Source organism: Paenibacillus sp. GCM10027629 (genome assembly GCF_042676425.1).
GTDB classification, from domain to species: Bacteria; Bacillota; Bacilli; order Paenibacillales; family Paenibacillaceae; genus Paenibacillus_K; species Paenibacillus_K terrigena.
Genome location: NZ_JBHTGZ010000009.1, coordinates 1,071,262 through 1,128,932, shown reverse-complemented (window position 1 = coordinate 1,128,932; position 57,671 = coordinate 1,071,262). Strand labels below are relative to the sequence as shown.

The 57,671-nt window shown below is 45.5% G+C and carries 51 protein-coding genes (2 of these 51 only partly in view); 41 read left to right on the top strand and 10 right to left on the bottom strand.

Features of this window, described 5'->3' with window-relative positions; translation table 11 throughout:
* The 7 genes from ACFQZR_RS14630 to ACFQZR_RS14600 all read left to right on the top strand — a co-directional run.
* Window positions 1-168, top strand: partial view of an FAD-dependent oxidoreductase gene (locus ACFQZR_RS14630; protein WP_379347035.1) — the end only. The gene continues 1,428 nt to the left of window position 1, outside the view; only the last 168 of its 1,596 coding nucleotides appear in the window; its start codon lies off the left edge, out of view; its stop codon occupies window positions 166-168.
* 76 nt (window positions 169-244) lie between these two features.
* Window positions 245-952, top strand: a complete 708-nt coding sequence (locus tag ACFQZR_RS14625) for a hypothetical protein (RefSeq protein WP_379347033.1) — start codon at window positions 245-247, stop codon at window positions 950-952.
* 214 nt (window positions 953-1,166) lie between these two features.
* Window positions 1,167-3,494 carry a xanthine dehydrogenase family protein molybdopterin-binding subunit gene (locus tag ACFQZR_RS14620; RefSeq protein WP_379347031.1) on the top strand — a complete coding sequence of 776 codons (2,328 nt, stop codon included), beginning with the start codon at window positions 1,167-1,169 and terminating at the stop codon, window positions 3,492-3,494.
* A complete protein-coding gene (locus ACFQZR_RS14615; protein ID WP_379347029.1) occupies window positions 3,481-4,314 on the top strand; it encodes an FAD binding domain-containing protein in 834 nt (277 codons plus the stop codon). The genes ACFQZR_RS14620 and ACFQZR_RS14615 overlap by 14 nt, the downstream gene beginning before the upstream one ends.
* A gap of 3 nt (window positions 4,315-4,317) precedes the next feature.
* A complete protein-coding gene (locus ACFQZR_RS14610; protein WP_379347027.1) occupies window positions 4,318-4,818 on the top strand; it encodes a (2Fe-2S)-binding protein in 501 nt (166 codons plus the stop codon).
* Window positions 4,819-4,833: 15 nt separating this feature from the next.
* Window positions 4,834-5,880 carry an XdhC family protein gene (locus tag ACFQZR_RS14605; protein ID WP_379347025.1) on the top strand — a complete coding sequence of 349 codons (1,047 nt, stop codon included), beginning with the start codon at window positions 4,834-4,836 and terminating at the stop codon, window positions 5,878-5,880.
* Window positions 5,870-6,496 carry a nucleotidyltransferase family protein gene (locus ACFQZR_RS14600; RefSeq protein WP_379347023.1) on the top strand — a complete coding sequence of 209 codons (627 nt, stop codon included), beginning with the start codon at window positions 5,870-5,872 and terminating at the stop codon, window positions 6,494-6,496. Before ACFQZR_RS14605 ends, ACFQZR_RS14600 begins: the two co-directional genes overlap by 11 nt.
* Here ACFQZR_RS14600 and ACFQZR_RS14595 read toward each other — a convergent pair.
* Window positions 6,466-7,536 carry an FUSC family protein gene (locus ACFQZR_RS14595; protein WP_379347021.1) on the bottom strand — a complete coding sequence of 357 codons (1,071 nt, stop codon included), beginning with the start codon at window positions 7,534-7,536 and terminating at the stop codon, window positions 6,466-6,468. The two genes, ACFQZR_RS14600 and ACFQZR_RS14595, sit on opposite strands and share 31 nt — an antisense overlap.
* A 326-nt stretch (window positions 7,537-7,862) precedes the next feature.
* On the opposite strand from ACFQZR_RS14595, the gene ACFQZR_RS14590 reads away from it, so the two are divergent.
* Entirely contained in the window at window positions 7,863-9,041 is a 1,179-nt protein-coding gene (locus ACFQZR_RS14590) for a NupC/NupG family nucleoside CNT transporter (protein ID WP_379347019.1), read from the top strand.
* A gap of 516 nt (window positions 9,042-9,557) precedes the next feature.
* Here the strand turns inward: ACFQZR_RS14590 and ACFQZR_RS14585 are convergent.
* Entirely contained in the window at window positions 9,558-10,319 is a 762-nt protein-coding gene (locus tag ACFQZR_RS14585; RefSeq protein WP_379347017.1) for a SagB/ThcOx family dehydrogenase, read from the bottom strand.
* 425 nt (window positions 10,320-10,744) lie between these two features.
* Between ACFQZR_RS14585 and ACFQZR_RS14580 the strand changes: the two genes are divergently transcribed.
* The 3 genes from ACFQZR_RS14580 (at window position 10,745) to ACFQZR_RS14570 (ending at window position 13,631) form a co-directional block, all read left to right on the top strand.
* Window positions 10,745-11,140, top strand: coding sequence for a hypothetical protein (locus ACFQZR_RS14580; RefSeq protein WP_379347015.1), 396 nt, complete (start codon window positions 10,745-10,747; stop codon window positions 11,138-11,140).
* Window positions 11,141-11,280: 140 nt separating this feature from the next.
* Window positions 11,281-12,651, top strand: coding sequence for a VWA domain-containing protein (locus tag ACFQZR_RS14575; protein WP_379347013.1), 1,371 nt, complete (start codon window positions 11,281-11,283; stop codon window positions 12,649-12,651).
* Window positions 12,652-12,731: 80 nt separating this feature from the next.
* Entirely contained in the window at window positions 12,732-13,631 is a 900-nt protein-coding gene (locus ACFQZR_RS14570; RefSeq protein ID WP_379347011.1) for an SDR family oxidoreductase, read from the top strand.
* 69 nt (window positions 13,632-13,700) lie between these two features.
* On the opposite strand, the gene ACFQZR_RS14565 is transcribed toward ACFQZR_RS14570, so the two are convergent.
* Window positions 13,701-14,213, bottom strand: a complete 513-nt coding sequence (locus ACFQZR_RS14565) for a MepB family protein (RefSeq protein WP_379347009.1) — start codon at window positions 14,211-14,213, stop codon at window positions 13,701-13,703.
* 579 nt (window positions 14,214-14,792) lie between these two features.
* On the opposite strand from ACFQZR_RS14565, the gene ACFQZR_RS14560 reads away from it, so the two are divergent.
* The 19 genes from ACFQZR_RS14560 to ACFQZR_RS14470 all read left to right on the top strand — a co-directional run bounded on the left by ACFQZR_RS14560 (window position 14,793) and on the right by ACFQZR_RS14470 (window position 32,200).
* Window positions 14,793-15,332, top strand: a complete 540-nt coding sequence (locus ACFQZR_RS14560) for a GNAT family N-acetyltransferase (RefSeq protein ID WP_379347007.1) — start codon at window positions 14,793-14,795, stop codon at window positions 15,330-15,332.
* A gap of 259 nt (window positions 15,333-15,591) precedes the next feature.
* Window positions 15,592-15,921 (top strand): ArsR/SmtB family transcription factor, encoded by a 330-nt coding sequence (locus ACFQZR_RS14555; protein ID WP_379347005.1) that lies wholly within the window; start codon window positions 15,592-15,594, stop codon window positions 15,919-15,921.
* A complete protein-coding gene (locus tag ACFQZR_RS14550) occupies window positions 15,918-16,337 on the top strand; it encodes an SRPBCC family protein (protein WP_379347003.1) in 420 nt (139 codons plus the stop codon). Before ACFQZR_RS14555 ends, ACFQZR_RS14550 begins: the two co-directional genes overlap by 4 nt.
* A 146-nt stretch (window positions 16,338-16,483) precedes the next feature.
* Complete coding sequence (locus ACFQZR_RS14545; RefSeq protein ID WP_379347001.1) at window positions 16,484-18,739, top strand: ATP-binding cassette domain-containing protein; 2,256 nt, start codon at window positions 16,484-16,486, stop codon at window positions 18,737-18,739.
* Between the two features lie 41 nt (window positions 18,740-18,780).
* Window positions 18,781-19,191, top strand: a complete 411-nt coding sequence (locus ACFQZR_RS14540; RefSeq protein WP_379346999.1) for an SRPBCC domain-containing protein — start codon at window positions 18,781-18,783, stop codon at window positions 19,189-19,191.
* Window positions 19,192-19,450: 259 nt separating this feature from the next.
* The gene (locus ACFQZR_RS14535; protein WP_379346997.1) at window positions 19,451-19,657 is read left to right on the top strand and encodes a helix-turn-helix domain-containing protein; all 207 of its coding nucleotides are present in this window, start codon (window positions 19,451-19,453) and stop codon (window positions 19,655-19,657) included.
* A 33-nt stretch (window positions 19,658-19,690) separates the two neighbouring features.
* A complete protein-coding gene (locus tag ACFQZR_RS14530) occupies window positions 19,691-20,062 on the top strand; it encodes an iron chaperone (RefSeq protein WP_379346995.1) in 372 nt (123 codons plus the stop codon).
* Window positions 20,063-20,231: 169 nt separating this feature from the next.
* Complete coding sequence (locus ACFQZR_RS14525; protein WP_379348849.1) at window positions 20,232-20,825, top strand: YdeI/OmpD-associated family protein; 594 nt, start codon at window positions 20,232-20,234, stop codon at window positions 20,823-20,825.
* A gap of 449 nt (window positions 20,826-21,274) precedes the next feature.
* Window positions 21,275-24,274: a family 20 glycosylhydrolase gene (locus ACFQZR_RS14520; protein WP_379346993.1), complete on the top strand. Its 3,000-nt coding sequence runs from the start codon at window positions 21,275-21,277 to the stop codon at window positions 24,272-24,274.
* A 170-nt stretch (window positions 24,275-24,444) separates the two neighbouring features.
* Window positions 24,445-25,203, top strand: coding sequence for a cyclase family protein (locus tag ACFQZR_RS14515; protein WP_379348848.1), 759 nt, complete (start codon window positions 24,445-24,447; stop codon window positions 25,201-25,203).
* 132 nt (window positions 25,204-25,335) lie between these two features.
* Complete coding sequence (locus ACFQZR_RS14510; RefSeq protein WP_379346991.1) at window positions 25,336-25,836, top strand: DinB family protein; 501 nt, start codon at window positions 25,336-25,338, stop codon at window positions 25,834-25,836.
* 549 nt (window positions 25,837-26,385) lie between these two features.
* Window positions 26,386-26,808 (top strand): DoxX family protein, encoded by a 423-nt coding sequence (locus ACFQZR_RS14505; RefSeq protein WP_379346989.1) that lies wholly within the window; start codon window positions 26,386-26,388, stop codon window positions 26,806-26,808.
* Window positions 26,809-26,900: 92 nt separating this feature from the next.
* Window positions 26,901-27,245 carry a DoxX family protein gene (locus ACFQZR_RS14500; protein WP_379346987.1) on the top strand — a complete coding sequence of 115 codons (345 nt, stop codon included), beginning with the start codon at window positions 26,901-26,903 and terminating at the stop codon, window positions 27,243-27,245.
* Between the two features lie 270 nt (window positions 27,246-27,515).
* On the top strand, window positions 27,516-28,553 hold the full coding sequence (locus ACFQZR_RS14495; protein WP_379346985.1) for a multicopper oxidase domain-containing protein: 1,038 nt from the start codon (window positions 27,516-27,518) through the stop codon (window positions 28,551-28,553).
* 16 nt (window positions 28,554-28,569) lie between these two features.
* On the top strand, window positions 28,570-29,787 hold the full coding sequence (locus tag ACFQZR_RS14490; protein WP_379346983.1) for a ZIP family metal transporter: 1,218 nt from the start codon (window positions 28,570-28,572) through the stop codon (window positions 29,785-29,787).
* Between the two features lie 35 nt (window positions 29,788-29,822).
* Window positions 29,823-30,026, top strand: a complete 204-nt coding sequence (gene tatA, locus ACFQZR_RS14485; RefSeq protein ID WP_379346981.1) for a twin-arginine translocase TatA/TatE family subunit — start codon at window positions 29,823-29,825, stop codon at window positions 30,024-30,026.
* 69 nt (window positions 30,027-30,095) lie between these two features.
* Window positions 30,096-30,401: a c-type cytochrome gene (locus tag ACFQZR_RS14480; RefSeq protein WP_379346979.1), complete on the top strand. Its 306-nt coding sequence runs from the start codon at window positions 30,096-30,098 to the stop codon at window positions 30,399-30,401.
* A 260-nt stretch (window positions 30,402-30,661) separates the two neighbouring features.
* Window positions 30,662-31,390: a YheC/YheD family protein gene (locus ACFQZR_RS14475; RefSeq protein WP_379346977.1), complete on the top strand. Its 729-nt coding sequence runs from the start codon at window positions 30,662-30,664 to the stop codon at window positions 31,388-31,390.
* A 69-nt stretch (window positions 31,391-31,459) separates the two neighbouring features.
* Window positions 31,460-32,200, top strand: coding sequence for a YheC/YheD family protein (locus tag ACFQZR_RS14470; RefSeq protein WP_379346975.1), 741 nt, complete (start codon window positions 31,460-31,462; stop codon window positions 32,198-32,200).
* A gap of 196 nt (window positions 32,201-32,396) precedes the next feature.
* On the opposite strand, the gene ACFQZR_RS14465 is transcribed toward ACFQZR_RS14470, so the two are convergent.
* The 5 genes from ACFQZR_RS14465 to ACFQZR_RS14445 all read right to left on the bottom strand — a co-directional run bounded on the left by ACFQZR_RS14465 (window position 32,397) and on the right by ACFQZR_RS14445 (window position 36,034).
* On the bottom strand, window positions 32,397-33,950 hold the full coding sequence (locus tag ACFQZR_RS14465) for an MFS transporter (RefSeq protein WP_379348847.1): 1,554 nt from the start codon (window positions 33,948-33,950) through the stop codon (window positions 32,397-32,399).
* A gap of 13 nt (window positions 33,951-33,963) precedes the next feature.
* Window positions 33,964-34,188, bottom strand: a complete 225-nt coding sequence (locus ACFQZR_RS14460; protein ID WP_379346973.1) for a dihydrofolate reductase family protein — start codon at window positions 34,186-34,188, stop codon at window positions 33,964-33,966.
* Between the two features lie 19 nt (window positions 34,189-34,207).
* Window positions 34,208-35,002, bottom strand: a complete 795-nt coding sequence (locus ACFQZR_RS14455; RefSeq protein ID WP_379346971.1) for an alpha/beta fold hydrolase — start codon at window positions 35,000-35,002, stop codon at window positions 34,208-34,210.
* 84 nt (window positions 35,003-35,086) lie between these two features.
* Window positions 35,087-35,527 (bottom strand): SRPBCC family protein, encoded by a 441-nt coding sequence (locus tag ACFQZR_RS14450; protein ID WP_379346969.1) that lies wholly within the window; start codon window positions 35,525-35,527, stop codon window positions 35,087-35,089.
* 3 nt (window positions 35,528-35,530) lie between these two features.
* A complete protein-coding gene (locus ACFQZR_RS14445) occupies window positions 35,531-36,034 on the bottom strand; it encodes a MerR family transcriptional regulator (protein WP_379346967.1) in 504 nt (167 codons plus the stop codon).
* A 339-nt stretch (window positions 36,035-36,373) separates the two neighbouring features.
* Here ACFQZR_RS14445 and ACFQZR_RS14440 point away from each other — a divergent pair, with 339 nt between their 5' ends.
* From ACFQZR_RS14440 to ACFQZR_RS14415, 6 genes are all read left to right on the top strand, one after another.
* Window positions 36,374-37,147 (top strand): SDR family NAD(P)-dependent oxidoreductase, encoded by a 774-nt coding sequence (locus ACFQZR_RS14440; protein ID WP_379346965.1) that lies wholly within the window; start codon window positions 36,374-36,376, stop codon window positions 37,145-37,147.
* A gap of 241 nt (window positions 37,148-37,388) precedes the next feature.
* On the top strand, window positions 37,389-39,983 hold the full coding sequence (gene ppsA, locus ACFQZR_RS14435; protein ID WP_379346963.1) for a phosphoenolpyruvate synthase: 2,595 nt from the start codon (window positions 37,389-37,391) through the stop codon (window positions 39,981-39,983).
* A gap of 222 nt (window positions 39,984-40,205) precedes the next feature.
* Window positions 40,206-42,017: an ABC transporter ATP-binding protein gene (locus ACFQZR_RS14430; protein WP_379346961.1), complete on the top strand. Its 1,812-nt coding sequence runs from the start codon at window positions 40,206-40,208 to the stop codon at window positions 42,015-42,017.
* The gene (locus ACFQZR_RS14425; protein WP_379346958.1) at window positions 41,974-43,692 is read left to right on the top strand and encodes an ABC transporter ATP-binding protein; all 1,719 of its coding nucleotides are present in this window, start codon (window positions 41,974-41,976) and stop codon (window positions 43,690-43,692) included. Before ACFQZR_RS14430 ends, ACFQZR_RS14425 begins: the two co-directional genes overlap by 44 nt.
* A gap of 469 nt (window positions 43,693-44,161) precedes the next feature.
* Window positions 44,162-45,040 (top strand): phosphotransferase, encoded by an 879-nt coding sequence (locus ACFQZR_RS14420; protein ID WP_379346956.1) that lies wholly within the window; start codon window positions 44,162-44,164, stop codon window positions 45,038-45,040.
* Between the two features lie 353 nt (window positions 45,041-45,393).
* Window positions 45,394-46,434, top strand: coding sequence for a hypothetical protein (locus ACFQZR_RS14415; RefSeq protein WP_379346954.1), 1,041 nt, complete (start codon window positions 45,394-45,396; stop codon window positions 46,432-46,434).
* Between the two features lie 246 nt (window positions 46,435-46,680).
* Here the strand turns inward: ACFQZR_RS14415 and ACFQZR_RS14410 are convergent, their stop codons facing one another.
* Window positions 46,681-49,647, bottom strand: coding sequence for a DEAD/DEAH box helicase (locus ACFQZR_RS14410; RefSeq protein WP_379346952.1), 2,967 nt, complete (start codon window positions 49,645-49,647; stop codon window positions 46,681-46,683).
* Window positions 49,644-51,260, bottom strand: coding sequence for an SWIM zinc finger family protein (locus ACFQZR_RS14405; RefSeq protein WP_379346950.1), 1,617 nt, complete (start codon window positions 51,258-51,260; stop codon window positions 49,644-49,646). Before ACFQZR_RS14405 ends, ACFQZR_RS14410 begins: the two co-directional genes overlap by 4 nt.
* A 123-nt stretch (window positions 51,261-51,383) precedes the next feature.
* On the opposite strand from ACFQZR_RS14405, the gene ACFQZR_RS14400 reads away from it, so the two are divergent.
* The 5 genes from ACFQZR_RS14400 to ACFQZR_RS14380 all read left to right on the top strand — a co-directional run.
* Window positions 51,384-51,587, top strand: a complete 204-nt coding sequence (locus ACFQZR_RS14400; protein ID WP_379346948.1) for a hypothetical protein — start codon at window positions 51,384-51,386, stop codon at window positions 51,585-51,587.
* Window positions 51,588-51,750: 163 nt separating this feature from the next.
* On the top strand, window positions 51,751-53,700 hold the full coding sequence (locus tag ACFQZR_RS14395; RefSeq protein WP_379346946.1) for a GTP-binding protein: 1,950 nt from the start codon (window positions 51,751-51,753) through the stop codon (window positions 53,698-53,700).
* A gap of 231 nt (window positions 53,701-53,931) precedes the next feature.
* Window positions 53,932-54,882: a BadF/BadG/BcrA/BcrD ATPase family protein gene (locus ACFQZR_RS14390; protein ID WP_379346944.1), complete on the top strand. Its 951-nt coding sequence runs from the start codon at window positions 53,932-53,934 to the stop codon at window positions 54,880-54,882.
* A gap of 14 nt (window positions 54,883-54,896) precedes the next feature.
* Window positions 54,897-55,898, top strand: a complete 1,002-nt coding sequence (locus tag ACFQZR_RS14385; RefSeq protein ID WP_379346942.1) for a serine hydrolase domain-containing protein — start codon at window positions 54,897-54,899, stop codon at window positions 55,896-55,898.
* 345 nt (window positions 55,899-56,243) lie between these two features.
* Window positions 56,244-57,671: the 5' portion of a sensor histidine kinase gene (locus tag ACFQZR_RS14380; protein ID WP_379346940.1), read on the top strand. Its footprint extends 306 nt past the window's final position; only the first 1,428 of its 1,734 coding nucleotides appear in the window; its start codon is at window positions 56,244-56,246; the stop codon falls past the right edge of the window.

The window sequence follows — 57,671 nt, the reverse complement described above, 5'->3', positions numbered from 1 at the left end:
GAATGGAATATTGGCGAAAGCGTCGGTTATATCGTTTCTTATGCATTCAAAAATCAAATTCAACCCCATGATATAAGAAAAGACTCCAAGCACATGCAAGCATTTCAATGGATGATCCAGGAACAGGGCATACAAATCCATTGGCCCGATGATATAGAACTGCCTTAATGATAGATTCACGCCGAAATTCACGGTAGGGAAGCTGCTTTCGTTCGTACCAATTTTTGGGTTGAGGTGATGGACAATGAAATGGGTCAAGCGAATGGGTCAGGCTTTGTTCGTACTTCTTATTCTGCTGACTGCGGCCGGCTGTACAAAGGCACCATGCGCGGAGATCATCGAGTGGGTTGATTTTCTGATGATTAATAACATTAAATATTATTACAACGACGATGGAACTAGGGAAGTAACAGTTGAGCAACGCGGAGACAAGGTAGGTGAAGTCTCCTATATGTTAAATGAACACGCTTGTACGGGCCATGTGAACAAGAACGGGGATGCGGCATTCCTTCCGATCGGTACTGGTATTTACGCCATGAAGGGTTACAAGTCGGGGTTCCGTGTCATAGCCGACAACAAGATTTATCAAGTAAATGATAATCCGAATGCAGCAACAATGGGAGATTTATTGGATATCAACGGAAGAGTGGAGAAAGTGAGTCTAGAAAGCGCTGAGGATGGCAGTCCAATCGGCGATTTCAGCGCGAAAGCGGCATCAGAATTTATCCAAGAGTTGCTGCCGTTGTCTCATATCGGTTTCGATGCGATCTATAAGAAAATAAAGCATGAATCCGGCATTTTCCTACGCGTGCACCTTCAGGATGGAACATCCTTTCGGATGGTCTATTATCCGAAAGCGAACGCCTTTACAGAAGGTGCATTCGGAACAGAAAGATTGAAAGAGTTAATCATGACTCAAAGACAGCAAATTAAAGCAGCGGCAGGATTGTAAATGCGCAGTTCTCTCGGGAGATGGGTTAGCATTGCAAATTAGAGCTTGAAGTCGCGGAAATCGCGGCTTTTTTGTTTTAGTAACTGCAGCCGGTGCATGTCGGATTAGATAAACAGGGGTTGTTATGGTTGAATCGTACTAAACAATTCTGAGAGTAACTTAATTAATACGGACAATCTATTCTCCATATATATCTATGGAAAGGAGGGGGATTATGAACGGTCAGGCGGTTGGTAAAAGCGTTCCGAGAAAGGAAACGTGGGAAAAGGTTACAGGGAGAGCCAAATATGTGAATGATGCCTCTAACCCAGGGCTTTTACATGCCAAAATTGCCGTCAGCCCCCATGCACACGCTATCATCAAATCGATTGATTTGTCTGAGGCCTGGAAATTGCCTGGCGTACGAGCGATCATTACCGGACAGTATTATCCGGTTTTGACGGGTTCTCCACTAGAAGACCGACCGCCAATTGCCATCGATAAAGTGAGGTACTATGGAGAGCCGGTCGCCCTTGTTGTCGCGGAACAGGAACATATAGCAGAGATGGCAGCTCTAAGCATCCAAGTGGAATATGATCCTCTGCCCGTCGTAAACTCTCCAACTGAAGCCTATCAGAAAAATGCACCCATCATTCATGAACACCTTGCTATGTATAAACGGACCGAAGAGGCCATTCCGGAAGCAGGGACGAACGTCGCGAACCGAACCAAAATACGTAAAGGAAATATGGAGGAGGGTTGGAAGCTCAGCGACCATACGATTGAAGTTCATGTTACTATACCTCAATCGGATCATGCCGCGATGGAATTAAGGAGCAGCAGAGCAGAGATTGTACCCGATGGCAAAGTAATCATCCATTCCACTTCGCAATCACCTTATGTCATCCGAAGAGCGATCAGTTCCTTTCTTCATATCCCGCTTCATCAAGTCATCGTTCATACGCCTCTCATCGGAGGAAGCTTCGGGGGCAAATCCGCGATCCAGATGGAATTCCTGGCTGTATTGGCTTCGAGAGCTGTTGGAGGAAGAGCTGTAAACATCGTAAATTCCAGGGAGCTGGATATGATCTCTTCGCCAGTACATATCGGGTTAGATGCAAGAGTCAAGCTAGGTTGTACCCGGGAAGGGAAAATTGAAGCCGCGGACATTTTATTTCTATATGATGGTGGAGCCTATTCAGATCGTGGAGCCATTATGAGCCGAGCAGGAGCTACCGATTGCACGGGTCCTTATCGCATCGATAACGTTGATTGCGACTCTTTATGCATGTATACGAATCATCCTTATTCTACTTCATTCCGGGGGTTCGGCCACCCGGAGATGACGCTCGCTATTGAACGAGCAATGGATATCTTAGCGAAAAAAGTGCAAATGGATCCCCTCGCGTTTCGTATCCTGAATGCGATTCAACCAGGGGATACAAGTCCGACGCAAACGCAGCTGAATCGTAGCAATCTAGGTGATCTGTCCATGTGTATAACGAAGCTGAAAACATTAATCAATTGGGACGAACCATCAAAGGCAGAAATCCATGGCCATCTTATCAGGGCAAAAGGCGCATGCTGTTTCTGGAAAAATTCGAATACGCCAACAAATGCTGGGTCGGGAGCCATTGTGATGTATAATGCCGACGGAAGCGTTACTTTGCTCTGCGGTGCAGTGGAGATCGGTCAAGGGACGAGGACGGCGCTTACGCAAATGTTAGCCGAACGGCTCTGTATGGATGAGCAGATGGTCCAAATTTCAACTGACGTGAATACCGAATCGGATCCCCAGCATTGGAAAACCGTGGCGAGCCGCAGCACTTTCTTAGTTGGTAATGCCGTTCTGAGGGCGGCCGATGATGCGATAAAGCAGCTGAAAGAGATTGCTTCGATTGTGCTCGGTTACCCACCAACCGAGCTGGATGTGGGTGGGGGGAGGGTTTACTTTATTCACCGTCCCGATATCGGGATCGAAATTATTAAAATCGCTAATGGATACATGTATCCGAACGGCAACACCATCGGTGGTCAGGTGATCGGTCGCGGGAACTACTCGATGCAACATTTAACGCAGCTGGATCCTGAAACCGGCAAAGGAACACCAGGTCCCGATTGGACCGTAGGCGCACAAGCGGTAGAAGTTGAAATAAATACACGAGAGTACACGTATAGAATCGTCAAAGCTGCGTCGGTGATTGATGCCGGCAAAGTGATTAATCCAGAATTCGCTCGGGGCCAGATTACAGGTGCTATGAGTATGGGGCTGAGTTTCGCCAGCAGGGAAGCGTTTCAGTTCGACACTAACGGAAAAGTATTAAATCCTCAGCTTCGTACCTATAAGCTAATTCGATATGGGGGGCAGCCGGAGTATCTGGTTGAATTCGTCGAAACGCCAAATCTCGAAGCTCCTTATGGATTGCGCGGTCTCGGTGAGCATGGATTGATTGGTATGCCTGCGGCACTGGCTAATAGCTTAACGAATGCGATCGGTGTGGAACTGAATCAACTGCCATTAACGCCGGAAATGATTTGGAGGACGGTTCATGATTCCGTTTGACTTTGAATACTATAAACCTTCTTCCATTCCTGAGGCTGTGGAATTATTCCGGCAACTGTATGCGCAAGGGAAAAACCCGATGTATTTTTCCGGTGGGACAGAGATCATAACATGGGCCCGAATGAACGCCATTCGTCCGGGTGCCGTGATTGATTTGAAGTCCATATCGGAGTGCAACATCATTCAATACCAGAACAATCATCTCGTTATTGGATCTTGCATACCGTTATCGATGTTAACCGCAGTAAATCTGTTTCCACTGCTCAGTGAAACTGCACAAGGCGCCGCCGACCAAACGGCACGTAATAAAATTACGTTCGGGGGGAACATTTGCGGCAGAATTTACTATAGGGAGGCCGTACTCCCGCTGCTGCTCTCGAACAGTCGAATGCTCATAGCAGGTCTAAAAGGGATGAGAGAGGTTTCGATTCATCACGTATTCGTACAACAAATGAGATTGGAAAGTGGAGAATTTATTGTCCAAATGATTACAGACCGCGAATACTTAACACTACCTTACGTTCATGTTAAAAAACGTCAGATCGGCAACGTTGGCTATCCGCTCGTCACATTGGCAGCGCTTAAGAAAGATCATCAGATACGAACAGCGTACAGCGGTGTTTGCGCGTTTCCTTTTCGCTCCATCGAGATGGAGCAAGTGTTGAACGATCCCATGTTATCTATAGAAGCTAAAGTAGATCAGGCAATCGATAAGCTTCCTGCTCCGGTACTGACGAATACGGAAGGGTCTGCCGCTTATCGGAAATTTGTGCTGAAACATACGCTGATTGAGACCTTATCCCTGTTGGAAGGAAAGTGAGGCATGCCATCCTACGATATCTCGCATTATTCGATCGGTTTGCAAGTGAACGGCGAATGGAGAACGATTCAAGTTCGGGCTGCGGATACCCTATTATATGTACTTCGCGAAAGTCTCGGACTGACTGGAAGTAAAAACGGCTGCGACAATGGCGATTGCGGAACTTGTACGATATTAGTCAATGGGGTGCCGATCAAATCGTGTATCATGCTCGCTGTGGAAGCCAATGGACAGCATATAACAACGATCGAAGGTTTGACCAATTCGCCTATCATGCAAGCCTTCGTTCAACAACAAGCGTTCCAATGCGGTTATTGCACACCCGGATTTATTGTGAATTGTCATGGTTTGTTGAATGCACATCCTGATGCGAATGAAGAAACCATCGGGATATGGTTAGAATCCAATATTTGCAGGTGCACATCGTACGAGGAAATTCATAAAGCCGTGATGTCCGTTTTTACGTCGAATAACGCTGCGAAACCTACATCCCAAGGGAGTTGAAGGAGGAGGGCATGGTTGGAAGAAATTCATCGTATCCTAGATGCTATTCGATGTAATAGCCAACGAAGCGTGCTTGCAACGATTACGCATGTAGAAGGGAGTGCCTACCTTAAAGAAGGAGCTTCCATGCTTTTTCTAGAAGACGGCTCACAAATTGGGCTTCTAAGTGCAGGTTGCTTGGAGACGGATCTAGCAGCACGCATACCGGAAATATTGGAATCAGGCAGATCCTGCGGATTTGTGTACGACATGCAATCCTCGGACCTGCTGTCCTGGGGAGAAGAATCAGGGTGTGGCGGCGTTATTCATGTGACGATAGAACCCATAGATAACGTATTAATGGATCATTTATGTTTGTTAAAGGATGATCTGGATCGGCAAATGGAGGTCAGGATCATCAAAAATATCAGCTCAGAAGGATCGGTAGCCGATTATGCCTTCGTAACCGGGGATCGCCAGGTATATGGAGAATGGAAGGGAGGATTTCCAGAGGCTCTATTGGATTTAACATCGTCCGGCGAATCTCGAAAAAGCGGTATGGGTGCCGTCCCCTCCATGCAAGCGAATGTTTTTGTCCATACCTATTATCCTAAACCGCGATTGATCATATTTGGAGCAGGACAGGATGCTAGACCGCTGGTCGCATTTGCTGCATCTGTCGGTTTCTCCGTGATCGTCTCCGATTGGAGACCCGTGCTTTGCGATCGACGTTATTTTCCCGATGCGGATACGCTTCTATTAGGGTTTCCCGAGGATACGGTAAGCAGGATTCATTTTACTTCATACGATTATGCCGTTGTGATGACGCATCATTTTCGAAGGGATCAACAGTTGATTCGTTTACTTTCAGAGCGGCAGCTTTGTTATATAGGCGTCCTGGGTTCGAAGCGTAGAACGAAACGCTTACTCGAAGAGGGTCCGATACCGGAGAATTTGCATGCACCCGTAGGGATCGCGATTGGCGCGGAAGGACCCGTGGAAATCGCAGTGAGCATTCTCGCAGAGTTAATCGATACGTATCGTAAAAATAGGACGAGAGTAGCGAATACCTATGAACCATAGTCGCATCCATGGCATCTATTTAGCAGCTGGTCAGAGCACCCGAATGGGCTCAGATAAACTCCGACTTCCGTTGGGTTCGATGTGCTTGGGAAATTATGCGTTGGCTGCGGCTTTGAATTCTTGTTTGGATTACATTTGGATCATATCCAGTGATGCTCGGCCGGATTGGATGGATCGTTCATTCTTCGAAGATCCAATCCATCGTAAATGGTCCGTTATATCCTGCCCTGAAGCTCATTTGGGGCAAGCAGCCTCCCTTCGGTGCGGAATCCAGGCTGCTAATTCGATGAAAGCGACGGCTGTCATGATTTTACTCGCAGATCAACCTTTGATCACGAAAGAGCTGATCAATGAACTGCTTGGACATTATGAAACAGGCCTACAACATAACATTCATTACGCAGCCGCAAGTTTCGAAGGTTTGGCGAGACCGCCTGTACTATTTGATCATCGAAAGTTTGCGGATCTCATGCAATTACAAGGCGATCAGGGGGCTAGAAGTCTGATTCGTAAGGATCCATCGGGTATATGCATTGATTTCAAGATGCCGGACTTGTTCATGGATGTGGATACACCGGAAGATTATCAGTTGTTACTGGACAAAATGGGATTATAGAAATCTTGAATGATTTGTTCGGCGTTCATATATAAAGCAAGGGGGTACTGATCATTCGCTAAATGAGAAGGTGTTTTTAATTGTAGAGCATTCGCGTTTGGTTTAAAGGTGCTTTTACCCACGTTATTCAATATGGGTTCCCATTCCTTTACAAGCAACCCTAACGTGTTCAAATGATCAGACCAAATTTGCTGATTCTCTGTTGAAAAAGAGCCGCTTTCGGACCATTTCATAAAAACTCGTATCATATCTGAAAGATTTGCATAGCCTAGCCGAAGTTGATTCATATGTTGGGTCAATTTATTCAACGTGTTACGTTTATTGTGAGCAAGCGGGTTGAGACGTAAACTTTGATTCGCCTTATCCAATTCGGTTGTCGATTGATGAAGCTCTTGGAATAAGGTTTGCAATGCTTGTTTTAAGGACTGAGCCTCACTTGAGGAGCACCCATGCTCGACCCATTGTGCAGCAATATAGAAATGCTTAGTTAAATGATCCGCGAAATGAATCATCTTTTGCGCGGCCTTATTGATGGAATTAGGAGGGAATATTAGCAAGTGAATCAGAATGGCAACAGCAGCACCGATGATGGTATCGCGAATGCGGTCTAGCGGATAGCTGGACATTTTGCTTTGAAAGTACATCACCAATAAAACGCTGAGAGCCACCTGGACTATCACGACATGCTCCCATTTAAACAGCACCACAATCACGGACCCAAGTAACAGCATAAGACCGATGGTCCACCCGTTTAAGCCGATATAAGGCATTATACTTGCAGCAAGTAATACGCCCACAATCGTGCCGACAATGCGCTGCCATGCATATTGGATGGATTTGCTGACGGTAACCTGAATGGTCAGGATGACGGTCAGAGGCGCTAAATAGGGATGACTGGATCCTGCCCATTTGGCAATCTCCCATGACAGTGCTGAAGCGAATGGGATTTTCCATATCGCTCCATGATTATTGATGAAATCCATAAGCTTATTATTCAACTTACTTAACCCCGCTTTATCATCGTTCTCGTTAATTACCATGGATTCGTTGACGTATCCGACTTGGTATATATTGCCCCAAACCTGAAGAATATATGGCTTTAAGAAAAGCAGCAGGTCTAAGTCCAAAAGATTTAACCGGTGCAGACGGCGAGGGAAATCGGATTATTGGAATGGGAAGGATGATAGGAGACTCGGGATAATAGAAAAGGGCAGCCAGTATTGGCTGCTTTTTCCTATTATTCAGATTGATTTCGAATCATATTGAAGAAATTCGATGTTTTTTATTTTTTTCTTTTTAAGTGAGTTGTAAGTGCTTAAGAAAGGAATACTTACAATACATTCACAATGGAGGAATACACATCATCATGAGATATTTAATCGCTATTCTAGGAGTGCTAGTCGTGTTCGGCCTGACGTATGCGGTAAGCAGCCATCGCCGGAATATCCGTTACAGGCCGCTTTTTTTCATGTTCGTCCTGCAGGCGCTGCTTGCATTTGCCTTACTGCATACCGTCGTCGGCGAGCTCCTCATCGGAGGTTTCGCATCGATATTCGAGAAGCTGCTATCCTATGCGGGAGAAGGCGTTAACTTTGTGTTCGGGGGTCTTGTCAATCAAGGTCAAATGACCTTCTTTCTGTCGGTTCTGCTCCCGATCATTTTTATATCCGCTCTCATCGGGATTCTGCAGTATACGATGATCTTGCCTTTCATTATTAAATATATCGGTCTGGTGCTCAGCAAAATCAACGGAATGGGCAAGCTGGAGTCCTATAACGCGGTCGCATCCGCAATTCTGGGGCAATCGGAAGTATTCATTTCCGTCAAAAAGCAAATCGGCTTATTGCCGAAGCATCGTCTATATACGCTCTGTGCTTCCGCCATGTCCACGGTTTCAATGTCGATTGTCGGCGCATACATGCAAATGATTAATCCGAAGTTTGTTGTTACCGCACTTGTGCTTAACTTATTCGGGGGCTTTATAGTCGCTTCGATCATTAACCCGTATACAGTTTCGAGAGAAGAGGATATTCTGGTAGTACAGGATGAAGAGAAGCAGTCGTTCTTTGAAATGCTTGGTGAATACATTATGGATGGGTTCAAGGTAGCCGTCATCGTCGCGGCAATGCTGGTCGGCTTCGTTGCGCTGATCGCGCTGATCAACGGCATCTTTACCGGGATTTTCGGCATATCCTTCCAGGTCTTTCTTGGTTATCTCTGTGCGCCATTCGCTTTCGTCATGGGAGTACCATGGAGGGAAGCGGTGGAGGCGGGAAGCATCATGGCGACGAAGATGGTATCCAACGAATTCGTGGCGATGCTAGATCTCGGCAAGCATACCGCGTTATCCGCACGTACGATCGGCATCGTATCGGTGTTCCTTGTGTCGTTCGCCAACTTCTCGTCCATCGGCATTATTGCCGGCGCCGTAAAGGGACTGCATGAGAAGCAGGGAAATGTGGTGGCCCGTTTCGGTCTCAAACTACTTTACGGGGCAACGATGGTCAGTGTATTGTCCGCTACAGTAGCGGGATTGTTCCTGTAATTAAATGACTAATTTAATGAGTCTCGAAAAGAAGAAATTGATAAATCATTATTAGCATTGGGACATGTTTACTCCGGATGCTTTGAGGCTGCCATATGGCAGCCTTTTCTCATCTGCGTGCCCAGAAGAACGTCTCATCTAACCTGTGTAAGTCCGGTCACTGGAGGGTCTAAGTCCCCGTGTAGCTTGGATACTGCATACGACGAAATCCATACGTAGAATCGTATCGACAAAAGTACTGCAGGACAACACAACCTGCGGGAGGGAAGGAGCCCTGATTTCTTTATGTTTTGTAAATTGGGCAAGGTTGGATGAGTGAAGGTGAATTTGAAGCTAACGCGGCTGCCGGCATGGGTCGGCAGCCGCGTTGTGCTAACAGACAGGATAGTTGAAGATGAATCGCGGTGAACATAATCATTAGTAGGTAAAGCTGAACCCCCACGTACTATAGACGGGGGTTATTTTGCCCAGAGGAAGATTATACAGCTATACGAACATTATTGGTGAGTCATTTGACTATTTTCGTTTTTTCCCAACAGCGCCTAGGAAAAGGATAAATTCTTCATCACCGTCTAAACCTAATACCTCGTCGATTAGGTTTTGGTCATAAATACCGATCGCACAAGCTCCTGCATCGATCGATTCGCTTGCCAGATAAAGGTTCTGAGAAACATGTCCAATATCAATCAGGATTTTTTTATGTGCTGAGATATCATATTTCCATTCGGAACGGTATGGAGTTGTACTCCATGCGAACATTACGGCAGCCTTTTTCGAGAAATTCGGGACAAATGGCTGGTCTAATGTAATGGCATCAATTTTTTGGTCAATTTCATCCAATTCATACATAAATAAGAGCTTGTGTTCCACCGGTAAATATCTGTAGATTCCTTGGCGAATTCCCTCCACCCGCATAATGAAAAGGTAGGTTTCAAAGGTATGTGTTGCGCCACTGCACGGCACAGTTCGAAGGGTAAGTCCGGTCTTCGTTGTACTTGTTATTCCTTGAGTAGCCCATAATAGATATGATAACTCCTCAAGATGTAAACTTTCCTCAGAATAAAATCGGGTACTTCTTCTTTCCTTTATACAGTCATAAATATTTTGTTTTTTTACAACGTCCTCGTTACATTCCGGGAGGTCAATGATGACGGATGAAGAGGAATAAGGTTTAACTGTCATTGGTTGTGGCAGACCCTTTATCTTATCTGTTTTTACATGTTTAAATTCAAGAAAGTCAGACTTCAAGAAACTTCTTTGCTGTTCATATCGCCCCATGCTAGAACCTCCCATGATATCTTTACTCTATAAAAGTATACACGTCCAGGTATTCGTGGTTGTGATTTGAATCACGTACTCTTACAAAGAGATATTCTGTCTTGATTATTAAATAAAAATAGGATTTTGCTTGTGATCGGCTGCCTTTTCTCAACTAACGGGTAGTTAAGCGCAACAATATTCAATTTTTAACCGTATAGATATTGGAAGTATCAGGAAGATGTAGCTCAACAATTTGGAGTGATTAAATGAAATAGTCCAGAATAACGTTAGTTGTTCTACTAATTTTTCTAATAAACAGGTATTGGATATATGAATTGATACAGGTTGAATGCTGTAAGCGCGGCAAAGGCAAAGTCTTTTGTACCTAAAGACTCCATTTTGAAACAAAAGATGGCATATTGAAATGAAGAGGAGGGTAATTGATGAAAAGTACAGTAGTAGGAACGATGGCTGCATTATTTGCCGTTTCCTTGCTGGTTGGTTGTAATCATGCAAAAAAAACGGAAGCCGCAGAGTTGAAAATAGAGGGGTACTGGAAGCTTGCCGCCGGTTCCCAATCGTCGTCTTGCTTTACCGAGATGAAATTTCTTGAAAATCCAACTTCCGATAGGGACCCTTTATCGGTTCATGAAACGATGGGCAACTTTACCCAAATATGGATCGGGGAATACGAGAAGAATGGAAACGATATTCGGGTTATTTTGCACGAGCCGAAAGCAGAGCCTTTCATTATGACCGCCGACCAAAGTGGAAACGAATTAAAGCTTCGATACGAATGGAAATCGGCAGATTTAGTCTGCTCGTATCAGCCTGATTAACAGGTATATCCTCGGAAAAGCTTGATGCCCTAATCGGTCACTCTGCGTATAAATGGGTTCATACCTGCACCCATTGTTTCATACCTTAGATATGGCTGTGGCGGACCGTCACAAGAAGATTATTAATTGGAGGTAAGTTGATGATTCGAAGGACTATCTTCATATTTATAACGTTAATCGTATTCCTTGCTGGTTGTAGTAATGAACCTGAAAAGAATACCTCAAAAGTTCAGAACCCATTAGATTCATATCAAAGTAATGAACCTGAAAAAAACACCTCGCAAATTCAGACCCCATCAGATTCAATTCGAACTAATCCTCAGACTCCCTTAACAGATGAACAAATATTAATGAAACCTCCAGGACGTTTTGCTGGCTCTAACTTTGATGAACAGAAAGTTCAAGAGGCTCTGGACCAATTACCAAGCGATTTGACAGCTGATCAATATGAGGAAGAACTACTCCTCCTATTGGCTGAAGACTATCGCCCTTACGTGTCCACTTTCATTAATTTTGAATCCGAAGTTACAGTGAATAATCCACGACCTAATGAAAAGGTTACATTACCCTCAAGTAGGAAGCTACATATTTCAATCTTACTTGATGCCAGCGGCAGCATGAGAGCAACGATTAATGGGAAATCAAAAATGGATTCTGCAAAAGAAGCTATTCAGAGCTTTGGGGATAAGTTGCCAAAAAATGCAGAGGTATCTTTGCGGGTGTATGGACATAAAGGAACAAGTAGTCAGAAGGATAAAAAAGCATCCTGTAACAGTACAGAAGAAATCTTTCATGGTCAAGGTGAGCAGACCAATCAAATAAAAACAGTACTTCAAGCTATAGAACCAGCAGGGTGGACACCAATTGCGAATGCCCTAAAATCCGTAAAACAAGATATTAATCCTGAAACAACCGATTCAATTGTATACGTGGTAAGTGATGGAATTGAAACTTGTGGAGGTAATCCAGTACAGATTGCAAAAGAACTCAATCAATCAAAAGTTAAGACAATTGTGAATATTATTGGTTTTGATGTGGATAAAGAAGGACAAAAACTGCTTCGACAGGTTGCTGCATCTGGTGGTGGAGAATTTACTTTCGTTGATAATGACGAAGCACTGAAAAATTATCTGGATAAAACGTATGATAAATTACGAGGCGAGTGGACGATATGGAAAGAAAAAGGAGCAGGGGAGGCAAATATAAAAAAAGAACAGAAACAGGGAACTATCAATAGAACAAAAGAAACAATGCAAGGTCTAGCGAACAAAGAACATGATAATCTACTAGCAGCCCTTAAGTATCTAGAAACTAAAAAAGAAAATGCTTTCCCCCAGAGCGAGCTCTTTAAAAAGATTACTGAACGCAAAAATTTCGCATGGAGTTATGCTCGCGATACAGGTAAGCGTTTGTATGACGAAGTTACTAAAAGTGGAAATCAGGTTTATGACGATATAACTGATGAAGGAAATAAGAATATTGATGATTTAACAAATAAGAAAAACAATTAGCGGCTGAACGCTTGTTATGTAACAAGTCGGAAATTGGGCGAATATCCTGCTTATGCAATGAAAGATAAGGAGGATTCGTAATGATTCCGTATTATCCATATTATAATTATGAAATGCGCTGTAGGCAGGTGCCTATTACTTTTCCGCCGCAACATCAGAACGTTCAGCCCGGTCTAGAGTATTTAATGAACCCGTTACCGATATCCGACAATCCCGCATACCAGGGAAGCGGGAAATTAGCTGGGAAAATAGCCATCATCACTGGAGGGGATAGCGGTATCGGCCGTGCAATTGCGATTGGCTTCGCCAAAGAAGGTGCGGATGTAGCGATAGCCTACTTGTATGAACGCGTGGATGCGGAAGAGACTAAACGCAGGGTGGAGTATTACGGGCGTCGCTGCCTGCTAATCGAAGGAGATTTACGGGATCCTGCTTTTTCTGAGGAAGTGGTAGGAAGGACATTGGAGTGCTATGGCAATCTTGACGTTCTCGTATTGAATCAAGGCGTTCAGTTCCCTCAGGAAAGCATATTGAACATTTCAAATGAGCAGCTTGAAAATACTTTTCGCACCAACATTTTTCCGCATTTCTATATGACCAAAGCAGCGCTCCCGCACTTGAAGCCAGGAAGTTCGATTATTTCGACGGCATCCGTAACCGCCTATGCGGGCGCCCCTCTCCTTGTCGATTATTCCTCCACAAAGGGCGCGATTGTATCCTTCACTCGGTCATTGTCACTTCAACTTGTTAGCAGAGGCATTAGAGTCAACGCTGTGGCACCAGGCCCGATTTGGACCCCGCTTATCGTATCAAGTTATTCTGCCGAATATGTAAAAACATTTGGTTTGGAAACACCTATGAAACGCGCAGGACAGCCATTCGAGCTTGCACCAACCTACATTTATTTGGCCTCGGATGATGCTTCCTTTGTAACGGGGCAAGTATTACATGTTAATGGCGGTATCATGACGGAAACGTGAAGACTCGGATATTTACGACGGAGAGGGGGCATCTCCTTTAATCAAAGTGGGAATAAATAAAGCCCCCCTTTAGTTGAAATATAGTTTTATTAGTTTTTGTCTTTGTAAGCTATTTTTACTGTTCGCAGTAACAAAATATGGTATTTGCCATTTTTGTGTTGCTATAGCTTGTTTACTAGTCGGGGTATCCCAACTAGGGTAAACTCTTATTGCCATTTTCCCTTTTGAAGTAGCTGTTTTAAGGATATTTTGTCTTAATAGAAGTTCTTTTGGGAAAACGAATTGTCCAAAATCATGATTGTTCTTAGTAAAGGTATTAATAACCAATAAATCAGGGGCGTTTTCATATGAAAATGCTTGGTTCTTATTATCAAAATCTTTTTCCCAGAAGGCAACAAACTGTCCAGTCTTAGTAGGTGTTATTTTTGCAACTCTAAATCTTACCGATATAGAATCTAGCTGAAATATCCCGGCTCCATATTCTGAATTTTGAGTTTCTTCTCGTATGGAGTTTATTTTTATGTGATTAGGTTCATAAAAAATTTCATTTACATATGTTAACGCCCTATAAAAATTATTCATTGTTGTACTCCTCATTTTTACACTACGAAATAATGCTTCTTAAATAGAATAGGCTAATCTTAAAATGTCGTCAAAACTCATTATACAACCGCACTGTTTAAGTTCCGCGTAAATCGCGTTTTTTTTTATTTTATCGGAATATAATTTCGTCAAACTGCTATAAACATATGAGAACGCTTGTGCGTAGGTGGGGAAAAAGGTAAAATATAGATAACAATTGAATCTTGGGTTGGCATGGTTTCCCTTCGAAGGGAGGTGAAGCCATGGAAGTAAAAGATGCAACAACGATTATGTTCCTATTTGGAGTGTGAGAAAGTAATAACCCACCCAAAAATTCAGAGAATATGCTTGATAAGTGAAGATGTGGCTTATGTTGTAATCATCATTATAAATCCAAAGAAAGTATTGTATGGAAAACATTAAATAAGAGCATGTTTTGATCAATCTTTTTTCAAAACATGCTCTTTATAGCGATGAATTTTACACAAAGAAAATGTAGAGTTCATATAACTCCCGAAGTCCTTTTATATACTTAAATTGTTTGATATAGCGAATTAAAAGGACTAGGTGGTAGATTCAATGTTAAAAAAACGAGACTTGTACGAATGCCATTCACTGTACAACTTAATGATGGATCCAGTAGTTTTTCCTTATGTTCGTTATAAATGCCAATCTTATGAAGAATATTTATTCATAACAAATCAGTTGATCGCCCAAGAAGAACAGAAGACATGTATATCTAGAACGATTCTTAACGAGATGGGACATCCCATTGGTAACATTGATCTATATAATATTGTTGATAATACAGGCTTCTTGGCCACATGGATCGGAACTCCTTATTTTGGCAAAGGTTATAACCAACGAGCGAAGGAATCCTTTTTGGCTGAACTGTTTCTACAACATAATATCGAAACGGTATTCATGAAGATCCGAAAAGGAAATATTCGATCGAAGAAAGCGGTAGAAAAACTACAGTATGTCAAATTAGCCAATGATACAAACCTTGAAGTCTATCAAACGATAAATCATACGGATCAAATCTATGATTTGTATCATGTGGAGCGGTTAGGCTTTTTAGAAAGCTGTGAAGACATGCAACATGTGGTTGCTACGTAACAAATTATGTTCAGATAGAGGCAAATAATGATGATCGGTCTCCCAGAATGCCTTATATTAGGGACACCATACGGCAATAATGATTCCCATAGGAAGCCCATTTCATGGTGTGGATTTTGCTGACTGACAGTTTTCATGTGGAGTTTTAAAATGATGTTGACACGACACCGAATGGTGTCTTATAATCAAAGTGACACTAAATGGTGTCTAATTAGCTTCTAGCAGTCTACTACAGAAATAAGAAATTGGAGAGGGTGTTGTGAGCGAGAACAATCAGATGCGGGATGTGTTTGATGCAATTGCAGATCCAACGAGGCGCCGACTGATTCAGTTGTTATCAGCCGCAGAGGAGCTACCGCTTCATGAGTTAACGACACAGTTTCAAATGGGCCGAACAGCGGTATCCAAGCATTTGACAATCTTGAAAGAAGCCGGATTGGTGCTTGACCGTAAAGTCGGCAGAGAAACGCGATTTAGGCTAAACGCCGAACCCCTCAAAGAAGTTCAAGATTGGGTGGGTTTCTACAGCAAATTCTGGCTTACGAATATGATGCGCTTGAACCAACTATTAGAGGAGGAAGAAGAATGAGCTTTACATTAACATTAGATTTTCAGTACACGTCATCGATCGAGAAGGTGTGGTCTGCTTTAACCGATTCCAACAAGCTTGCCAAGTGGATAGTCAACAACCAAACCGGTCAACCGATGGAAAATAATTTCAAGCCCGTCGTAGGACACCGTTTTCAGTTCAGCACGCAGCCGACCGAATGGTGGAATGGCATTATTGAAGGCGAAGTGCTTATCGTAGAAGCCCCACACCGGTTGTCTTATACGTGGGAAAGCGGAGAAAAGCACACGGTCACCTGGACGCTGCAGAATTTAGAAGACGGTAAGGTGAACCTTCATCTCGAACAAACCGGCATCTCCAATGAGCAAGCCCTTGGAGGCGCTAAGTATGGCTGGAGTAATTGGTTCAAAGGGTTTGATCAAGCGTTGGAGGACTAATCGCATTCGGTAGGTAGATCTTTAAACCTGCTTTACCTGAAACAACATAAACCGGCTGCATGTCGTTTGCAGCCGGTTTGTGTCTACTTCGGACATTTTTAAGAATGATATGAGTAAAAATTAACACGATCGGAAGGATGTTATGCATGAGTGACTCTAATCAGGAGCATATTGTCATCTCGGGTGCGAGGGAAAACAATCTCAAGAACGTATCCTTACGCATTCCCAAGCGGAAGATTACAATCTTCACCGGCGTATCCGGATCCGGCAAGTCATCGATCGTCTTCGATACGATCGCCGCAGAATCCACGCGATTGCTGAATGAGAACTTCAGCATGTTCGTGCGCACTTTCCTGCCCAAATATCCGCAGCCGGATGCGGACGCGATCGAGAACCTGAGCATGGCTGTTATTGTCGATCAGAAGCGGTTGGGCGGGGGTTCCCATTCCACGATGGGCACCATTACCGATATTTCCCCCATTCTCCGACTTCTCTTCTCACGTGTAGGACAGCCCTATGTTGGAGGAGCGAACATGTTCTCGTTTAACGATCCGCAAGGCATGTGTCCCGAATGCAACGGGATCGGCCGCAGCCTTTGCGTCGTCATGGACAAAGCGGTAGACATGTCCATGTCGTTAAATGAAGGGGCAATTATGCTGCCTGGATATACGGTGAACGGATGGGAATGGAACATGCTTGTACAGTCGGGTTCCTATGATCCCGATAAGAAGCTCAGCGAATACTCGGATGAAGACCTAGAGCAGTTGCTGTACGGCAAGGCAAGGAAAGTGAAGATGGATTTCGCCGGGAAGGCAACGAATATTACCGTGGAAGGCGTCATCGAAAAGTTCACCAACAAATACATCAAGCAGGATGTAAAGACGAAGTCCGAACGCACGCAACAAACCGTTGCGCCGTATATCTCCGAGGGTCCTTGCTCTAGCTGTCACGGCGCGAGACTCAGTCAAGCCGCACTAGGCTGTAAGATCCATGGACATAACATTGCGGAGCTGTCCTCCATGGAGGTCGGACAACTCATTCACACCATTCGGGAGATTGACGATGCTGCCGCCGCGCCGATGGTCAAGTCGCTGAAGGAGCGGCTGCAGCATCTGGTGGATATCGGACTTGACTACTTGACGCTGGACCGCGAGACGGATACCTTATCCGGCGGAGAGTCGCAGCGCGTCAAAATGGTGAAGCATCTGAGTGGGAGTCTGGTGGATGTCACTTACATCTTCGATGAACCCAGCGTTGGCCTCCACCCCCGCGATGTTCACCGTCTAAATGAATTCCTTCAGAAGCTGCGCGACAAGGGCAATACCGTGCTTGTCGTCGAGCATGATCCCGATGTCATCAAAGTGGCGGATCATATCGTCGACGTCGGGCCTTATGCCGGCAGCCGAGGAGGTAACATTGTGTATGAAGGAAGCTACCCAGGTCTGCTGGAGTCAGGTACATTGACAGGCACTCATATGAAACGGCCGCTACAGCTAAAGAATGATTGCAGGCACCCATCCGGCAAGCTGTCCATCAAGAACGCCAAGCTGCACAACTTGCAGAACGTGAGCGTAGATATTCCAACCGGAGTGCTGACAGTCGTTACCGGCGTCGCCGGTTCGGGCAAGAGCACCCTAATTAACGACGTATTCCTGAGCCAGCATCCGGATGCGATCGTCATCGACCAATCAGCGATAGGCGTGTCGACACGCTCGAATCCCGCGACCTACACGGGCATACTGGATGATGTCCGCAAAGCGTTTGCTTCCGCGAACAAGGTGAGCCCAAGCTTGTTCAGCTTCAACTCCAAGGGGGCTTGCGAAAACTGCCAAGGGCTGGGTGTAGTGTACTTGGACCTTTCATTCTTCGAAAGCGTTAAGCTGCCATGCGAAGTATGCGGAGGCAGACGTTTCAAGGAAGAGGTGCTCGCGTACAAGCTGAACGGCAAGTCCATTGCAGAAGTACTGGAAATGACCGTTGAGCAAGCCTTGGAATTCTTCGAACTGAAAGAAGTTGTTCGTAAGCTGCAAGCGATGAGCGATGTGGGGCTGAACTATATTACGCTCGGCCAGCCGCTCAGTACACTATCGGGCGGAGAGTGCCAGCGTATCAAACTGGCAAGTGAGCTGCATAAGAAGGGCAGCATCTACGTGATGGACGAGCCGACGACCGGCCTGCATATGTCAGATATCGGTCACCTTCTGGAGATCATGAACCGCCTTGTCGATGCTGGCAATACGGTGATCGTCATCGAGCACAACATCGGTGTGATCAGCCATGCGGATTGGATCATCGATATGGGACCGGACGGAGGTAGCAGGGGCGGCCAGGTGGTGTTCGAGGGCACACCTCCGCAGATCATCCATGCGGAGCAGTCGATCACGGGACAATACTTGAAGTAAACGTTAAATCCGTTTAGACTAACGCAGACACCTTCGAACTCGTGTCTCGTCGCAAGTTGGCTGCCCCTCGGGATCTGGTGTACCAGGCCTGGACGGAACCGGCACTGCTCGCCCAATGGTGGGGACCTCACGGTTTCACGAATACATTCCACACGTTCGATTTAAGATCCGCAGGCATCTGGGAATACACCATGCATGGCCCGAACGGAGCCGAATACCCGAACAGAGTCGTTTTTCAAGAGATCGGTCCCGAACGTATTGTTTTGAGACATGACAATAGACCTCATTTTATACTGACGGGTACATTTGAATCCGCTGACGGCGGAACAGAGGTCACTTTTCGGCAGACATTTGAAACAGAAAAAGAATATATCCAGTTTAAGCCCATTTGCGAAGAGGCAAATGAACAAAACTTAGACAGGCTCGGATCGCTATTAAAAACCATTTCCTAATGAGAGTCGCAAATCAAATATAACCTTAGTTATGCGAAATGGCACCCTATCGGGTGCCAATTCTGATTATTCATTCATTATTTGCCCAGTCACACGGGACAAATCATGTACATTGCAAAGATGAGGAAGGGGCAGCTACAATGGTGTTAAGAAGAACTTAAGGGGGAGTTCAGGTTACCAGCCTGAACTGGCTGTTCATACGATGACGAGCGACCCTATGGTATTGTATTACAAGTTCATATATGAGGGGGGAGAAAAGATGACATTCGGGCAAACGATTGAACAATTACGTAAGCAGCAGAATATGACGCTTCGCAAGCTTGCGGAAAAAAGCGGAATCAGTTATTCGCTCATCCAGTCCATGGTGAATGATGATAGGGTACCTACCAAGGAGGCGATTGGTTCTTTGGCTAGAGTTCTGCAGTATGATGACATAGAGGATTTGCTAAGGCTTGCTGGCTATTGAACTGAACGATATCATTTTTTTGGAGGGTACAACATGGAAGTTTTTGCAGAGTATTTAGCACGTATTGATCATCCACAACATCGGGCCCGTACGGAAGAAGTTTTGACATGGGTACATAAAAATTTTCCGAATTTAATGCCAAAAATTGCGTGGAATCAGCCTATGTTTACCGATCACGACACATTTATCATTGGCTTTAGTGTAGCCAAACCTCATTTGGCTGTTGCCCCGGAGAGGGTGGGGATTACTCATTTTTCTGATGAAATTGTGCAGGCTGGATATGATCACTCCAAGGAGTTAGTGCGTATTCGGTGGGATCGTCCAGTTGATTTCACATTACTTGAGAAAATGATCGAGTTTAATATTTTGGATAAGGCAGACTGTTCAACATTTTGGCGGAAATAAAAAAACCATCCTTAATGGACGTACGAGAAGCAGACCTTCCTGTTATCTCACTTATTCATGAAATTGATCAGTACCGTAGCTCAAATCAACGAAACCTGGGAAAATATAACAAGTCGATTATAATGAGATACAAATGAATGATAGTAAAATAGCAGAGGGGCGTTCCTTGATGATAAAAGGTGAAAGGAATTCTAAGATTGATCCCTATTTTAACAAGCTTAAGAAGTGGAAGGAAGAATTCGAGCTGCTCCGAGAAATCGTTCTTGACTGCGGGCTGACCGAGGATTTTAAGTGGATGCATCCTTGTTACACGTTTGACGATAAAAACATCGTTCTGATCCATGGGTTTAAGGATTATTGCGCGCTATTGTTTCACAAAGGTGCGTTGTTAAAAGATCCCCACGGGATCCTCATCCAACAAACGGAGAATGTGCAAGCGGCGCGCCAGATTCGGTTCACCAACGTGCAAGAAATAGATGAGATGCAGCTTATCTTGACTGATTATATTGATGAAGCCATTGAAGTTGAGAAAGCCGGTTTGCAAGTGAAATTAAAAAAGAATACGGAATACATCATGCCTGAAGAATTACAAAATAAATTCGTTGAAATCCCCGGCTTGAAATCGGCTTTCGAAGCCTTGACGCCGGGACGGCAAAGAGCGTACATTCTGCATTTTTCAGCACCCAAACAATTCAAAACGCGAGAGTCAAGGGTTGAAAAATATATCCCGCAAATCCTCGACGGAAAGGGATTAAATGATTAGTATATGCTATGGAGCCGCGGAAATCGCGGTTTTTTTATGTTTATGGCGAACTTGAGCATCACCAGCAAGAATGATTAAATGAATCTGCAAAGAATGAAATATTGTAGGAACATTTGTCGATACTATTGCTTAAGAATCGCCTATCCCTTATTTTAGGGGAAGGGAACGTTAAAACATATTGAGTAACCATCAAAATCAGGCGTGTAACTAGCGTTGCTAGGCATGAGCTTAAAGAGATGCTTCTTTAGGCTTGTGCCTTTTTGCGTGTTCAAACGTTCTCTAGCTGTAAGAATTTCTCGGGAAGGAGAGATGGGCGAGTGGCATAGCTGTCATATAAGTAATGCAAAATATTAATTCTGAATTGAGAAGGTAGTAAACGCTTTAGTTAATTAAATGGGTGCCTGCACTTCCGAATTACTCGTCTAAAACATAGAAGAGGTGAAATAAGGTTGAAAAAATTATTGATAAAAAAAGCAGTTTCTACAGCCTTAACCTTACTTATATCACTACAAATGATCAGCTCATTTCCTGATATGGCGAACGCCGCAACAGCTCAGCCTTCGATATTACCCAAGCCTGTAAGTTACACAGCTGGAACAGGGCAATTTCTTTTAACACAATCCACTTCGATCTTTGTAGCTGGTAACAATGCAGTGGAAACAGATGAATTATATAAGAATGGACAAATGCTCGCCAATAAACTGAATAAATCAACCGGATATCAGATCAGCGTCATAAAATCAAACAATCCTATTGCCGGTAGTATTGTTCTAACGACAATAGGTGGAGATGCTGACCAAGGAAGTGAGGGTTATAAGTTGATCACGACTTCCGATCAAGTTACCCTAACTGCTAATAAACCGGAAGGTGTCTTTAGAGGGATTCAAACCTTATTACAACTCTTGCCGGCAGATATTGAAAAGAGCACCGTTGTTCCTGGTGTACAATGGGTGATCCCGAGTTCCAATATCAGTGACAAGCCTGCATACGAATATCGTGGACTCATGATGGATGTGGCACGACACTTCTTTACCGTGGATCAAGTAAAACGTCAGATCGATCAGGCATCGCAGTATAAGATCAACAAGTTTCATATGCATTTGTCTGATGATCAAGGTTGGCGAATTGAAATTAAATCTAGACCTGCTCTCATAGAGATTGGAAGCAAAGGGCAGGTTGGCGGTGGTCCTGGCGGATATTATACGCAGGAGCAGTTCAAAGAAATCGTCAATTATGCGGCTGAACGCTATATTGAAGTCATTCCAGAAATCGATATGCCTGGTCATACGAATGCGGCGCTAGCTTCCTATGGAGAATTAAATCCGGATGGGCAAAAAAAGGCGATGCGCACCGATATTGCTGTAGGGTATAGCACGCTCATGGCTCGCTCTGAGGTAACCTATCAGTTTGTTGATGATGTCATTCGCGAGCTTGCTGCGATATCACCTTCACCTTATATTCATATTGGGGGAGACGAATCTGACGCAACTTCAGCGTCTGATTACGATTATTTTGTTGGCAGAGTGACGACGATTGCTAAAAATTATGGCAAGAAAGCAGTTGGATGGGACCCTTCAGATACTTCTAGCGGAGCAACGAGCGACTCAATTCTGCAGAACTGGCATTGCAACGCTTCAACGGGAACTGCAGCGAAGGCAAAAGGGATGAAGGTGATCGTATCTCCGGCAAATGCTTATCTAGACATGAAGTACTACAGTAATACGCCAATTGGCTTATCTTGGAGAGGATTAGTCAGTACCAACAAAGCGTATGCATGGAACCCAACGGATTGTATATCGGGAGCCAATATTTATGGCGTTGAAAGTACCCTATGGTCAGAAACGCTTGAGACATCAGATCATTTGGATTACATGCTCTATCCACGATTAATCGCGAATGCTGAAGTCGGCTGGACTGCTCAGAGCAATCGTAACTGGGATGATTTTAAAGGAAGGCTGATTGATCACACTTCAAGATTGCAAAATAAAGGCATCAAATATTTCGCTGATCCGATCGTATGGGAGCCTCCGTTCGTCCCTATTCATTCCGAGTGGAAGATGGATGAAGGAAAAGGAACCACCTTGGTCGATACGTCCGGCTATAAGAATGGAACGTTAGTCGGCGGGGCGACGTGGACAACAGGCAAGTTCGGAAATGGAATCAAGTTCGATGGAAGCTCCGGTTACATCACTTTAGGCGGCGAAGATATAACAGGAAACTGGACGGCAGGCGTGTGGGTCTACGGTCAGCCAAATACAACGGGTAATGAGGCACTTCTAAGCGGCGCGACTTCAGCCATAAAAATCAACCAATATAATAAAACAGGTAAAGTTGGGGTTACCGTCTACGGTTCTAAAGATCATATTTACAATTATAGTATCCCTTCCAACCAATGGACTCATCTGACTTTTGTAGGCACCAGCACCGGAACTGCTCTTTATGTAAATGGTGTACTAAAAGAAACGATCAACGCTAAAGTGAATGGTCCAATGGCGATAGTCGGCGCAGAAGTATCTGGAGGTTCTAGAACTTCCTATTTCAAAGGCAGTCTGGATGAATTGAAAATATTCAACAAGGCTCTTAGCGCAAGCGAAATCGTTGAATTGGCCAAAGCAACCAGAGATCCGAATGCCGTATTAACCGGTCCTCAGACGGCGAATTCCGGCCAATCCTTCGATCAGACGATGGGATTAAGCGACGTAACCCCAAGCGTATTCCAGCAAGTGTATGGCCAAGATCTGACGCTGAACTATGATCCGGCGAAATTGACTTTCGAATCTGCCCAATCGGTTAGAGACGGATTTCAAATTATCGATCAGAAGGAGGCTGAGCCTGGAAAAGTCCGCATTATCGCTGCCAGTGTAGGGGTAAATCAGGGCGTGCTTCCTCAAGGCGATTTGGTGAAATTCAAATTTAAGGTTAAGCCGGTAACCCAGGCAACGAATACGTCTGTATCTGTAGGCAGTGTTGTGATTGCTAACGGACAAGGGGATGAACTTCAGATTAGCGGTGCATCGCGCGATATCCAATTAAGCATCCCAGCAGTAGATAAATCATTGTTGAACGCTCTGATCGCAAGCACGCTTGCCAAGTATAATGCTGCAGTGGAAGGAAATGAGGACAAACTGTATGCGATTGGCTCCAAAGCGCAATTGCGTACTTCCCTTGATGCGGCCCAAGCGATAGCGAACGATCCGAATGCTACTCAGCAGCAGGTAGATAGTGCGAAATCCGCATTGGATGAGGCCGTTCGTGTGTTTGAAAGCAAGAAAATATCCGCAGACGTCAATGGAGATGGAAAGATATCGATCGGAGACTTGGCTATTATTGCAAGTGCCTATGGTACGGAGCAAGGTCAAGCAAGGTGGAATGAGAAAGCGGATGTGAATCATGACGGTAAAGTGGAAATAATAGACCTTACCATCGTAGCTAAAGCGATCTTGCAATAATACACACTACACAGTGTTGAATCGAAGGTTAGATTGTATGATGATTGTTACGAAATGTTGGATTGATCGATAATGAAACGGGGAGAGCTAATGTTCTCCCCGTCACTATTTCAGTTGGGGCAATTTGGTATAATGACATGAAGCAGGAGACATGGGAAGGGGAATACATGATGAAGCTTATTGACTTGAGCGTGCCAATTAGTCCGCGTATCCGCGAGCCGCTGCCGGCAAAGATCGAGTATGCGACCCATGAAGACGGGGCGCTGCAAGCGGCGATGGCACTTGGCCTCAAGCAGGAGGATTTTCCGGAAGGCAAGGCATGGGCGACGGAAACGGTGACGCTGAATACGCATGCAGGTACTCATATCGACGCACCGTGGCATTACTGGCCGACTTCGGAAGGCAAACAGGCAAGAACGATTGACGAACTGCCGCTAGAATGGTTTTATTCCGATGGCGTGTTGCTCGATTTCAGCGCGAAGCCGCCGGGGTACGAGATTACGACGGATGACCTGATCGCCGAACTGAAACGGATCGCGTATACGCTGAAACCGCTCGATATCGTTCTCATCCGGAGCGATGCGGACAAACGGCTGTACCACGAACATTATGCGTTCCTTCATGCCGGGGTATCGGCCGACGCTACACTGTGGCTTCTGGACCAAGGCGTCAAGGTAGTTGGTACTGACGGCTGGGGCTGGGATATTCCGCTCAACCTACAGGCCGAAGCATATAAAAAGCAGCCGAGGGAAGGCGTTCTGTGGGCAGCGCATTATGTCGGTAAAGACCGGGAATATTGCCAGATCGAAAAGCTGGCTAATTTGGAGAAAATTCCGAAGCCGCATGGCTTCAAAGTCTGCTGCTTCCCGATCAAAGTAGAAATGGCGAGTGCTGGCTGGGCCCGTCCGGTCGCAATTGTGGAGGAATAAGACGGCAAAAATATAGGCGTATCATCGGGTAGTAGCGTATAACTTACCCATCGGTAATCAAGATCGGTTAAGAGAGCTTTCCAATAGACTGGAATATATAGTATGCTAAACCATATGAGAGGAGATGAATTTATGGTCAAACAACTGATCGTCGGCGACGCAACGCATGAACTGGCAACTACGCGCCGCATTCTGGAACGCTTGCCTGAAGAGCATATGTCGTGGAAGCCGCACGAGAAATCGATGAGTCTCGGCGGGCTGGTCACGCACCTGATCAACCTGCTGAACTGGCAAATCGCGATTTTTCAGTACTCGGAGTTCGATCTTTCGACCGTACCGCAGCGGCGGGAGGCTTTGGAAAAACGCGCTGACGTTCTAGAGGAGTTCGACGCGAACGTCGGCAAGTTTGAACAGTTGCTCGCAGAATGCGACGAGAAAACGCTCGGCGAGGAATGGACGCTGCGCCACGGCGACCATATCATTCTCCGCCAGCCGCGGGCGATCGCGCTCCGCACCTTCGGATTAAGCCACATGGTCCACCACCGGGCGCAGCTCGGGGTATACTTGCGGCTTCTCGATATTCCGGTGCCGAGCATGTACGGTCCCTCGGCCGATGAGAGTCCAATGAACTAAGTTTCTCGATCCGATACGCGCCAAACAGTCGCAGAGTACCGGCATAACCGCCGGTACTCTGCGACTGTTTTTATTTGAGAAGTGGCGTAAACGTTGTGAACCACGAAGGAGCACATAGAATAACAATCGTTCGCCTGGGCAAAGTATTTGGACTTAAGTTCGAATACTTTTTTATTTTTCGTTGGAAGAAACGTAAAATGCTCGATTATCTCGTCCAGGCCCCATTTCCGCTTCACATGATCCCTCCGCAATCTTTTGAACTCAGTATATGTAAACTCTATTTTACTTTTTGAATTCATTCGCTATATGAAAGTTATTTAGAACCGACTGAGATTAAATACCCAACAAAACTGAGTCATGATCATAAATCTTCAGTATTATCGCACCGAGGTTTTTTAAGATGTTGAGTTTAAAAAATGTTGTTGACAGGACACCGAATGGTGTCATATAATCAAATCGACACTAAAAGGTGTCCAATTAGGAGTAAGTCATTTGGAAAGTTTGCAACCTGATTAAGCTTCACTAGAAACAATTATGAGGAGGAAAAAAATGAGTAAAATTATCGGTGTGGAAACAATCGCGAAAGTAGACATCCAGTCTAGAGGAAAAATGATTACTTATTGGACTGCCACATTACTACTCGCAGCAGCTGTTATGTTAAGTGGTATTGGGCAACTGATGCAATTTGGAGGAAACATCGAGCTAGTGACGAATCTTGGTTACCCATTATACGTCATGACCATTCTCGGGATTTGGAAAGTGCTCGGATCCATCGCTCTCGTCGTGCCAGGTTACCCTCGGCTTAAAGAATGGGTTCACGCTGGTATCTTCTTTTTAATGACTGGTGCGGCTTTATCTCATGCGTTTGCTAACGATTATGGTGATAACGGGTTTAATTTTATCCTTCCGCTTTCCTATGCTGCACTAAATATCGCCTCGTGGGCGCTACGTCCGAAGAGCCGCAAACTTTAAATTTCTACTAAAAAACGCGATTGCAGATCCAACTAGGCGCCAACTGATTTTAAGTCGTTGGTCTAATTGAAAAGGAAAGGAAGGAGAACCTTATGATTATCATTTCGGTTATTTTACAAAGTTTTCTGCTCGTCTCCATGGCCTTTGGTGGCGGAAGCAAGCTGGCTGGTGCGAAAAATTTTGTTGAAATGTTCGAGTCTCTTAAACTACCGCAATGGTTTCGAGTTATTACAGGGCTCGTTCAACTTGCCGGGGCAGTAGGTCTTGTCATCGGATACTGGTATCCGACAGCGGCCGCATGGGCAGGCATTTGGATTGGTATCACGATGCTGGTCGCATGCCTTTCACATTTCAGAGTCAAGCATCCTGTTGCACAAGCAGTTCCGGCCTTTGTGATTACTTTGATTGCATCCACTCTGGTAGTCGTGCATGCATAATGCCTCATCCTTTTATATTATAAAGGTGGATCTTGAGCATAGTTCAAGCCGCAGATGCATCGATGTCTGCGGCTTATTTTAGGTTCAAAATGAGACAAATTTTGCACCAATGAAACTTTTATGCCTAAGAACAAAAAAATAGCTTTACAGCAAATTCTCTTGGGCTTATAATCAGAAACAAATATGAGATAGATGCCCCTTTTTTTGGACAAAAAGTTTCCCTAGGTAAAGAAAGTTGTATTTTGCAAACATTGATTCATAAGGAGGAATATGATGGTCAAGCGTAATAATCAAGTCTCCCGTCGAAGCTTCTTAAAGACAGGAGCAGCAGGGGCTGCTGCGTTGATTGGTGGCGCGCTGCTTAATCCAGGTTCTTTGTTAGGGGGCATCATTAGTGCGGAATCCCATGATGCACATGTAACGAAGAGCCAAGGGTCACACGGGATGCAGCACGGGTACGACCCCGGAACGGAAGTAACGGAGGGGCTAAAGATGGCGCAAGCCGCACTATCGAATTTCGACTACGGAAAAGTCAGCAAACGCGCAGACGGCAAGACAGTCCGTGAGTATGAAATGACGGCGCTGGAGAAGGAAATCGAGATTATGAAAGGGATTAAATATCCGGGTTGGACCTATAACGGAACGATCCCGGGACCTACAATCCGCTGTATAGAAGGAGACATTGTCAAAATTAAATTCAGCAATGCGACTTCGCATCCACATTCGATTCATTTTCACGGCATTCATCCGACGAATATGGACGGATTGGAGCCAATTCCTCCTGGTGGTACATTTACCTACGAATTTGAGGCCAAACCAGCTGGAATGATGGTCTATCATTGTCACGTACAACCATTCAGGAAACACATCGAGAAAGGAATGTATGGCAATTTCATCATTGACCCGAAGATCCCTCGTGCACCGGCACAAGAATTCTCAATGGTTATGAATGGATTCGATATTGATTTTGATGGGGGAAACGAAGTTTATGCTGTGAATACCTATGCTTTTGCTTTTATGCAAGAGCCAATCAAGGTTAGATCAGGAAAATTGGTTCGAATTTATCTAAGCAACTTCCTGGAGTTCGATCTTATTAACTCGTTCCACCTGCATGCAGCATTTTTCAATTATTATGCAACGGGAGCAGATCCCGAAGCGCGTCCTTACTATACGGACACCATTTCACAAATGCAAGGTGAGAGAGGTATTGTCGAGATCGTATTTCCAGCCCCGGGTAAATATATGTTTCACGCCCATGTAAGCGAATTCACTGAGTTAGGCTGGATTGGTTTCTTTGAAGCGGAATAGAGGGGAGTGTCGGTAGATGAGTCAGTTGCCAACTAATGTTCGCGCAGCGCAAGGAAAAGAAAAAAAGCGTAGCATGCTGCTATGGGGTATTCTCCCAATCGTACTGCTCGTGGGGATGATTGCGGCTATTATGACGCTTGGAACAGGGATTCGCCAGGATTCGCCTGTGCCAATCGAAAGTCTCAATGTTGAAAAAACGGTATTATCTCGTGACGGCATCACATTGAATGTACTGAACTCGGGGCCGCAGGAGCTTACCATCGCACAGATCATGATCGATGATGCCTATTGGAATTTCAATATGGAACCAAGTACGACGATTCCCCGGATGGGTCAGGCCACCGTCAAGACCCCTTATCCTTGGGTAGAAGGCGATGCGCATGAAATTCGTATGGTCACGACGAACAGTGTCATATTCGCGCAAGAGATCGCTGTAGCATTTGAGACGCCTGTGCTGAGCGGCGATCGAATATGGAAATACGCAATGATCGGGACCTATGTCGGTGTTGTTCCAGTTGCACTCGGACTATTATGGTACCCGTTAATGCGTCGGTTTTCGGTGCGCGGCATGCATGCCGTACTCGCCTTCACGATTGGACTGTTGTTCTTTCTGGTCATTGATACGCTCGATGAAGGTCTGGAATTCGCGGCACAGGCTCCAACGCTTTTCCAAGGTACAGCTCTGGTCTGGTTCGGTGCATTTCTCAGCTTCCTGCTCTTGGCAACAATTGATCAAGCAAATCGACACAAGAAACCACGAGATGGATCCACAGAAGGAAAATCGCTCGCCTTTAAACTGGCTGCAGGGATCGGACTGCACAATTTTGGTGAAGGATTGGCGATCGGTACAGCTTTCGCTGTAGGAGAGGCGGCGCTAGGAACCTTCTTAGTGATCGGGTTTACCCTTCATAATATTACGGAAGGCATCGGAATCGCAGCTCCATTGACCAAAGGACACCCGACTTGGCTAACCTTCGTGAAGCTCGCTATCATCGGCGGGGGACCTGCTATCTTAGGTGTATGGACGGGAGGTTTAATCCTCAATAACACGCTTGCGGCGCTGTTCTTCGGTATTGGTGCCGGCGCAATTATACAAGTCATTTATGTCATTACGAGAATGATCATGAAGGAGTCTGCTCAGCACCAATATTCCTTGTTCTCATGGAGGAACTTCAGCAGCGTTGCCTTAGGCATTGTCCTTATGTACGCGACAGCTCTACTAGTTACGACTTAACGGGAACTTAGAGAAGAAATGGAGATGAGTGTTCGATGCCCAATATTGGCGTAACTGGATTTATCCTGATTATTCTTGTTGCACTTCTTCTGTTCGGCCCTTCGAAATTACCGCAATTGGGCCGGGCGATCGGGACGACCTTAAGAGAGTTTAGAGCAGGAGCAAGAGATCTGCTACAGCAAGGGGAAGATGACCAGAATGAACCAAGGAAATCGAAGAAAGACACAGAACAGAAATAGAGGTCTATCGGTGGTTGCAAGATGATAATCTTACGAAGACATGATGTTATACTTCTGCTTGCAATTATCATGATGATTGTCGCGGGGTGCGTGACTAAACCTTCTGACGGAGGCGATTCAATTTCTTCGGGTGCTGCGATCAGTACGGATAAAGCGATCGCATTATATCAAGCCAACTGCCTCGCCTGTCATGCTTCAGACTTGCGAGGCAAAGTTGGACCGAACCTGCGTGAAGTAGGTGATAGACTGCAAAAATCACAAATTGCCGAACAGATTCACGAAGGCGGAAAGGGCATGCCTTCCTTTGAATCGAGGCTAAATGAAAAAGAAATCGATACACTAGCAAAATGGCTTGAATCGCATAAGAAGGAGTAGGCATTAAAGATCTTCTATTGTCTATACAAGTCCGTGCAATTGCCGATTTTCCACAGGGAAATCGGCTTTATCTATTTTGCCATTCAATTTTTAAACCGTATTTCTTATTTGCTTCCTTGCCGGTTATTGAGTCTTCATTAGAGGGCTACGCCCCAGCGTGGATGGTCAATTGTTGAAAGTTTAGATGTTTGTCTATAGCAGTAGAGATATTTATGAATATGCTCTTTATATCTGGAACCTAACAAGAGAAGAGGATTTCAATGACCATTGGAAAAATGAAGAAGCATAAGGAAATGATCCGGAACCCTATATTGCGTCCACATTTGCCTGAAACTCACTGGATGACGAATTCAAGGACCTTAAGAATGCTCCAAACCTATTCATCTGTCTTTATAAAACCCAATCACGGGAGCGGTGGTAACGGAATCATTCGTGTCAAGAGATTGGGAAAGGGATATGAGGTTCGCTCTGGCTCAAGTATGAAGATTGCGGGACATTCCTCTGTCTTAAAAGCGATTCGCTCGTACCGGAAATCAAAGCATCGGTATTTGGTACAGAAAGGCCTACGATTAGAGAAGTATCATGGAGTAATTTTTGATATCCGAGTATACCTGCAGAAGCCAAAACACAAATGGGAGATTTCGGGTATGGCCGCCCGTGTTGCCGCCCCACATAAATTTGTGACCAATTATCATAAAGGGGGCCATGCAGAACCTTTGCAAAAGGTACTCATAAGTGTTTTTCAGAATAACCAATCCAAAGTGGACGCCTGTTATCGCAAAATAGAAGAACTATCCATTGTCATAGCTAAAACAGTTAATAAATGGCATTCGATTCATGAATTAGGGGTTGATCTCGCCTTAGACAAGAAAGGCCGCATATGGATCATTGAAGCTAATTCACGTCCGGGCCATATGTTATTTACTCAACTCTCCGATCAAACAATGATCAGAACCATTATGGAAAACAAACGATCCATCGGGATCTAAGCTCCAAATAAGCGGTTGTTGGATGGTCTAAAAAGACTGGGTTTAACCATTCGAGAAAGGTGGAGTACTGTGGGAACATTAGCAAAAAATAAATATAAGAAATATTTGTTTATGAAAAGGAGTGCCTCCCTAGCGCCATACCTGCCGGAAACCAGGAAGATGAGTCGTGAATCCTTGTGGAGCCTTGTGGACAAATATGGGCACGTCATAGTTAAGCCGGTTTGGGGGAGCCGTGGACGGGGTGTCATTCAGGTCTCCGATTTGGGGAATGACAACTACGCCATACATTACGAGAATATAGAAACGATGAAATCGGGAAAAGAGGATACCTATCAATATATCAAAATGAAAATCGGGGATGACTCTTATATGGTACAAGAGAGAATAACTCGTCCGACCATAAATAATCGCCCCTTTGATATGAGAGTTATCGTTCAACGGAAAAAATATTCATCCAGATGGGTAGTCACGGGAAGGGTGATCAAGGTTGCGGGCAAAAATTATATTGTTTCCAATAATACGCGGAGTAATGGAAAACTGCTTAGGTTTAAAAAGGGTATCAAGCGTTCATCCATTAGTCACTTGTCTGTTACCGCATTAAAATCCCGAATAGATAAGGTTTCGCTTCGCTCCGCGAAAAGATTAAAAGTATTGTTCCCTGGACACCGTATTTATGGCCTGGACGTTGCAACAGATCGGCATGGGCGTGTTTTCATTATTGAAGCCAACCTATATCCGGCAATGTCCCATTTTCTTAAGCTGAAGGCTAGGAAGATGTATCGCCGAATACTTAGGTATAAAAGAAGTTAGTATATACGCGACCACCGCCTTTTGAACAATGATTTAACCCAGTCTATATTCAACTATTTTTGTTTCCGAATAACCTCAAGCGTCTTCCTGGTGGTGTGTTTGGTTGATTAAAAGGAAATAAGCCGACCAAAACTGTATTGTTCCAGTTTTGGTCGGCTTTTTTGATGCTCTTACTTAAACATGACTTGCAGTGCAACTAACTTGATTCTTTGGCAGCGCCGGGTACTGCTTCTGGAATATTACCGGATTGGCTAGACTGAGTCTCTCCGATTGGTCGTAGGTGCCGAAGTCGAGTAACGACAAGGACGATGATAACCAGCATGATTGTACCACTGGCTGCAGCAACGGCGTGCATCCCACTCGTAAAGGCTTCGCGGGCCCCCGTGAGCAGTGCCTTGCCGACTTGTTCGGAGAGGCCTTCCGCTATAGTTGAGGCACCAGCCAAGCTGTCGCGGGATGCTTGAACCGCGGAAGCCGGCAAGTCGGCGGGAATAGAGTTCGCCACCTGGTTGCGGTAAACGATCGTGCCGATGCTGCCCAAGACTGCGATGCCCAGCGCGAAAGCGAATTCGCCGCTGGTTTGCAGCATGGACGCCGCCGATCCTGCCTTCTCTGGCGGGGCTGAGCCGATAATAAGGTCGCTGGATAAACTCGGGAGAGGGGCTGCACCTATACTGAAGCAGATGTACCCGAGCACCATAAACGTAAGACCTGACTCAACTCCCACCTGGGTTAGCAGAAAACAGCCCGCGGTCGATATCAATAGTCCCGTTCCGATAAGACGGGCCGGTCGGATCCGGCGTGCGATTAGCGGTGAGAAAAACATACCGACCATCGAGGCAATTACTCCAGGGAGCATATACAACCCTGCCTGAAGTGGCGACATTCCTTGCACGAATTGGAGGTACTGCGCGATGAAGAGCATGGTCGCTCCTGTCAGTGTAATACCGAACATGGCCCCCAGTGCAGTGCTGAATCCGGGACTCGCAAGCAGGCGTAAATCGAGTAGGGGACTCGTAAGCCTGCGCTGCCGCGACACAAACACCGTGCCTAGGACGACACCCGTTAGTATTAACAGCGCAGGCACCATCTGCAGACCGTACTTGGCGATTTCCTTGAGGCCGTATATGATCGGCAGGATGGCGCCTAGAGATAAAGCAACACTGGTCAAATCCAGCCGACCGGATTCGGGGTGCCGGTATTCAGGCAGCAACATGGGTCCGGTTATTAGTAGAAGCAACATGACCGGCACACCTAGAAGGAACACCGAGCCCCACCAGAAGTGATCTAGCATGATACCTCCAACCACAGGCCCGAGCGCCATCCCGCCCATAGAGCACGTTAACCATATTCCGATGGCAAGGGAGCGCTGCTTATGGTCACGGAACATGTTGCTAATCAAGGCTAGAGTAGAAGGCGATACAGTCGCTCCGGCTATACCGAGTATTGCGCGGGCCGCAATGAGCATCTCAGCGCTTCGGGAGAATGCAGCCAAAATCGAGGCTATCATGAATGCACTCCCGCCGATCAACAGCAGTTTGCGGCGGCCGATCCGATCTCCCAGCGTCCCCATGGTGATCAAGAACCCGGCGAGCATGAATCCGTAGATGTCGATGATCCACAACTGCTGAGCGCTATCGGCGCCGAGGTCGGCACCAATGTGCGGCAGTGCGAGAATCATTACCGAGAGATCAATCGAGACAAGAAGGGCGGGTAAGGCCAGTACCGCGAGCCCGATCCATTCACGCATACCGGCCATCATCTCATTTCCATGCAAGGCGTTCTTCATTGCCCTCACCCCGTCTCACTCCGTAGACAAGCCCTACGACTCCAGAACTAAACGTTTTGGTCTCTACAAGTTTAAGATCGATTCTGTCCTTGATATTTTTAAACAGAGGTTTTCCTCCCCCAACAACAATTGGATTGACATTAATCCGGTATTCATCAATCAAGCATAGCTGCAAAAAGAGTAAAATGATTTTTCTCATTGCTATAGTCTCCTTTAATTTACATGGAGAAAAAATCAGTCAAAACGGGAGCGAGGTAATCCGGAGCCACGTTATGATCTTGACCTTCCAGAATGTGGCGCTTTGCATTGGGGAGTCTGTCCACGAGCGCTTTCACCGCATTTTGCTGGTACTCAGGACTTGTCCCTCCACCCACCACGAGCGTAGGCATCGAGACGGAAGACCACCGCTCGGTTGGCAATGGGTTGCCCGACATGGTGTCACCCATGATGGTGCCATCATAGACCAATGTGTGCGCTACATCTTCCATCGCCGGCCAGAATGGCGCGCTTCGCATCGGAGCAACGAAATCGGCAGGCACGCCTGCTGCCTTCGTCAAGAAATGCTCGACTGCGTCGCCTCTGCGGCCCGACGTTGTCAGCTCTTTGAGCTGCTCTAAGTAACCCTTCGGCAGCGGAGGACGCGTATTGTCAACGACGAACGGTGGCTCGTACAATACCAGCTTCGCGATAGCAAGCTTGCGAGCCGCTTCGAGGCCAAGGACTCCACCGGAAGACATACCGAATACGAATGCCGATCCGCCAGCCTCGTTGATGAGAGCTTCGATATCTTCGACTTCGCGCTCAATCGCGTACGGCGAAGTGTCACCGCTATCCCCTCGACCCCGACGATCGTAGTTGAACACGGTATAGTGGGGTGACAGAAGCGAAGCAAGTTGCTTCATCATCGGATCCGAGCGAGTTTGAAATGCAGCGCATACCAGGATGATCGCCGGTCCATTCCCGGATTTATCAAATGCAATGGCGGTTCCGTCTTTCGAAATTACTTTTTTCATTGAATTTTCCTCCTGTGATTTGGGAATTAAGTCCAATCAGTGACTCTAAACGTACGATTTTTTCCGTTTCGTGAGGTGACCCCTTCATTCGTTCTGCAGCTCCAAGCCCAGCTTATCTAAAATAAATTTTGTGCCGTGCTCGCGTTGTTCTGGTTTATCGTGACCATCGAAGAAAGCTCCTTGTTCGGTGTAGATGAGTTGAGTGCCGTTGCCCAATCGCTTTATTTCTACCGTTGTCACGGAGACTGACATCCGAGTCTCTCCTTGATCCAAGGTGTAAGTATAAACGATGCGACTGTCCTGAACGATCTCATGGTAGCAAGCGTCGAAAGTGTAAAACGGACCGTTCGGCGGGCCGCCGCGGTTGATCTCTCGACCACCAACCCGGAAGTCGAACTCATCGGCTTTCGGGAACCACCGGGCTTTGGCCGACGGGTCCGACCAGGCGGAGAATACCCGCTCGGGCGATGCATTATAATTTCTCTCGATAACAAAGGTAGAGTACTCTACAGATCGTTCATTCATGGTTTATTTTGTCCTCCCTTGGGAAGCGTCATCTGGATGTCCGCCAAGATAATCGCCAAGTCGGTCGAGATGGGATTCCCAGCTCGCTTCCTGCACGGCAAAATATTTATGATGGCTCTTCCTCATGGCGCTCAATAGTTTAGTGAATTCTTGAACAGTCAACGGTTCTTTTCTCTGCATTAGGCTTGTTACATGCTCTAATTCCTGTAAAAGTTTTTGTTGTAAGCTTATACTTTCCTTTAGACGCTCAATTTGAAGAGAAACAATGTCGAACAGGCTGAAATGATTGCCGGCAATAACAGATTTGACCCGATCCAACGACAAGCCGAGCTCCTTCAATGACAGAATTTGCTGTAGGCGTGCAATATCGGATTCGGTATAGATCCTGTGTCCGGATTCGGTATGACCGGATGGCGAGTACAAATCGATCTGGTCGTAGTATCGCAATGTTCGAACCGTTAATCCCGCTAATTTCGCAAGTTCTCCAACTTTCCACTCCCGTTTCATGATCAGCCCCTTTTTTCGCGCGAGGTTTTTACCGGTATCCAAATCATAAGACATTCCGTTACGTAAGTTTCAAGTGCAAAATGAAATTTTTATATTTATGTATGAAAATAGGGGGTTTTTCTTGAGGGACTTGGAACAAAACTGAAAATAAACAGCTTCAGCTCATCCATCCCAAGGTACCAGTGCTGATCTCGCGGCTTGCTAATGCGAGTACTTCATATGAAATTGATTCAAGTATTTTTTATAGGTAGAATTAAAGGAAGAAATGAGTTGCTAATCACAAAAATCACTTTCGACTATGTCGTATATCGTGTTATTTAAAACTAGGAGGTTGCAGGTATGGATTTAAAGTTATCTGGAAAAAAAGCACTTGTTATTGGAGGAAGCCGTGGCATTGGTAAAGCGATTGCCCGCCAAATGGCTCTGGAAGGTGTAGACTGTACGATTTGTTCAAGAAACGAATCCTCACTAAAAATCGCTGCAGAGGAATTGGCTCAGGAAACAAAAAGAAATATCTATCCGATTGTAGCAGATACCACGAATCCTGACTCTATCCTAAAATTAGTTGAAAAATCAGTTGCGGCGATGGGGAGTATTGATATTCTAATCAACAGCGGGGCTCGTGTTGGCGGCCAGGAGCCAGAGGATTTTAACAGCATTAAAGATGAACTAATTCTGAAAGATTTTGAAGAAAAGTATTTGGGCTATTTTCGAAGTATCCGTGCTGTAGCACCTTATATGATAAAAAATAATTGGGGACGTATCATTAATATAAGTGGTTTAGCTGCAAGAATAGGTGGGAGTTATTTTAGTTCCGGTCCGCGTAATGCATCTGTTGTCCATTTAACAAAATCCGCATCAATGGAATTAGGAAAGCACGGAATTACCGTAAATGCGGTTTATCCAGGTATTGTAAGTACAGAAGCATTTAGAGAACGGGTTACTGATGAGGATGCTTTACGCCAGTTAGAGGCAATGAATTCACTCGGTCGCTTGATTACAGCGGAGGAAATTGCCAATGTCGTTACCTTCCTGGCTTCACCTTTATCGGCATCGATTAGCGGCGATGTCATTTCGGTAACCGGCGGCATTGGAAATTCCGTTTATTACTAAAAAGTTAGTACGATACTGTTAACTGTTACGCAGATTATCAATAAGCGAGATATCAAAAAAGAACCTGATAGCTTTATCAGGTTCTTTCATATTGCATATAAACAGACACGATGATATAATCGGATTACGTCTGAACTTGGTTGTGTTGACATAAGTATCTTATCTTACATCTTAAGTGTACCACCCCGGTAAGCTCTTGTCAAATGTTTTTTCACAATTTTATGGTTAGGAGAGATGTGGAATGCGTTCTTTGGTTCTTGGTTTTCAGGAAATAGGGAAAATGCAGTTTTCGCTCGTTGGCGGAAAAGGGTTTAATTTAGGGGAATTATCCAAGATTGAAGGGATACAAGTACCCGAGGGATTTTGTGTTACAACCGTGGGATATCAACAAGCCATCGAACACAACGAAACGTACCATGCTCTGCTCAATCGACTGACCATGCTAAAAGTAGAAGATCGAGATCAAGTTGGTGAAATCAGCAGGAAGATTAGACAAATCATTATGGAAATCGAAATTCCTTCCGATGTTGTGAAAGCAGTGACTCACTATCTCTCTCAGTTTGGCGAGGATCATGCCTATGCAGTGCGTTCTAGTGCGACTGCTGAAGATTTACCGCATGCCTCTTTTGCAGGTCAACAAGACACCTATTTAAATATCATTGGCGTCGATGCCATCTTGCAGCATATCAGCAAATGTTGGGCTTCCCTATTTACGGATCGCGCGGTAATCTACCGTATGCAAAATGGATTCGACCATAGTCAAGTTTATTTATCTGTAATCGTTCAAAGAATGGTTTTCCCACAGGCTTCGGGGATTTTATTTACCGCTGATCCGATGACCTCGAGTCGAAAGTCACTTTCAATCGATGCCAGTTATGGACTTGGAGAAGCGCTGGTCTCTGGCTGGGTATCTGCCGATTGTTATACAGTACAGGAAGGGGAAATCGTCGATAAGCGGATAGCAACCAAAAAATTAGCTATCTATGGACGAAAAGAAGGCGGAACAGAGACACACGAGATCGCTCCTGATCAGCAAGAGACTCAAACACTTAATGACCAACAAATTTTACAACTCGCACGCATCGGAAGACAGATCGAAGCTCATTTTGGTTGCCCACAAGATATCGAATGGTGTTTGGCCCATGATACCTTTTATATTGTCCAGAGCAGGCCAATCACGACTTTATACCCGATCCCTGAAGCGAATGATAAGGAAAATCACGTTTATGTATCTGTTGGTCATCAACAAATGATGACTGATCCTATGAAACCACTGGGATTGTCTTTATTCCAGTTAACATCTTTTGGACCCAGGTTTAAAGCTGGTGGAAGGTTATTTGTTGATGTTACACCTATGCTGGCTTCACCTGATAGCCGAGACAATTTATTAAATACCCTGGGATCCGATCCGCTCATAAAAGGCGCACTCATGACCATAATAGAGCGAGATTTTATAAAATTGTTACCAAATGATCAAAAAGCACCGATTCCGGGCAGAAGTAATACAGATATGCTGGCACAATTCGAGAACGATCCGACAATCGTTTCTGGTTTGATTAAGCGTAGTCAAACATCAATAGAAGAGTTAAAACAAAACATCCAAGCGAAATCGGGATCAGATTTATTGGATTTTATTCTGGAAGATATCCAGCAATTAAAGAAGATCTTATTTGACCCTCAAAGTTCTGCTGTGTTTATGGCTGCTATAAATGCTACATCATGGATCAATGAAAACATGAACGAGTGGTTAGGCGAAAAAAACGCAGCAGATACTCTTTCTCAATCTGTACAGAACAATATTACTTCGGAAATGGGTCTGGCGCTACTCAATGTCGCAGATGTGATTCGTCCTTATCCAGAAGTCATTGATTATTTACAATATGTAAAAGACGATAACTTTTTGGATGAACTGCCTAAGCTTCGTGGTGGACAGGAAACACAAGACGCTATCTATGCTTATCTCAAAAAATACGGAATGCGATGTGCCGGAGAAATCGATATTACTAAAACGCGTTGGAGCGAAAAACCAATTACACTTATCCCCATGATTCTTAGTAATATCAAAAACCATGAGCCTAATGCTAGCCATCGGAAATTTGAGCAAGGGCGTCAGGAAGCTTTGAATAAAGAACAAGAGTTATTAGATCGATTGAAGTATTTACCGGATGGTGAACAAAAAGCCAAAGAAACAAAACGAATGATCGATATCATCCGGAATAACATCGGTTATCGGGAATACCCCAAATACGGCATGGTTAATCGCTACTTCGTGTATAAGCAGGCTTTACTGAAAGAAGCCGAACAGCTCGTCCAAGCGGGCGTCATTCATGAAAAAGAAGATATATACTATCTCACTCTTGAAGAACTTCATGAAGTCGTACGCTCAAATATACTGGATTACCAGATCATCAGCAAACGAAAAGACGAGTACAAATGTTATGAAAAACTAACTCCACCACGTGTTATCACGTCTGATGGTGAAATCATTACAGGTGAGTACAAACGAGAAAATCTCCCAGCCGAAGCGATTGTAGGTCTACCTGTTTCTTCCGGAGTTATCGAGGGGCGAGCACGTGTCATCTTAAACATGGAAGATGCTGATCTGGAAGATGGAGATATATTAGTCACCGCTTTTACGGATCCTAGCTGGACACCATTGTTTGTATCCATAAAAGGTCTAGTCACCGAAGTTGGTGGACTGATGACCCATGGAGCAGTAATCGCGCGTGAATATGGCTTACCGGCAGTTGTTGGTGTTGAAAATGCTACCAATCTGATAAAAGACGGGCAACGAATTCGCGTGCATGGAACAGAAGGGTACATTGAAATATTGTAATGGCGTTCCGCTAACGGGACACGATAGTTCAATTAACCGCCTTAATGATAGGGCGGTTTTTCTTTTGATTCAAAATCAGCAATATAGAATAACTGAGCCCCAAAAAATTGAATTGATGTCGCATCATTTCAGTTATATAATTCATGAATATCCTATATTTACTAAATATCTTAAGTTTAGTAAATATGTAGACCAATTTTTAGCAAATAAGAGGTGATATTGATGAATTCAATAACGGATAGCGGAAACTCCTTATGGCGTGTATATCGTTGGGTGCTGCGATTTTTGAAGCCGTACCGGGTGAAGGTTTTTCTCATGATTGGGTGCGGGTTGGCTATAACGGCTGGGGAAGTCTTATTCCCCAAATCGATTCAATATTTCATCGATCATATTTACAAGATGAAAGATTATAACGCCTTTATGGTGCTTTTGATGATGCTGATTGTGATGGTCATTGTCGTCATTGCGGCTGGAAATGGCCGTAATATGCTGGAACGAATCGTAGGAGTCAAGGCGTCGCGAGACTTGCAGCATGACGTTTTCATGCATTTGAGAACGCTTGGCTTCTCTTACTTCGAACGGCATCCCGTCGGGGAGACGCTTTCGCTGCTCAATACGGAGGTGGCGGCTGCCGAGAAAATCTTTAGGCGGTTCCTTCCGGCGATTATGGTAAACATGATGTCTGTCATTGTAAGCATTACGGTCATGATCACGCTCAGCTGGAAGCTTTCCCTCATCATCGTTCCTTGCTTTTTGCTCTATTACATATTTGGTCCTTCGATTGATCGCAAAGCATCGACATACGCTAAACAAAAAACACAAAATCGGATAGATTTGGATAAAAAAATATACGAAGGCATATCTGGACTTCAAGAGTTTCGCGCTTTTGCTCGTGAAAGCTGGGATTTGGAACGTACGTTCGATAGGATGTCGACTCTGTTTCATAGTTATATGAAGTGGTGCTTCTTCGCCAACTTTCGGGGGTCTTACCGCCGCTTTACATTTTATACGGGAGCTATCGCCTTGTTTATAATCGGTTATGTTTTGATTCGCAATCAGTCACTTACCGTAGGAGAATTCGTCGCTTTCATTCTTATGTATTTCACGACGATGTGGAACTTAACGTCGATCGTTGCACTTATTGCCGAGCAGAAGTCCCTGATGTTTCAGATTGTGCCCCTGTACAATTTCATGAAGCTAACTCCTGAAGTTATGGAATGTGCGAATCCTATCCTTTTGCCACAAGTAAAAGGCGAGATTCACTTCAGGGAAGTCAGCTTCGGTTATTCTGAAGGGGAGACAGTCCTGCAGCACTTCAATTTACGAATTCGTGCAGGAGAGCGAGTCGCCTTCGTTGGTATGAGCGGTAACGGGAAATCGACGGCACTTAAGCTTATTGGGCGGTTCTATGATCCGCTTGCGGGCGAGGTGTCACTTGACGGCGTTTCACTAACTGAGCTGACGCTTGATCAGCTGCGTGAATCGATCGGATATGTGTTTCAGGAAACGTACTTGTTCGGGGATACAGTGAGAGAAAATATTCGCTTCGGCAGGCCGGATGCGACAGAAGAGGAAATCGTTGAAGCTGCGAAGGCTGCTAATGCCCATGACTTTATCCTGCAGCTGCCAGAAGGATATGATACGTCCGTTGGTGAGCGGGGAATCAAGCTTTCGGGCGGGCAAAGACAGCGTATATCGATTGCGCGAATGCTGCTCAAAAACCCAAAGATCGTATTGCTTGACGAAGCGACATCAGCGCTCGACAACATCAGTGAAAAAGACGTGCAGCAAGCGCTCGATAAGCTATTCGTCGGTCGAACTACAATTGCGGTGGCACATCGGTTATCGACGGTGCAGGATTACGACCGCATCGTTTTGATTGATCAAGGAAGGGTAGTTGAAGAAGGTAGCTATGAAGAGCTGATGAACCGAAGAGGCGCATTTTACCAATTGGCTGAAGGTCAGGTTTCTGAAAGCGAGGTGAGCAGGGATGAAGAATCTGCGCTGGATGTGGCGCTACATCAAATACGTTAAGGCAGGCTTCGCCGCAGCGCTGTTTCTGCTTGTCTTAGATACATTGGTGAATCTATCAACGGTATACTTGCAAAAAAGCTTGATTGATCAAGTTTTCATTGGCCGTGACTATGGTAAGTTTCCGCAAATGCTGTTATTATTCGCTCTTGTATTTATCGCCTATGCTGTACTTGGTACGGTGAAGCCGTATATGTTCGTTCGAAATGAATATTCGTTAATTCGACTGATGTTCGCTGATATGATCCAGGCGATCCACCGAATGCCCACTAGACGGTTTCATAGCGAACGGACGACCAAATACGTCCACTATATCACGTCCGATATGATGAGCGTGGCGAGCTTGATCACATGGCAGATGCCGCACTTGCTGCAAGCCCTGCTTACCACGTTGTTCTTGATGATCACGATCGGCATGTTCAGCCCGCTCATCTTGGCTGCGGTTGTGACTTTTACTGTCGTCTATGTCGGGCTTGCGAAATATTTCGTGCCCAAGATGAAGCAGGCGTCAAGAGCGGCGCATGATCGGAGAACCGCGATGCTTATTCATTTGGAGGAGGGTATTTCCTCAACGCGTGAAGTCATTTCCTTCCACCGTATGAAGTGGGAACGTCACATATACAATGGTTTGTTTGAACAATATTTTGACCGAGTCATGGCCGAGGGCAGGCTGAAAAACAAACAGATGATGATGAGCAATCCGATCAAATGGGGTGTCATGATCGCTGTTCTCGGTATTGGCGGTTATCAGCTCATGGAGGAAGAAATCACAATAGGGATATTTGTGATCGTCTTCCAGTTCGCAAATCAATTGCTTGACTCCTTGAATCGGGGATTTGAAATGATCATGGAGTACTCGTCAAATCTGGCTCAAGTGGACCGGATAAATCAAGTGCTGCAGGAGGAACGCATGGACGATGGAGATAGGAAACTGCAAGGCCGCGTCACAAGCCTTAGCTTAGACAACGTATCGTTTCGATACGACGAACAGCTTCCTCTTGTGCTTAAGAATATGACGCTAGACATCCCCATTGGTCGGAAGGTGGCCTTCGTGGGTACAAGCGGCGGGGGTAAGTCGACCATTGCGCAGCTGTTACTGCGCTTTTACGATCCGTCGAGTGGAGATATTGTAGTGAATGGAGTAGCGCTAGGGCAGTTAAGGCGTGATAGCTGGGCAGAACGTATTCGTATTGTATTCCAGGAGCCTTACTTGCTGCCGGATACGATTCGGCAAAATTTGCTGCTCGGACGTAACCACATTACGGAGGAGAAGATGATCGAATCGTGTAAGGTCGCACAGATCCATGATGTTATTGCCAAGCTTCCTGAAGGTTACGACTCCGTGATCGGTGAGCGAGGCATTACATTGTCCGGAGGACAAAGACAACGGCTTGCCTTAGCGCGTGCGCTGCTAGATCATCCCGAAATTCTAATCCTGGATGAAGCGACGTCAGCGCTCGATCTGGAAACCGAGCGACAGGTTCAGCGCAGTCTTGACGAAATTCGCCAAGGGCGTACGACAATCATCATTGCGCACCGATTGTCCACGGTGATGAACGCTGATCTGATCGTCGTTATGGATCAAGGGCGGGTGGCTGAACAGGGATCGCATGAAGAGCTCATGGCAGGCGATACGATTTACAAATCGTTGGTGTATGCGGAGCAGCAGTCGGCGTGAAGCTGCCGGGACTGATATCGGCTACTATTAACATAACAAGCTGTCCATTCGTGTCATATCCCGAGCGATCCAAGGCTCGACTGGAGATGTGAGCTATGGTACGAAGGAGTATGGTCATTCCACCCTGTGATCGTAATCAATTAAGGATACAAGGTAACTGTGCTAACCGCCCCAAGCTCATTTGAGTGAAAGGCGGTTTTGCACGAGTGGTTCAATCCTATTTTTGGTTTAGAAACGGATGGATGGACGAAACTTTCCAATGGGTTATCTCTGATTTTCGTGTGGCTTAGGATTTGATTTTTATGATCCTGAAGGAAACAGATATTGTGCTTGGCAGCCGCGTTGCTTTAAAGGACAGTATAGTTGATTATAACAAAACTTTATCTTGAATCACCTTTAAAACCACCATATATTAATAAAATAGTAGAAATTTACATTTTAGCTAATGGTGTTAAAGGGGAAATGAATAATGTTAGAAAACGTAGATGTTAACAGCATCATAAATATTCTTAATGAAGAAGGCATTGTTGATAACAATGTTATTGCAACGATTAATAAGACTGGGTCTACTGATGGTATTGTTTATCTTCTTTCAGAGCACGACGAAGCAAAATACGTTCTGAAAATTGATCGTCCGCATCAAATTACTTTGACCGAACAATTTCTTGGTACTTATCGGCACCTTAGACTTTTTCCTAAAATTCTCTATACCGATCCTGCAAAAGCATATATCGTGTATACATATATCACAGGTACAACGCATTTTAATCGTGGATCAAAAATAGAATGGCTTACAATCTTAGTAAAAGAACTTTTTAATAATTACGAAAAATATGTACAAACGGATAAATGGGGAAGGCTAGGATCACCGATTCAGTCTTGGCGTGAGTGGAACTATCGGAGTTTGGTGGATACAAGAAATGATTGGGGAAGTCTTTTATCAATTGAGGATTATACAAGAGTAGAATCAATATTTGAGAACATATCGAAAAATGAAGATCAAGAAGTAAGATATTTGCTGCACGGAGATACTGGTGTTCATAATTTTGTGTTTCATGATAACTTACTTGTTGGTGTTATAGACCCATCACCGATGATTGGTCCTATGCTATACGATTTTACTTACGCTTTTTGCTCTTCTCCAGACGATTTGAACCTAGAGACTTTAATGGCAGCCTTTAATTTGCTTCATCATGAATCTATTGAAGAATCAAGGCTGATTGAAGAAGTAATCTTTCAACTTTATTGTCGAATTGGGATCTGTATAAAATTACATCCGCATGATTTGGAAGATTACTTGAAAGCGTGGGAATATTGGAAATCGTTGCAATTCTTGAAGATTTCCTAATAGTTAGCCAAATCACAAAAACATCTGACAAATGAAGCACAGAGAAATCGGTACGACCCTATTATTAGGGGCATGACCCTGCTTGACAAGATTACGTAGTGTCGGATGAAAAACATTTACAAATTGTTGCATACTACGATATGCTTTAAATGGATATTTTTTCTAAATAATGATCTGTATCAAAGATGAGGACGGAGTATTAAAATGTACGAAGCTATGAGTGAGCGAAGCGACTTATTAGACAGGTGTGGAACGGCGATGTCAAATACAAGAGTGAGAGGATTGATAGGAAAGTGAATGCCTACAACAAGAAACGGAATACTTGGGTTAAGTTTTCGTTTTTTTTTGGCATCATGGTTTTGATTGTCGTCATTATTTATTTATACTTCTTCACGAAGAGCGGGTATGTGTACGAACGTAAAATCCTAGGCGAAATGGAGGATCTGCATGGGGTCGAATTTATCGTGACGGACAGACTAGATCGTAACGAGGACGGCTACCGGATGCTTGTCGTTGCTCCGAAGGACGATCCCACCACCACCTTTATTGCCGAGCGGAACAACGGTGCCCACGCTGAAGGTGGATTGCCATTCTGGGGACAGTTAGGAGAGGAATACCGGACTACTCGTTATTTCTATCACTATCCGGAACTGGTGGAGAAGCATTTTGGCATCGGGCCACAGGACCTAATCTCCTTGTACTGGGGAGCGGTGAAAGCGGGCGAACCGTATAGTTTTGATGAATCGCTTCGAGAGAAGCCGAACCAATACGTGCCGGTCACGATAACTAATATGGACGAGACGATCCGTAAGGCAAAAGCTTTCTTTGAGGATGGGCAGCAGCATAAGATCCATAAGCTACATATGATTTACCAGGACGAGCGGCTGCCAAAAGATCAAAGCCCTCATTCTTTTGTGGACCGCGTGTTTACCTTAGAAGGCGTGAAGAAGGATCAATACGATCCCTTCGGCTTTAGTACAGATTTATTGAGTGAGAAGGAGCTAAAGGAACAGACCCTCAAACAAATCAAAAACCTACTTTATAGGAATTTCGATTATCAATTCGACAAGCTCTACACTTCTCTGGAGCGGAAAGAAGTGGGCATATGGAGTTTGCATACACGCATCGACGACCAGTTGACCCATTACTCGCTGGAACTGGTTATCGATGACGAAAAATACACAAGCCAGGAAAAGGATGTGCTCTACAGGATCTATAGTAAGGTGTGGCATCTCATGGAGACCATGAAACCTTTCCACCCTACTGAGGTTGTATTTAAGCTCCCTGATGATGCGGGACGTATGGTTTACACCATACAGGACCAAGATAACGAACGGTTAGTGGATAAGAAAATCTTCTTTGCCCTCTTGCAACCGCAAAAAAGCAGCGAGTAAAGAGATCATAGTTGAACTAACGAGGCACACTAGTATAATCACGATTAAAACCTTCCAAAAGGTAAGAGAATTAGGAGATTAGGGGTTTAGTCCGAGTACATTGAATGCCTATACTGGCTGCCGGGTTTGAGAAGTGGAGAAGTTAAACAGCAGATGCCGCCTACATCGAGGCGGCATCTTTACTGCGGCGGCTAAGTCAAGACGAGCAAACGAGTTTTGCTTTTGCCGCCTCTCATGTATCCATACTTACCCTGTAATATTCCGACGCAAGGTGATCAAGTCTTTGAGCGCCTCCGTAGAGAGCTCGGTGATCCAGCTGTCCGAACTGGTGATCACTTGGTCGCTTAACTGTTGCTTACTTTCCAACATCTCATCAATCCGTTCTTCCAAGCTGCCGATCGTAATGAACTTGTGAACCTCTACGTCGCGAGTCTGCCCCATTCGGTAGGCGCGGTCCGTCGCCTGATTCTCCACAGCGGGATTCCACCAACGGTCGAAGTGGAAGACATGGTTAGCCGCCGTCAGATTAAGTCCGACGCCGCCGGCCTTAAGTGAGAGAATGAAGACAGTAGGCTGGTACGAAGCGGGTAGGGAATCGGATTGGAACTGTTCAATCATGCGGTCGCGCGCGGATTTGGGTGTTCCTCCATGCAGATAGAGCACAGGCTCTTGCAGAATCTCTGTAAGGACTCGCTGCAGCAGCCTTCCCATTCCGATGTACTGCGTGAAAATCAGACAACGATCACCTGTTTCCCGCAATTCTTTCACCATATCAACTAAGCGCTCCAGCTTCGAAGAACGCGCAATGATCGTCTCCGTATCCATTGACTGATCGTTCTCCGCGGCGCTATCCGCCTTCATCAAGTCTTCCTTCAGGAGGAGTGCAGGATGATCGCACAGCTGCTTGAGCTGTGTGAGCGCGGCAAGGATCGCACCCTTCCGTTCGATGCCTTCCAATTCTTTCATACTCTCCATCAGCTGATGGACGGTCTGATCGTACAACGCGCCTTGTTCTGCTGTGAGATGGACGTAGGTTTTCATTTCGTTTTTGTCCGGCAGATCCAGCTGGATGGCAGGGTCTTTCTTCTTGCGCCGCAGCATGAACGGCTTAACTAGCTTCTGCAGCGCAGCAGTTTGCTCCCTATCCCGCTCTTTCTCCACAGCCGTATTGAATTGTTGCTGGAAGCTGCGCAGGGTTCCGAAATAGCCTGGGTTCATGAAATCGTACAGGGACCACAGCTCAGAGAGATTGTTCTCGATCGGCGTGCCTGTGAGCACAATCCGGTGATGGGCCGTGAACCGACGTACCGCTTGCGACTGCTTCGTCTGGGCGTTCTTAATATTCTGTGCTTCGTCTAGACAGACGGATGACCATGTATAAGGCTCAAGCACCTCGACGTCCAACGTAGCCGTCGCGTAGGTGGTAAGTACGATGTCAGCCTGTCTTGCTTCATCTGTAAACTGTGAATCGCTCAGTCGCTGAGCGCCATAGTGAACCATGACGTTCAGCGTTGGAGCGAATCGTTGCAGCTCCTTCTGCCAATTGCCGAGAACAGACGTTGGACAGATGAGCAGGGAAGGGAAGCGATCTTCCTGCGCAGTCGAAGCAGCCAATTCTTTCACATGCAGCAAATAGGCGATGAATTGCACGGTTTTGCCAAGTCCCATATCGTCAGCAAGACAAGCACCGATGCCGAACCGACGTAAGAAAGCAAGCCAAGCAAAGCCTTCTTGCTGATAGGTTCGCAAATCTGCCTTCAGCGCAGTTGGAATGGCTGGCGTCGGGCAATGGGCAGGCTGATTTAATTGTCCGATCAACTCCTGCAGCTGCGCATTGAGCTCTACTTCAAGCCTGATCTGCTCCTCCGTGTCTACTGCGTCCACCGCGCTCACGGACGGCTGGGATCGTTCGTGATCCTGCAATAAATGGATCTGTAGGAGGGTCTGAAGTGACATTCCTTGCCGTTGGTCTGCACTGCGCATCGCTTGCCGGATTTGTGTCAGCAGTGCAGGATCCAGTACGATCCATTGGCCGTGGAAGTTAATCAGCCGCTCCCCTCGCGCGGCAAGTTCCGCGAAATCCTGTTCGCTAAGATCCATGTCGCCGATCGCGACCCGCCAGTTGAAGTCGACCAACGTCTTTAGGCCGAATAACGACGGGCTTGCGTTCGGAGTCGATATGATTTGGGCACGCACCCGAGGTTTCTTGCGGCGAACATCCTCCCACCAAGCTGGCAGCAGTACTTGCCATCCCGCTTCGAGCAGACGATGGCTATCCGATGTGAGGAATTGCCAAGCGGCTTCATCGGATAAAGTACTACCTAATATCTGTTCCGGCTGTCCGGCGATCTGATCATCCGTCAGCACGGCGCTTAGACGTTCGAGCCAAGAGCCGGACCTTTCGCGAACACACTGCGTCCACGCTTCGGGCCAGTCACCGTGTGCCTGGCCGTCTTCCGCGAGCTGAACCGGAATGAGGAGCGACGGGTCTTGCTTGTCCTGCAGCATCAGCTGAAGGCGCCATGCGGGCTCGACTTCACCCGGCTCAATCAATTGCAGGATAGGCCGGAACGGCGCTGTGTCTGGTTTCCAGCCGATGCGGATGAGCCACTCGTCTTCATGAAAGGCCGCTTCGTGAGTGGTAGGATCCGTGAATAACAGTGGATATTCTCTTCGCAAATCAGCTAGTTTAGCTTCGCTACTGTAATGCCGATCCATTACGGCTTGCGAGAAAGCAGCCTTCATCCCTCTGAGAAACATTGACTCCGGTACCGCCATTGCTTCCAATGCTATGCGGCTGGCTTGCTCCATTTCACCGTACTCCCAGTCCCACTGTAGCTTTCCTGCTTGATACGCGGCAAGGCTAGGTGCATACTGCCCTGCATCGATCATCGCGGATAATGTGGGGGCCAGCTTGATGAGTACGTTCGCGTCGTCCTCCCAGTTCCATGATACATGCTGCAGTACCCGCAGCTTCGCGAAGAAGGACAGCACAAATTCGGCAGGTAGCACCACAATCTCAAAATCTTGGACCCCACGCGTCGTTAGGGTCGTCCCATAGAAGGAAGGTTCATGATAGGCGAATAGCCGATCTTTCAGTAAACCGCCCGAAATAGCCTCGTTATTGTTCGAGTATCCATGGATTAATGCATCACCATCATCGTTCATATTTACGTGAATCGTCAGCGTTTTTCGTTCTGTGCTTGCGTTCATAGCTGTAGATTTCCTTTCTGAAGCTCCTGCTGCAAGGCGCGAAGACGGCTGTATCGCGCTGTGAAAGTCTCAAGATACAGCATCCAGCGGTCTTCTTGCTTCATTTTTTTATACATTCTGAACAATCGTTTGAGCAATTTCACTGCTAATTTGTAACTGTCCCGATTTTTCTGCTGTACATACCGCTCCACAGCCTGATGATAGAAGGGGAGCAGGGCTTCTGGCGCGTATTTCTCAATTGGCGCTAGCGTTGTAGCTCTGAACTCGAGCGGTTCGCCTCCTGAGGCCAGTTGATAGTCGATCCATTGCTCCCATTTCTCGTAGGTCAAGAGTGTCTCTTGGTAGTAGGTTCGGGAGAAAGGCAGCATCTGCGCCAATGTCTCGAACAAGAGCGGCTCCGCTTCCGGTGAATGCCGCAGCATTCCGCTCCAATAGTCTAGGTATTCCGATTGGAAACGCTCGTTGTGATATTTACGAAGCATGGGTCCTGTCGCGGCTAACCACGCCGTCAGACGAGGCCAATCTTTGGCCTCATAGAGGGGATCGAAGAAAGGCGTTAGATGCGACGTGGTGAGAAATATCGCGCCGCTTAGTTCTCGCAGCGACTCCCAAGCTTCCTGATCCCGGGCCAGATAGAAGAGCATGATGCTTTTGAAATACAGCCATGGAAAAGGCTGCGCACGTCCATTGCTCGCATGAATCAAGGCGTCAAGCGCGCTTATTTCGTCGATATACAGACGAGAATCGGACATATTCGGACGGATCCAATCCTGCCACAATTGATGGTAGAGTTGGACCATGGCCTCATTTTGTGGATACTCCCGGATGAGCTGTCGAACGGCTTCCAGCGTCTCCATGATCCGCAGCCACGCGCGTTTGTCTGCTTCTGCCAGCGGTATGCCTTGTCCAAGCAGCGAGTGAATCAGATCCATGGCATCATCAAGTGCCAGCCGGGTTTTGTATCCGGTACCGTAGACAGTTGGACCACTCGATTGCGTAATTTTGCCCAATATGTAAATATACGCGTTCAGGCGGTAAATGCGATCAAGTGCGGGCGGCAGCTCCGGCTTCATCGTATTCATGGCCGCCAGATTGGACTTCAAGTAGGCATCGTGCCGAATGACATTAGAGAACGGCGTTACGCAATCATGCCATAACGAGTGCCACTCGGAGACGTTCATAGATCGGATGTCGGCCTGTACTTTCCGTTGTTCGACTGGTTTTACGCTTGCTGGAATCGGTTGATGAGGTGGATTCGCCGATTTCTTTCCTTTTAGCTCCCACAGAATTTTGGCATTAATGATCTGGTGGGTCGACCGACCTTGTCGCTCTGCGTACCAGAGCAATGCCGCAATGAGATGCTGACAGTGACGACGCATTGGACAAGTGCAGCGACTGGCCGATACATTCTTAAGTTCAACCTTGACGTGGTAAGTTTCTTTGCCTTTCACGTCTGCTTCGATATGATAGCTCTGCGGCATGGTGATGGAGCGGATGCGGTTTTGTTTATAATATTGAAAGCCTCGTTTGAGCGTAATGTCTTGAACATGCTCGCCGATGTAGGCGATTAGCTCGTTCCATTCCGCATCCGTTAAAGGTTGAATGACATGCATGGTCAATAATTCTCCCGATATAGATATGACGTATAGTTATTATACCAGTTATTGCGGCAAGAGGAGGCCGGAAGGGTTCTTCCGCTTGAAATTAAGCACATTAGCTGCGCAAGTTCGAGGAAAGTGCGGAGCACCATTTTAACTCTATTTTTTTCTATTTACAATGAGGCGATTGCAATAAAGATAAATGATGGATCATTCATTAAAGCGAACTATGAGGGTGAATATGCCGGTGCTTCATTTGATTGGAGAAAAGTTTTATGGTATATTGCCGGTTCGTTTTTGCTCATCATTGTCATTGTCATTGTGAAAAATAATTGGAAATGAATCTAATACTGTTATGAATTATTGTTAAGCTAAAGGGCAGTTTAACGCAACCATTGCTCTGAATATAAAGGAAAATGGGGGTGATTGGAGAATTATTTGAAAAGAGCGGTCGATAAAGGATGGGAAATATATTATGGACACAACAGTTATAGAGGCAGTTACAATGAGACAACAACGCAACGTCGGCATTTTCGCGCATGTGGATGCAGGAAAGACGACAACGACGGAGCATATTTTATATGAGAGCGGACGGATCCGATCCTTAGGCAGTGTGGATGCGGGCACAGCTTTGACGGATTCGATGGATATTGAGAAAGAACGGGGTATTTCGGTTCGAGCAGCGATGACATCTTTTCAATGGAAAGGGCAATTCGTGAATCTCGTGGACACCCCGGGACACGTGGATTTTCTGTCCGAAGTAGAACGATCCTTGCGCGTCATGGACGGTGCTGTACTGATTATTTCCGCTGTCGAAGGCGTGCAGGCTCAGACGGAGGTGATCTGGAACGCGCTTCGCAAGCTGCGGATTCCGACTCTTATTTTCGTGAACAAAATGGATCGAATTGGAGCCGATGCAGCATCTGTTATGGATGGTATTCATAAATATTTGTCTGCTGATGTGATCCCGTTTCAAGTACCCAACGGTATCGAACAGGATTTCCGGGGAGCAGAAAATGTATGGGTGAACGGAGATGAGTCGGTCTATGATTTCCTTGCGGAACGGAATGAGTACTTGCTTCAGCGTTATTTGAACGGTGACACGATCAAGCTGTCCGATTGGAATCAGCATGCAATCGCCATGACGCAGCGGGCGGAGATCTTCCCGCTCTTCTACGGTGCGGCAGGCAAGGGTATTGGCGTAACGGCAGTTATGGATGCAATGGTTGAATATTTGCCCGCAGCGCAGGGGGACTCGGAAGCGCCTTTGTCAGGGATCGTGTTCAAAATCGAACGTGATAAGACGATGGGGCGGATGGCATATGTTCGTCTATATGAAGGAGTCATGCGGAATCGGGATATTATATATAATCATACACAGCAGTTAGAAGAGAAGATTACGCAAATTCGTAAAGTAGACGGTGGACGGTCAGAAGATATCGGCGTCCTTCAAGCCGGAGATATTGCCGCTGTCTGCGGGATGACGCAGGTCCGGATTGGGGATGTGTTGGGTCGACCGGACGCGATTCCGGATGAAGCGCGGCTTGCTGTACCGCTATTGACGGTGCAAGCGCATTGGGTGAACGAAGCGGAATATCCGAGGGTTGTTCAAGCGCTGCAAGAGCTGTCTGATGAGGATCCGCTGCTTGACGTGCAGTGGATGCAGGATGAGCGGGAGCTCCACGTGAAAGTGATGGGCCCCATTCAGCTGGAGATTCTAACGAATATGCTGGCAAATCGGTATGGGCTGCAAGTTCAATTCGGACAACCCTCCGTCATCTATAAAGAAACACCGGCACAAGCCGGAAAAGGGTTTATTGCCTATACGATGCCGAAGCCTTGTTGGGCGATTCTCCGCTTCAGGATTGAGCCTGGGCCGCGCGGCAGCGGTCTGCACTATGAGGCTGATGTTCGAACGGAAAAGCTGCTCCTCCAGTATCAGAATGAAGTGGCTCGAAGAGTTCCCGAAGCGCTGCAGCAAGGATTGCATGGCTGGGAAGTTACGGATTTGACGGTGAAGCTGATCGATGGCGAGCATCATGTATGGCATACGCATCCGCTTGATTTCGCGGTAGCCACGCCTATGGGCATTATGGACGGACTGGCCAATGTAGGGACGCAATTGTTGGAGCCGATCTTACAGTTCCGCATTGTTGTACCGGAGGAGTTCGGTGGGCGCGTGATGAATGACCTTATTCTGATGCGGGGATCTTTTGAACCGCCAAGCCTGAATGGAGACCGAATGGTCATTGAAGGTCGGGTGCCTGTAGCTACATCCCTAGATTACCCAATGGAGCTGGGTTCCTTGACGAAGGGGCGGGGAACGATTGCTACCTTTTTCGATGGATATGAGGCCTGTCCACCTGATGTGAAGGCAGAGCGCCAGCGGCGCGGCGTGAATCCGTTGGATCAATCGAAGTACATTCTCAGTGTGAGAAAAGCTTTGCAGGGGTAACTCAATCATAAGAATATATGTGGAAGAGGAGAATCTGTGAGAGCAGGTTCTCTTTTCGTTTTATTAGGTCTATAAAACGAGTCGTATTGTTAAAGGGACACGATCATTCAATGGCTGCCATAGGGCAGCCTTTTCTCAATATAAGGGCAAAAGAAGGTTTATAGTAAGATATAAAGAAATAGAACATATTGGATTATTTTGTCACCAGATGGGCAGGAGGTTGTTACATATATGAAGGAACGCGATGTTGTTATTGGCATTGATGGAGGCGGAACGCGTACGAGGGTCATGATATGTGATCTGTTGGGGAACAAGCTTGCTTATGCTGAGGGAGGGTGTGCATCCAAGTATAAAGACGAAAACGCGTCAGATCATGTGAAAGCAACGATTGAGGATGCACTTGCGATGGCAGGACGAGTTGCGACGGATGCGGCTATGCTTGTTGCTGGCATTGCAGGCTACGAATCAGAAGCTGATGATGCATGGATTACTGCTTTCACTGACTTGCCGGGACTTCATTGTCCTAAGCTGCACTTGAATGACTCAGATATTGCTCACGCGGGCTCGCTACATAATAGGCCAGGAATTATTGCAATCGCCGGAACAGGCACGATGATCATGGGGATTGATGAACACGACAGACGGATCAGGAACTTGGATTATCATCAATACGCATATAGTGCAGCACGTCATCTCGCCTATGACGCTGTCTATGAAGTGCTTGCAGGCCATCGAGATGATTCGAATGAGCTGCTGATTACAGAGATGCTGCAACATTGGCAAGTGAATAGCCTAGAGCAGTTGCAGGAACTTGCTCGGCAGGGATTTCAACCCGATACGATGAAGCGGGATCAACTGTTCGGGCAGTTCGCTCCGCAAGTCACAAGTGCCGCTGAACAGGGGAGCAGTGTTGCAAGACGTGTCTGCAACCGCGCTGTCGAGCAGCTCCAATTGGGTATAGAGCTTGTCGGCTCCAACTTTGATCAACGTAACGTTGAGGTCGCATTAATTGGCAGTGTCATCTGCAGCCCCTATATGAGCGGGAAGCTGACAGAATTGCTCACGGCAAATCCAATAAAGAATTATCACGTGGTCGAAGCGCAATTTTCGCCCGTCGTCGGTGCCATCATACTGGCCTATAAAGAGCTAGGCATCCCTCACAAACTTAATAGAAATGGATGAATAGGAGAATATCGATGCAAATGTTAGTTGATACTTCGAATCATGCGTTTCGTGAACTAAACGAGTACGTCTTACAGATAAGTCATAGGATTTCAGCATCAGCAGCATCCACTTATATTATTCAAAATGATTGTGTCGTTAATGAATGGTATTCGGGATATCATGATAAATCAGTAGGTAGTCGAATGGTAGATGCACAATCCAGATTCAATGTTGCTTCAATCCGTAAAACGTACTTAGGGTTCGCTGTAAGTCTCGCTCTTTATGAGGGCAGAATTAAAAGTTTAGATGACAATGTGATTCATTATCTAAATGATTTGGACGAGCTTATCTGTAGAGATACGAAAATACGTCATTTGCTAACGCATACGCACGGCCTCCAAGGCGGTGATCATCATCGAAGGATATTCCCACCAGGGACGGATTGGAAGTACAACAACACAGGTGTCAATCTGCTAATTAAAATTATTCAAAAGGTATTTGGCCAAACACTCGCAGAGGTCATGGAAGAAAGACTATTCTTACCCTACGGGTTCACTGAATCAGGTTGGGTAAAAGAAAAATCGGAAAATTTAGTATGGCTGAATGAAAACTACAAGGATGATCAAGGCCATGATGCAAATCTATTTGTTAGTACGCGAGAATTAGCCTATTGGGGATATATTCATTTGACAAAAGGAAAAGTGAATGGCATGCAACGGGTTCCTAGCGCCATCTTTGATCAAGTTAGTTCTATTACTACGCCTTTAAGCCTTAACGAGACATTGCCGCGTCATGGATTTTTTTGGTGGATACAGGACATGCCTCGACCTTTATCGGAATTAGGAGACAAGCTCCCTATACAAGCCTATCAGTCACTTGGTTTATATGGAAATACCGTATTGGTTATCCCTGAGTATCATGTTGTGGCAGTCCGAATGTTGAACCAAACCGAGCAAAATCCTCCCGAATATGACTATATTCAAGACATCCAAACTTTTGGAAACTTGGTATGTAAATGTGTATTGTCACAATAATTCTCGAAGGAAGAAAATGAGAAGGTGACAAATATCGTTCTAAATGCATATATTCCGCGCACGCGCAGTGCGCTTTTTTTATTTTAAGCAATACAATCAAGATTAGTTGACGTGGCGTTTGAAGGTTAATAAGGTTAATGCCTTTGCAGCATCAATAATATTCAAAGTGGGGCTTAAGAGATGGGTAATAGTGGAAAAATTAAGCTTGACCGTTCATCAACCACTTCCTATAATTAGTCGCATAATGATTGGCAATTGCGGATATCTCTGCTAACTTGGTGGTTACCGTAGGCGTCTTTCCCATAACAAGGGGGAGTGAAGTATCTGCATAATTTTTTAAAGAAGTTGAATTATTCCTTGTTTGCTAAAGTCTTTATTGCCGTAATCGTTATACAATCCGTCCTAATTCTGATAGGAGGTCAGCTTAACATTATTCGTATCGATCAATTTATAAAAGAACGCGAATATGGATATGCCCAAGCTGAGATTCTTGATGTTCAAGATGCTTACAACCACAAATTAAAGCAAATACGTTCGAATGTATTCTCCTTATTCTTCGAATCCAATCAGAGCGAATCTATCCTTGAGAAGATAAAGAAATATCAAGGAACAACTCAGGTGGACGACTTAAGGCATAAAGCTGAAATCGAGCAATTCCTGCAATCGATGGCTTACACGGATGAGAGTTTCAGCTCGATATTGTTTATTAGAAATAATGATGAGGAGAAGTTTGCATTTGTTAGATATTTCGATCCAAGTCTTCTACCCAAATTTAATTCCATGATAACTCTTGATACCAACGAGTACGTGAAAGTATATCCGATCGGAAAAACAGATAAGAATGTTAATTCGAATAACTATGACTTGGTTTTTGTTCTAAAAGTGAAAGATCCAAATGCGCTTGCAGAAAGCCAACCAGTCGGATACTTGCTAATCAGTGTGGATACCGGTTTCCTGCAAAAAGCAGGATCACATCTCAGAACGGATTCTTTAATCGAATTAAAGAATGCTAATGGCACAATAAGAATCTCAGGAAATACAATGCCAGCGGATGTCAATCAATCAATTATCGATGATAGTGAGCTCGATTCTAAGCATTATTTCGTTACACAAGTCCAGAATTCTGTGGATGACATGATATTTACAATGTTTATATCTAAGAAAAAACTAATTGAGAATATTCTCGCCATGAAGAAAAACCAATGGATCACGTTGACCGCCATTATTCTCTTGAACGTCTTCGTTGCCTTCTATATCTCCAGAAGATTATCCAGGCGAGTCCAAACCTTAACCCGTAATATGAGGAAATACAATCCAGGCGAATTTGTTTATCCGATCCCAATACATAAAAACGACGAATTTACGATTTTGGAGGACACGTACAATCAGTTGATTTCCAAGCTATCGGAATTTATTCAACAGGAGTACGTTCTTGAGATTAAGTCGAAGGAAGCGGAGTTACAGTTGCTGCATTCTCAGGTTAATCCTCACTTCTTGTCAAACATGCTAGAAATTGTTCGTATGCAGGCCATCAAAGAAAAAAATATGAATCTATCGGAGACCATTTATCAGTTAAGCGAAATTTTCAGATGGAACATCAGAAATAAAGAAACGGTCGTGACCTTATACGAGGAGCTTTATTACGTTGAATATTACTTAAAACTCCAACAATTCAGGTATCCCAAATCACGATTTATTATCAACTTTCCAGATCACTACCAGAACGAACGAATTGCCAAATTTTCGGTTCAACCGATCGTAGAGAATATTTTC

Bases quoted from the DNA above. Each gene is read 5' to 3' on its own strand.
- ACFQZR_RS14445 (WP_379346967.1), bottom strand. From the start codon at position 36,034: ATGAAACGGGAGTGGAAAGTTGGAGAACTTGCGAAATTAGCGGGATTA.
- ACFQZR_RS14440 (WP_379346965.1), top strand. From the start codon at position 36,374: ATGGATTTAAAGTTATCTGGAAAAAAAGCACTTGTTATTGGAGGAAGC.
- ACFQZR_RS14390 (WP_379346944.1), top strand. From the start codon at position 53,932: ATGAAGGAACGCGATGTTGTTATTGGCATTGATGGAGGCGGAACGCGT.
- ACFQZR_RS14425 (WP_379346958.1), top strand. From the start codon at position 41,974: ATGAAGAATCTGCGCTGGATGTGGCGCTACATCAAATACGTTAAGGCA.
- ACFQZR_RS14395 (WP_379346946.1), top strand. From the start codon at position 51,751: ATGAGACAACAACGCAACGTCGGCATTTTCGCGCATGTGGATGCAGGA.
- ACFQZR_RS14510 (WP_379346991.1), top strand. From the start codon at position 25,336: ATGGTCAAACAACTGATCGTCGGCGACGCAACGCATGAACTGGCAACT.
- ACFQZR_RS14415 (WP_379346954.1), top strand. From the start codon at position 45,394: ATGGTTTTGATTGTCGTCATTATTTATTTATACTTCTTCACGAAGAGC.
- ACFQZR_RS14580 (WP_379347015.1), top strand. From the start codon at position 10,745: ATGAAAAGTACAGTAGTAGGAACGATGGCTGCATTATTTGCCGTTTCC.
- ACFQZR_RS14600 (WP_379347023.1), top strand. From the start codon at position 5,870: ATGAACCATAGTCGCATCCATGGCATCTATTTAGCAGCTGGTCAGAGC.
- ACFQZR_RS14505 (WP_379346989.1), top strand. From the start codon at position 26,386: ATGAGTAAAATTATCGGTGTGGAAACAATCGCGAAAGTAGACATCCAG.
- ACFQZR_RS14515 (WP_379348848.1), top strand. From the start codon at position 24,445: ATGAAGCTTATTGACTTGAGCGTGCCAATTAGTCCGCGTATCCGCGAG.
- ACFQZR_RS14620 (WP_379347031.1), top strand. From the start codon at position 1,167: ATGAACGGTCAGGCGGTTGGTAAAAGCGTTCCGAGAAAGGAAACGTGG.
- ACFQZR_RS14590 (WP_379347019.1), top strand. From the start codon at position 7,863: ATGAGATATTTAATCGCTATTCTAGGAGTGCTAGTCGTGTTCGGCCTG.
- ACFQZR_RS14525 (WP_379348849.1), top strand. From the start codon at position 20,232: ATGATAAAAGGTGAAAGGAATTCTAAGATTGATCCCTATTTTAACAAG.
- ACFQZR_RS14570 (WP_379347011.1), top strand. From the start codon at position 12,732: ATGATTCCGTATTATCCATATTATAATTATGAAATGCGCTGTAGGCAG.
- ACFQZR_RS14420 (WP_379346956.1), top strand. From the start codon at position 44,162: ATGTTAGAAAACGTAGATGTTAACAGCATCATAAATATTCTTAATGAA.
- ACFQZR_RS14405 (WP_379346950.1), bottom strand. From the start codon at position 51,260: ATGCATGTCATTCAACCTTTAACGGATGCGGAATGGAACGAGCTAATC.
- ACFQZR_RS14565 (WP_379347009.1), bottom strand. From the start codon at position 14,213: ATGAATAATTTTTATAGGGCGTTAACATATGTAAATGAAATTTTTTAT.
- ACFQZR_RS14545 (WP_379347001.1), top strand. From the start codon at position 16,484: ATGAGTGACTCTAATCAGGAGCATATTGTCATCTCGGGTGCGAGGGAA.
- ACFQZR_RS14615 (WP_379347029.1), top strand. From the start codon at position 3,481: ATGATTCCGTTTGACTTTGAATACTATAAACCTTCTTCCATTCCTGAG.
- ACFQZR_RS14550 (WP_379347003.1), top strand. From the start codon at position 15,918: ATGAGCTTTACATTAACATTAGATTTTCAGTACACGTCATCGATCGAG.
- ACFQZR_RS14500 (WP_379346987.1), top strand. From the start codon at position 26,901: ATGATTATCATTTCGGTTATTTTACAAAGTTTTCTGCTCGTCTCCATG.
- ACFQZR_RS14535 (WP_379346997.1), top strand. From the start codon at position 19,451: ATGACATTCGGGCAAACGATTGAACAATTACGTAAGCAGCAGAATATG.
- ACFQZR_RS14460 (WP_379346973.1), bottom strand. From the start codon at position 34,188: ATGAGAAAAATCATTTTACTCTTTTTGCAGCTATGCTTGATTGATGAA.
- ACFQZR_RS14465 (WP_379348847.1), bottom strand. From the start codon at position 33,950: ATGCGTGAATGGATCGGGCTCGCGGTACTGGCCTTACCCGCCCTTCTT.
- ACFQZR_RS14450 (WP_379346969.1), bottom strand. From the start codon at position 35,527: ATGAATGAACGATCTGTAGAGTACTCTACCTTTGTTATCGAGAGAAAT.
- ACFQZR_RS14480 (WP_379346979.1), top strand. From the start codon at position 30,096: ATGATGATTGTCGCGGGGTGCGTGACTAAACCTTCTGACGGAGGCGAT.
- ACFQZR_RS14410 (WP_379346952.1), bottom strand. From the start codon at position 49,647: ATGAACGCAAGCACAGAACGAAAAACGCTGACGATTCACGTAAATATG.
- ACFQZR_RS14475 (WP_379346977.1), top strand. From the start codon at position 30,662: ATGACCATTGGAAAAATGAAGAAGCATAAGGAAATGATCCGGAACCCT.
- ACFQZR_RS14495 (WP_379346985.1), top strand. From the start codon at position 27,516: ATGATGGTCAAGCGTAATAATCAAGTCTCCCGTCGAAGCTTCTTAAAG.
- ACFQZR_RS14385 (WP_379346942.1), top strand. From the start codon at position 54,897: ATGCAAATGTTAGTTGATACTTCGAATCATGCGTTTCGTGAACTAAAC.
- ACFQZR_RS14625 (WP_379347033.1), top strand. From the start codon at position 245: ATGAAATGGGTCAAGCGAATGGGTCAGGCTTTGTTCGTACTTCTTATT.
- ACFQZR_RS14585 (WP_379347017.1), bottom strand. From the start codon at position 10,319: ATGGGGCGATATGAACAGCAAAGAAGTTTCTTGAAGTCTGACTTTCTT.
- ppsA (WP_379346963.1), top strand. From the start codon at position 37,389: ATGCGTTCTTTGGTTCTTGGTTTTCAGGAAATAGGGAAAATGCAGTTT.
- ACFQZR_RS14595 (WP_379347021.1), bottom strand. From the start codon at position 7,536: ATGGTAATTAACGAGAACGATGATAAAGCGGGGTTAAGTAAGTTGAAT.
- ACFQZR_RS14560 (WP_379347007.1), top strand. From the start codon at position 14,793: ATGTTAAAAAAACGAGACTTGTACGAATGCCATTCACTGTACAACTTA.
- ACFQZR_RS14490 (WP_379346983.1), top strand. From the start codon at position 28,570: ATGAGTCAGTTGCCAACTAATGTTCGCGCAGCGCAAGGAAAAGAAAAA.
- ACFQZR_RS14575 (WP_379347013.1), top strand. From the start codon at position 11,281: ATGATTCGAAGGACTATCTTCATATTTATAACGTTAATCGTATTCCTT.
- ACFQZR_RS14610 (WP_379347027.1), top strand. From the start codon at position 4,318: ATGCCATCCTACGATATCTCGCATTATTCGATCGGTTTGCAAGTGAAC.
- tatA (WP_379346981.1), top strand. From the start codon at position 29,823: ATGCCCAATATTGGCGTAACTGGATTTATCCTGATTATTCTTGTTGCA.
- ACFQZR_RS14455 (WP_379346971.1), bottom strand. From the start codon at position 35,002: ATGAAAAAAGTAATTTCGAAAGACGGAACCGCCATTGCATTTGATAAA.
- ACFQZR_RS14430 (WP_379346961.1), top strand. From the start codon at position 40,206: ATGAATTCAATAACGGATAGCGGAAACTCCTTATGGCGTGTATATCGT.
- ACFQZR_RS14530 (WP_379346995.1), top strand. From the start codon at position 19,691: ATGGAAGTTTTTGCAGAGTATTTAGCACGTATTGATCATCCACAACAT.